The sequence below is a fragment of the Zobellia barbeyronii genome, assembly GCF_018603515.1.
Classification (GTDB): domain Bacteria; phylum Bacteroidota; class Bacteroidia; order Flavobacteriales; family Flavobacteriaceae; genus Zobellia; species Zobellia barbeyronii.
Map to the genome: position 1 here is coordinate 173,015 of NZ_JACATN010000005.1, position 57,671 is coordinate 230,685.

Genomic DNA, 57,671 nt, shown 5'->3' on the forward strand with positions numbered 1-57,671 from the left:
ATTATTTTTAAGCTCAATTAATAAATTGAGTGTTTCTTTAGTAATTATCGGATCTAACATACGACCTAAATGTTGTTATTTTAGATAAAGTTAACCTTTTTACGAAATCGGCTTTTAGATTTATCAGTAATTTAGCCCTTTCACCAAAATGCATATGGACCATACTTCTATCATTGATAAAATTAATAGGCATAAGAAACAGCCTAATTTAAGATACAAACTAAAAGAAAAAGTTGAAGAGTTTACCAATTTACTTTTTTACACCCTTTTTGACATTGATACACCAGTAGAAAAGAATCTAGGCAAACTAGAACTACTTTTTGATGACGTGGTTAATTTGGCGTGTTGGGATACGAACAAACCTTGTAAAAAAGTTTGGGAAAACTACGTTGAAAAACTGCCCGAGATACTGGAACGCCTGAACCTTGATGCAGAAGCAACCGTAAATTGTGATCCTGCGTCATTATCCGTAGAGGAAGTTTATATGGCGTACCCTGGCTTTTATGCCATTGTTATCTATCGTTTAGCTCACGAACTGTATTCCATTGGTTTTCCTTTGGTTCCCAGATTAATGACTGAATATGCGCACCGCCAAACCGGTGTTGATATTAACCCTGGAGCCCAAATTGGAAATTCGTTTCATATTGATCATGGCACTGGTGTGGTAATAGGCGAAACTGCAATCATAAAAGAACATGTTAAGATTTACCAAGGTGTAACCTTAGGCGGACTTTATGTGGCTAAACACTTGCATAGTACTAAACGACACCCAACTATTGAAAGAAATGTAACCATATACGCAAACGCTACCATATTAGGTGGTAAAACGGTAATTGGCGAGAACTCCATTATTGGAGGTAATGCTTGGTTAACAGCATCGGTTCCTGCAAATTCAACTGTTTTTCACACGCCTGATATCAAAATAAAAACACTACCCAATGTCTCATAGTATTTTAGACCTAATCGGTAATACCCCTTTGGTAGAATCGAAAGTATTGAACACAAACCCTAATGTTAAGCTCTATTTTAAAATGGAAGGGCACAATCCTGGCGGAAGTGTAAAAGACCGTGCTGCGTTCAACATGATTAAAAATGGACTTGAGCGTGGTGATTTTGATAAAAATTCTAAGCTTATTGAGGCTACAAGCGGAAATACAGGTATTGCATTAGCCATGATTGCCGGAATCTATGGTCTTGATATGGAATTGGTAATGTCAGAAAAAAGCACCGTCGAACGTGTAAAAACCATGAAGGCTTACGGAGCAAAGGTTACCCTTACCCCTGCGGATATTGGGATTGAAGGAGCTAGAGATTATGCCGAAGCCAAAGTAAAAAACGAAGGCTACGTAATGATTAATCAGTTTTCTAATGATGATAACTGGAAAGCACATTACAAATCTACCGGTCCTGAAATTTGGAATGATACCGATGGAAAAGTAACTCACTTTGTCTCTTCTATGGGAACCACAGGCACCATTATGGGTACATCTACCTACCTAAAGGAGAAAAACTCGGATATTCAGATTGTTGGTGTTCAACCTACCGACAATTCTAATATTCCCGGAATTCGGAAATGGCCAAAAGAATATTTACCTAAAATTTTTGATGCTAAAAAAGTTGACCAGACTATAGAAGTCAGTCAAGAAGAAGCCAAACAAATGGCCATACGGTTAGCTAAGGAAGAAGGCATCTTTTCAGGTATGAGCAGCGGTGGAGCGGCAGCAGCGGCTTTACGCCTAGCGGAAACACTAGAAAGTGGCATTATTGTTTCTATTGTCTGTGACAGAGGAGACCGTTACCTTTCTTCTGATTTGTTTGACTAGAAAATTGTTGATAGGACAAGGTCTTTATATCAATCTAAAATCTTATTCATTCCTTCTTTGAACACTTTAAAGTCTTGAAGGTAATTATGTCCTGCTTTAGGAATACCAAAGAGTTTCTTATTCTTTCCAGGTATAGCCTCGTATAGCTTTTCTGCAGACACAAACGGGATTACACCATCTTCCTTTCCATGGAAGATATAGATGGGGCATTCTACTTTTTGTACAAATTCATTAGATGGAAACCTAAAGTTAGACAACCAGTCTATTGGTAAAAACGGAAAACGATGCTTACCTAGTGCCACAGCACTGTAAAAAGGAGACTCCAACACCATTTTCTCTGGATTATTTTCAGAAGCCAACCATGTAGCCACTCCCGTACCAAAAGACCTGCCATAAACTATAATTTTATCTTCCGCATATTGCTCTTTGGCATAATTATAAAAGAGCTGAGCATCATCATACAAGGCTTGCTCACTCATCTCTCCCGTACTTTTTCCAAAGGTTCTATAATCTACCAAAATAGACTCGTAGCCTTTTCTAGAAAAAAGGTTTGCTACATGTATTAAGTGAGAAATATTACCTGAATTACCATGAAAGTAAAGGATGACACCTTTAGCGCTATCTTGCTTAATATGAACGGCATTCAGTTTTGCGCCATCATCCGTAGTTAAATTTAGCTCCTCAAAATCTTGACAAAAATCATAGGTATGGTTAAGTGGCATTTTAGACGGAAAGAATACCAAACGTTCTTGGAAATTGTAAGCTAGAACAGCAATTAAAGCATATAGAAATACAAGTATCAATCCCCATTTTTTCAATCTACGCATGAAGTACTAAATTTTAATGGTGCTATTTAATAGAAAAATACAATTATGATGATAAAAAAGGTGGATATCACTACAACCAGTTTTTTCTTTTAAAATAAACCATCATACCAATAAAAAGGGCAATCATCAATGCCCATACGTAATAGTATCCGTTTGCAGTATGTAGTTCTGGCATATTGTCAAAGTTCATTCCGTAGACGCCAGCAATAAATGTAAGCGGTATGAAAATAGAGGCCATTATGGTCAATACCTTCATAACTTCATTCATCTTATTACTCATATTACTCATGTACATTTCCATGAGACTCATAGACATTTCTCTGTAAATCTGGAGGCTTTCATTAATTTCCAAAGAGTGATCTAAGGCATCTCTTAGAAATACTTTGGTGTCTTTGGTAATCAAGGGATTTTCTGTATCAATCAAGCGGCTAACCAATTCTTTAACGGGGAATATCCAACGTCTTATTCTTAAGACTTCCTTCTTTATTTGCTGAATTTCCTGAGCAATTTCTGGTGTAGGGTTATCATATACCACTTCCTCCAAATTCTCTATTTTGTGATTCAAATGCTCAAGAACAACAAAATAGTTATCTACAATAGCATCCAATAATGCAAAAAAGAGGTAATCCGCACCCCGAGTTCTTATACGACCAGATTTACTTTTGATTCGTTGCCTTACTCCTTTAAAGACATCGTCATCCATTTCTTGAAAAACGAGCACACTACTATCCATTAGTACTATTGCGACATGTTCGTATACGATTTCTTGCTCGGTATTTAGGTACAACATCTTGAAAACACTAAAAATATAATCCTCGTATTCGTCAATTTTTGGCCGTTGATGGGTATCCACAATATCTTCCAGCACCAAAGGATTGAGTCCAAAGCGTTTTCCTATTTTTTCTATAAAAACTTCATCACTAATACCTACTATATCTATCCACGAAATTTCCGGTACTTCTTTATGTGCAACAATAGCATCTATATCTCCAGGAATATGCTCATTAAGAATTGCTTCGTTATATTCTAGAATATTAACTACACTATCACCCCCTTCTCTTTGGCCCATATAGGTTATGGTACCGGGAGCTTTGCCCATTTTCTTTTGAAATTTGGAAGCTTTCTTTGGAATCAATTTCCCTAATCTTTTTCGTCTCGACATGAATAGATTAATTTTTATAAATATAGTAAGAAGTTGGCAACTAGATTTCTTGATTTTTAAAATGTAGGTCATGTAAAAGCAAACCTGAACCAGGTGCTACGTAGGTAAGTTTCATAGTACTTTCTGGCTTTAAAGAATCCTGAATATCAGCCAAAGACAGCTCACCTTTTCCTAGTTGAATTAACGCTCCCATCATCATCCTAATCTGGTAACGCATAAAACCTTTTCCGCTTACATGCAGTGCATAACTTTTTTTAGGAAAGAAATTGGCTTTTAAGAGCTCATTTTCCTTTAGTTCACATGAGATTATGGTGCGTTCAGTTTTCGTGTTCTCCTGTAATCTAGCCGTATAAATTTTGAAATTATGAGTTCCCTCAAATAGTTCTGCTCCCTTTCGCATTAAATCAACATCTAGCTTATTCAGAATATTAGCAAGAAAAGGTGCGCAAAAAGGATTATTTTTTTCACCGTGAGAGAAGAGATATACATACTCTTTTACTTTTGCATCTTGAATGATATTAAAGGAACTATTCGTTTCCATTATGTTTAAGACTCTAATATCTGGTGGAAGATTCTCATTGAAAAGCTGGAGAAATCCGTCCATATCAGTTAAAGGCTCTCCATCTATAAACAGTTCAAACACCATGGATAAGGCAGATACTTTGGCATCTGTCCGGCCGGCCCCTAAAATTTTAAACTTTTGGCCTTCCAATATGAATTTTAAGGTTTTTGATAACATGGTCTCTACGGTTTTTTGACCAGGTTGTTTTTGCCATCCACTATAACGAAAGCCTAAATACTGAAGGCGCACTAAATAACAATAACGGACTACTTGCATGCAATTCTCTCTTTACAGCCAAGCTACCATTTTTTTTGTACTTTGTAATAATCAATGTCACGTACCTATCTATATTGTTACAGTGATTAATTTGGTTCTATCTTTATTTCAATAATCTTGCTATTCTAAAGTTTGGATTTCATAATATTGTCGGCAAGAGTTATTTAGAATGGAAATTGCTATTTTGTGTGTTGGTTTTAATTATTGATTAAAAATTATAGTTTTTGTCGATATTAACAAAGCATACTGCGCTTTGACGATTATTTTAAATAAAGTAGGAAAAAAGACGTTTTTTAGTACCCTTAATTCAACCACCAACCTCTGGAAAACAAATTTTTATGAAGTTTATTTTAAAAATATTCCCCTGGAAAAGAACAATAAATGTTTCTATTGCTGTTATTGCCGTGCTCATTGTTTTTAATTTTTACGGCCTATACACCAATACATTTTATCTACTGAAACCTAACAACTACATATTTCCGTTGTTAAGCTTGTCACACATTACCTTTTTATATGTGTTATGGTTTAAAATTAAAGAAGATGAGCTAACTGATCCGCAGATGCGCAATATAGAATATATTCTATATGCTGTTTTTGGGGTATATGTTTTTAAAACAATAGAGTCTTTAGTTATTCTTACAAGCTACTCTAATTTTGAAAACCATATTATACCGGCTAGTTTTATACCGATGGGGATATTGATATTTGTATTACACTTGTTTTTACTAGGTCTTACCTTATTAGCTATTAAATACCGTAGAGATATGGTCGGAGCCTATGTATTTGACGATATGAACCAACAAATTGATTCTTGGGAATAACCATCCAATAACTCTTTGATAAATACAAAACCCCGTTTTACAACGGGGTTTATTTTTTGAACAAAATAGCTATTGTTCATAATACAATGACAATCTAATGGTTATTTGATTACAATCTTCTTTGTAACTGTTTTACCATTTGCCTGGCTAATTCTTAGAAGGTATAAACCTCCCGGCACTGATTGAACATTGAGAGAAATTTTCTTATCCTCAACTTGACTAACACCACTATGTACTGGATTTCCTGCGGTGTCAAATATTGAAACATCAACACTACGAGAAGTAAAGTCAGGCAAAGAAACATTCAATACATCTAAAGCTGGTATTGGATACGCTTTTGATACGGTTTCTATTTCAGAAACTTCCTTACGCACCACTTCTATAGGATTGGATAAATCATAACATCCTACAAGGTCATTGGCGTTTAGGCCTATTTCCGCACCTTCCAGTCCGTCTTCGTAACGCAAATGCCAGATCAAGCAAGTACCTGCACCAGCTCCATCAAAATCTACACCTTCAACCGCCGCCAAGGATGGTGGGATACCCAATATATTTCCTTCTTCATCCGTGATTACGAACGTACTGTTCTTTCCTGAACGTTCACCTGTAATGACTATACCACTGACCATATCTGGAGTTCCATCTACATAAAATTCAAAAGGTCCACCTGTCAACGTTCCGGCATCTGTCTTTGTGCGTACCACCATAATCGGGTTGGATAGGTCAAAATCCCCCTTTAAATCATTGGCGTTAAGTCCCATTTCTGCACCTTCTAGTCCATCTTCATATCTCAGATACCAGATTAGACATGTACCCGCTCCTGCTCCATCAAAGTTTACGCCTTCTACAGCTTCCAGTGTTGGTGGAAGTCCGAGTATCTTGCCAGTATCATCCGTAATAACAAAGGAACTGTTGTTACCCATGGCGTCGCCGCTCATACTGATTCCAGATACCATATCCTCTGTACCATCCACACAGAAATAAAAAGGTCCACCGAAAAGTTCCCCGGCTTCGACTATCATTTTTTCCTTACGCACCACTTCTATAGGATTGGATAGATCATAACATCCTACAAGGTCATTGGCGTTTAGGCCCATTTCCGCACCTTCCAGTCCGTCTTCGTAACGCAAATGCCAGATCAAGCAAGTACCTGCACCAGCGCCATCAAAATCTACGCCTTCTACTGCAGCCAAAGATGGTGGTATACCCAATATATTTCCTTCTTCATCCGTGATTACGAACGTACTGTTCTTTCCTGAACGTTCACCTGTAATGGCTATACCACTGACCATATCTGGAGTTCCGTCTACATAAAATTCAAAAGGACCACCGGTCAATGTTCCCGCATCTGTCTTTGTACGTACTACCATAATCGGGTTCGACAAGTCAAAATCACCTTTTAAATCATTGGCGTTGAGTCCCATTTCCGCACCTTCAAGGCCATCTTCATATCTCAGGTACCAGATTAGGCATGTACCCGCTCCCGCTCCATCGAAGTTTACGCCTTCTACAGCTTCCAGTGTTGGAGGAAGTCCGAGTATCTTGCCCGTATCATCCGTAATAACAAAGGAACCGTTACTGCCCGTCGCATCACCACTCATACCGATTCCCGATATCATATCTTCCGTACCATCCACACAGAAATAAAAAGGTCCTCCGGAAAGTTCACCGGCTTCGACCATCATTTTCTCCTTACGAACCACTTCTATAGGATTGGACAGATCATAACATCCAACAAGGTCATTGGCGTTAAGTCCCATCTCTGCTCCTTCTAGTCCGTCTTCATAACGCAGGTGCCATATCAAGCAAGTACCTGCACCAGCGCCATCAAAGTCAACGCCTTCTACTGCCGCCAAAGATGGTGGGATGCCTAAAATATTCCCTGCCTCATCCGTGATTACGAAAGTACTGTTCTTTCCTGAACGTTTACCTGTAATGGCTATTCCGCTGACCATGTCCGGAGTTCCGTCTATATAAAATTCAAAAGGACCACCGGTCAATGTTCCCGCATCTGTCTTTGTACGAACTACCATAATCGGGTTCGATAGGTCAAAATCACCCTTTAAATCATTGGCGTTCATTCCCATTTCTGCACCTTCTAGTCCATCTTCATATCTCAGGTACCAGATTAGGCATGTACCCGCTCCCGCTCCATCGAAGTTTACGCCTTCTACAGCTTCCAGTGTTGGAGGAAGTCCGAGTATCTTGCCCGTATCATCCGTAATAACAAAGGAACTATTGGTTCCCATGGGGTCTCCGCTCATGCCGATTCCAGATACCATATCTTCCGTACCATCTACGCAGAAATAAAAAGGTCCTCCGGAAAGTTCCCCAGCTTCGACCATCATTTTCTCCTTACGAACCACTTCTATAGGATTGGACAGATCATAACATCCAACAAGGTCATTGGTGTTAAGTCCCATCTCCGCACCTTCCAGTCCGTCTTCATAACGCAAATGCCAGATCAAGCAAGTACCTGCACCAGCGCCATCAAAATCTACGCCTTCAACAGCAGCCAAAGATGGTGGGATGCCCAATATATTTCCTTCTTCATCCGTGATTACGAACGTACTGTTCTTTCCTGAACGTTCACCTGTAATGGCGATACCGCTGACCATGTCCGGAGTACCATCTATATAGAACTCAAAAGGACCACCGGTTAACGTTCCTCCATCCGGTTGGTTTCGATATACCTTAACAGAATTAGAAAAATCATAATCCCCTTTTAGGTCAGAAACATTCATACCACCTTCTAGGCCTTCCAAACCGTTCATATAACTTAGATGCCATATAAAACAAGTTCCTACTCCAGCTCCATCAAAATTTACAGCTTCTGGATTAGGTGGAAGCCCTAATATTTTACCTGTTTCATCAGTAACTACCCACTGTGAATTTTCACCGCTATTTCCACTAACGGCAACTCCAGAAACGTGGTCCGGATAATTATCTCCAACGCAAAACTTAAAAGATTCTCCGCTGATTTCTCCTCCATCAGAACCCTCAATTATATCATTTGCCATAATTTTAGGAGACATTAAGAGTGTCACTAAAGTCAGCAAAAGTAAAGACCAAGACAATGCTCTAGGTCTGTTGTTCGCACTCAAACAAAAAAGTAGTTTTCTTTTCATAATAACGTGTTTTTAATTTGTACCCAAACTAATTGTTATATTGAAGCGAGAAGTCACAGAAAGCTAAACTTTTGAACTAATTCCGTGATACTTTTGTGAACATTTCCCACATAAACATCAGGTTATCAATAATTTTAGGGTTTCATAGGTTATTATAGCCCCTTGCCTACCATTTGTCTATTTTAGACTTCCCGTGATAACTATGTGATACTTTTTAACGTCATTCGTACTCTGAATTATGAAAGAAATATTGATTATAGAAGATGATCCAGAAATCATCAAACTCTTAGAGATTCACCTTACCGATCTTATTTATAAGACATCTAAGGCAATGGATGGCGCCGAAGGTTTACTAATGGCTCTTAACCATGATTACGACCTTATACTTTTAGATCTAACACTCCCCAGCATGGATGGAATTGAAATCTGTAAAAAGTTAAGAGCCGAAAAAAACACGCCGGTTATCATGCTAACGGCTAAATCTGAAGAGATTGATCGTGTCCTTGGACTAGAAATAGGTGCTGATGATTACATCACAAAACCCTTTAGTATTCGAGAGTTATTGGCCCGTATTAAAGCTGTAATGCGTCGTACAGATGCACAACAGGTGAAAACTGAAAGTACTGATACGATTGCTTTTGAGGGACTTTTTATTGATATTGACAAAAGAAAAGTGCTTTTAAACGATACCAAAATTGAGCTTTCCCCAAAGGAATTTGAACTTTTAGTTTTAATGGCTTCCAACCCTGGACGCAACTACTCAAGAACAGAACTCCTGAACATGATATGGGGGTATAATTTTGAGGGTTACGAACATACCGTTAACTCACATATTAACCGTTTACGAGCCAAAATTGAATCTGACATGGCCAACCCTACCTTTATTCTCACAACTTGGGGTGTTGGCTATAAGTTTAATGAAGACATCTCACTATGAGCCAGAAAGAAAAAACTTTGACGCCCAAGCTGATCAAAAAACTTTGGTTGGCCTTTATACTTCTTGTCTTATTAATGGGATCTTCATATATATTTATCACTGGCTATTTTGCCAATAAATATAGCCAGGAAACCACGCAACGACTTAATGCCGATGTGGCTCATCATGTGATTGCCGAAAAATTTAAAGATGCTTCTCCTTTTCTTGAAGATGGTAGCGTCAATAAACCCCTTTTTGGTGATTTAATGCATGATATGATGGCCGTAAACCAGAGTATTGAGGTCTATCTACTAAATGAAACGGGAGAAGTTCTGTATTCCGTAGTGCTTGATCATGGTGACAAAAGTTCAACCAAGAGTGTTTCATTAACTCCTATAGAGTTTTTTATCAAAAATAAAGGCGAGCGCTTTGTTCTGGGTGATGACCCACGAAATATAGGTGAGCAAAAAATATTTTCAGCAGCGCCCTACTCTGTGGATGGTCGTGAAGGATACGTTTATATTGTACTTGCCGGTAAAAAATTTCAAGAAGTGAGCGACAATCTCTTAAATCAATATTTCACCAAATTAGGCATTGGAGCAACCTTGTTAACTATGCTCTTTTCTTTGGTTATTGGCCTTTTGGCCATTTGGTTCTTGACTAAAAATTTACGTTTAATTACAAAGACAGTCCGTAAGTTTCATGATGGGGACTTGCAAGCACGTATTTCTAATCCAGAAAATTCTGATATTGAAGTGTTTGCTAACTCCTTTAATGAAATGGCCGATAGTATTGTTGGCAATATGGATAAGATGCAATCTGTTGATTTGTTACGGAGAGAATTGATTGCCAATGTCTCACACGACCTTAGAACACCACTTGCAATTTTAAAGGGATACATTGAAACGTTACAGATTAAAAACGATTCCCTTACGGAAGAACAAAAACAGGAATACCTACAAATTACGCATGACAATGTAGATAAGCTGTCTAACTTAATAAATCAGCTTTTTGAGTATTCTAAGTTGGAAGCAGAGCAAGTTACTCCGGTGAAAGAACCTTTCTCCATAACTGAGCTTTCTCACGATCTAATTGCTAAATTCAGGGTTTTAGCAGAACAGAAACAAATTGATCTTCAACTAGACAATCCTGAAGAAAATTGCTTGGTTTTTGCAGATGTAAGCTTGGTAGAAAGAGCTTTGCAGAACTTAATAGAAAATGCCTTGAAATACACTCAGGCCAACGGCAAAGTGACTTTATCGCTTCAGAAAAAAGGAAAGAATGTAGAGATAAACATTACCGATACCGGAACTGGTATTCCAGTGAATGAACAGCCCTTTATATTTGACCGCTATAAACAGGTTGATAAAAGTGCTAAAAAACAAGGGTACGGACTTGGTCTGGCAATAGTTAAAAAAATCATGGATTTACATGATACGACTATTACCGTTTTGAGTAGACCTAAGGAAGGGAGTTCTTTTATATTTCACCTTCCCGCCTATCAAGTTTAAAATAAAAAGCTGAACACTATTCATAATTTAAATGAAGTGGTGTTCAGCTTTTATATTTAGTAAACAACAAATTACATTGTTCAGCTACTAATTTCAGTTGATTATTCTCTTCTCTCCTATTTCACCCCTAAATCACCACCATCCGTAGCTTTTCCTTTTAAAGGAGAATCAGGACTTAATGAGTATGATGAATCATCCATAAACTCCGGAGCTAAATCCCATTGATTTTCTACAAAGTATTTCTGATCTCCGGTTACAACAAGTTTTTCAGAATTGCTTAGGGCATTATTACGCACTTTAACAATAGGCTCACCAACTACTAAATGCATTTCAATAGCCTTACTATCTTTAAAAATATTGTTTTTGATATCTGTTTCTTGTACTCCGTATAGTGATATGGCAGATTTGTATTTGTTCTTCTTACCAAAACCAACATTATCAAATACATTGTGATCCATCTCTAAGAAAGGCCCAAATGTGCTCTCGTCTTTACCTCCTCTATATAACCGTAATGCCGCTCCTTGTAGTTCGCTTATAGTATTGTTTTTCATTATGAAGTACTCTACATTGTAAGCTCCAATATCATCAGTCTCCTTATCTAACGCTGCAATACTGCCCGTAATTTTTTTGAAGGTTGAATTTTGAATGCTAATGGTATCTGCAAATGTACCTTTAGAAACTCTTAGCACATCAAAAGAATGGTTGACCACCATATCTTTAAACTCGCAGTTATCAATAAACAATTTGTAATTATCCAGCATGGAGTTTTTACTCGTACTGATAACGGAATTACCAGCGTAATCAGGAGATTTAGCACCATCAAAAGTGATATTCTCCAAAGACAAACTACCACCATCTTGGATTTCAAATGCCATCATTCTTTCAAATAAAATGGTTGCCTTTTTCTTACCAACTGTTTTAAATGTTAGCGGGTGGTCTATTTTTACAGCTTTCGTTAACAAGTAGGTTCCACCTTCTTCCAATTCTATGATGTCTCCAGCTCCTGACGTTTTAACGATTTCATATAACGTATTGATACCTGCTTCTACTTTTAAAGTTTTACCGGAATTCAACGTTACACTATTGTCTGCTTTAGAATACCACTCTATTCCTGTATTTTGCTTAGTAGCAATTTTTGGACTTATCGTAACCTTAGTTTTTATTTTCTTTGATGTAGGTATTAAAAAACCTTGCTCGTTTTTTACTAATTTAATATCTGCATTTTTAAAACCAGACTTAATACTTGTTTCTGAGTTTTCACCTAAAATATTATCTTTAAAAATAATCCCACTAATATCATCGTTAATAGTGAAAATGTCTTTCTTGTTATCATTATAAATAATGTTCTCTGAAAATTCAGAAGTTCTTGGTGCTTGACTTCTTTCTTCATCGTTACCTGCACCAAAAAGGATATTTTCACAATTAACAAACGTGTTGTTGTTTACCTTAGAATCAATAACCGGTACATAACGATTTGGTGGTGAATCTGGCACACCATTCATCATAACAAAAGCACCTCTAAAACGGTATCCTGTTAAACCAATATGATAGTTGTTAATAACTGTTTGCGTTTCATTAATTACACGTACACCTCCCGTACTTGGCTTTCCATTACCTATGAAAACATTACCGTCAACTAGCGTCTCATTTCCATGACGCATAGTTAAAGTACCTGTACACTCAAAAAAGGTGTTGTATTTAAAGGTGTTTTGACAAGATTTATTTGAAATAATTTCGTGCTCGCCATTAGTTCTGTCAAAGTAATTAGACTCTACTAACGTATTAGAATTTTCTAGCGCATGATGACTGGTTCCAATCCTTAAAGTTTCACCTCCGTTATTACCGTAAGTTGGTCGAGGACCAAAATAGTTGTGGTCTATTTGGTGATTGTTTGCTCTACTACCTTCTGTGTCCAAACCAACAATCATGGTAACACCTAAGTTCTTTTTTCCTGAAATATGGTTATGGTCAATACGGTTATTTTTACCATAAATCGTTACCCAATAATCCTGCACTTGACGTTCTGGATTATTGAAATTATCAATGACACATTCCGTTAAACGGCTGTTATTAGCCATTTCTTCTCTATTTTTTCTAAAAGAAATAACTGCATTTGTTGGTGTGTAACCATTTTTAAAAACAAGACCTTTTACTATTAAATGGTCACCTGCAATTCTTAGATTAGAAGCTCCTTCTAAAGTTACTTTTCCTTTTTCTTCAACGGTAAGCGTGATTGGCTTTTCTGCCGTACCGTTAGCTTCAAACAAAAGTTCTGCATCCATCCATGCTCCATTAGCAAGAACAATGCTATCACCTGGTTGCGCCTTTTGAAGCATTTCTTCAAACTCTGCTACATTTTTTACTGTTCCCATTTGCTGTGCTGTAGCAAATGAGCAGCTAACCGTGATAAAAATTAACGAGAATAATTTATTTAAGTGTGTCATATGTAAATTGGTTTACCAAACTGGTTTACCAAAAGTACATATATTTGCTAGACTCACAAGTTTTTAACAGAAAATCGGTCGATATTCATCCGAATAGATAATTTGACCTTGACGAAATTATCAATTCTATAAATTAAGTATTACTGGTTTTACGCTATTTAAACCTACCTATTCCAAATTGCAAAGCAGCAGTATCAATAACTTCAAAATCACCTCTTAGGCAGATACTATTCTTCAATTGGCAATGTACCTTCGCCTACAGTGGCTTCCTTAAACCAGACCTCCGTATAGCATCCATTTGCATACTGTTTTGGTATATCGCCATCATACGTTTCGGAACCTGTACTCCAAACCATATTGTCATCTGGAGATTTTCCATTAGTTTGATTGTACGCACCTTGTTTGAAGTATTGAATTTCACCAGCATATGCATTTTCACGTTCAATTCCGTCACGACCAATAGACGCATATAAAGTCCATATTTGTTCCGGTATATCAGATTTCTTAGAGAAATCTGATTTCAATAAGTTTTTTGTAAATTTTACAGTGTCATGTCCTTCACTTGAAAAGGTTAGATACATTATACCTTTAAAGACATTTATTTCATAACTAAACTCTTCTCCTAATTCAATTCCATTTTCAGGTTCTTTAGGATATGTAGTAGCGGTTTCTCCAACAACAGACATGTCATTTCCCCAAATGGCTGTTGAATAATCCCATCTTTTTGAATTGTCTCCTTTTGTATTAATTTCATAATTCCAAAAAACAGAACCTTTTGTATGGCCAGGAAACTTTTTATAAAAGATTTTTATAGGTTCGTTCTCATGTCCTTCATCACTATGGATTTGCCCAACTACCACAGAATATGACGCGGCAACTCTAGCGTCACCTGAGGTAGATACATGCTGAACCTTTAGTGTACCGGTTAATTTACCTCCGGTTTCTGGTATCCAATGTTTTTTTTGTCCTAACTCTGTTCTTGTATTACTTGAAGTTCTTGAGGTAACCCCAGAGTTAGGCGTTTTATAAACTACCCAATCCGCTTGATCATCCTTTTCTACATAGAAAAAATCTTTTTTCTCATAGTTCACTAGTTCTTCCGAACGAGTTCCGTCACCTAAAAGAATTTTCCATTCGTCCATAAAAGGAATTACATCACTTGGATATTTAGTTTCCTTCTCAGTTTGAGCTGTTGCCTCTGAACTCGTATCTGGAGAGACTTTAGCATTGTTCTTACAAGCGAATAATGCTAAAACTGCAACTACCGTAAATACTGATTTTTTCATCTTCAAATTGATTTTACTCGATAATCGAGATTAAATGCTCCGAGGCTTGCCTCGAAATCAAAGTGTATTCCTTTTAATGCCTCTGGGCTTGCCCCGAGGTAGTTTACTAAAGAATACTTAGTTAGTACATCAGTTTAAGTGGAAGGTTTTCTTCTACGATAAGCTCCCCTGAATTTTTGATTTCGTTATTAGCATGTGTGTTATTTTTGGCACCCCATAAGCGAGCAACGAATTTTACCGGATTGTCCAGAAATTTGTTTCCTGAAAGGTCCACATTAATAATACCATAGGTGTTAAGTAAAATTCCGTCTTCTTCGTTGGCACCACAATTTTCAAAAGTGCTATTAGTTACAACTAAATTTCCACCAACAGTAGATTCATCATAACCACCCCTATAGTAATCAACTACATTTTTACCAACATTCTCAAATTGACAATTCTCTATAAAGATATTCTCTGCACTATATTCCCCACGATCATCGGTTTCTTCAGAAATTTCCAAACCATTTGCACAGTTTTTTATAGAAGTAGATTTAAACTTAATATACTCGGAGAATGAATGTTTGTACGCTTTTAGAACATAATCAAAATTAGATATTTCGGAATCCACAACGGTCAAATTATAAAGACTGGACATGTTCTCTTTTAAGCTTGCGAACGCGTACTGATCTTTTGCGCCTATAAGGTAAACACCTTTAAGAGTAAGCTTTCCTTTAGGGTTCATTTCAAAGGCCGGTGTTCCTGGAGCACCATTATATTGAATAATAGCCTTGTTATTGACATCCGCTGAGCGAATGGTCAACATCTTATCAATTTTTAAAGAGGTTTTCAGCTTATACTTGCTGGAAGTCAGAACAATGGTATCACCATTTTTTGCTTTCTGGAGCGTACTAACCAATTTGGAAGTTGAACTAACGGAATAGGTTTTGGGTGCATAGTCATTAGCAGAATTTGGAGAATACCAATCTGGACCGTACTGAGATACATCCATAAGATTTAGATTTTTAACCGGCTTACCTACAACAGCCCCAACTTCGTTTTTTTCCTCTCTTGAATTCCCAAAAAGGTCCTTTTTAATTAAATCAAATTCAAAACCATTATAAAGTTCCGGACTGGACACATCAGCCGATGGAATCCAAACATTTTCTTCCAATTCAGAAATTGAAAAATCTTCTGCTTCAATACCGGAGATTTTATCAAATGAAACTCCTTGATTGTTAATGATATTACTTTCAAAATCAATTCCATCCAAAGAATCATGAGCAATTACAACTTGCTCAACACCTTTGTCATTGTAGATTAGGTTGTTGGCCACAATTGTACGAATAGGTCTTTCAGACCTGATTTCGCTAGCGGGAAGAATATCCTTTTGATCTACGTTAGAACCAACACTAAACTGCCAAGGGGAGCAATTAATGTATGAATTATAGGCTACCACTACATCTGTAACCTGTATATATCTATTTAAAGGCGATTTTTTAATACCGTTCATAATGGCCAACGGACTTCTGAACGTATCTCCTTTTAGGTCAAAAAAGTAATTGTTCGTCACCCAATGTCCTGTTCCAATAAGTCTCACTCCTCCTATTTGCTCAGAATTTTTATCGCCTATAAAATAATTGCCATCTATAATACAATAGTTACCGTGCCTTGTAACCACTGACCCTTCGCTTTTATAGAAAACATTGTTTCTAAATTCGTTAAAGTTGGTTTTACTTGAAATAACTTCAACTTCGCCATTACATCTGTCAAAGAAATTATGTTGAACCAAGGTGTAACTTGGAGCCATTGAAGTATAACTATTACCAAGCTGTATGGTTTCTGCACTTGGACCACCTTTTGGAGGTCTTGGTCCAAAATAATTGTTGGTGATTTTATGATAATTCTTTATGCTATGATTCCCTGCCAAATCAATTCTGACCGTAGGCCCTCTGTTAGCCTTACCGGCGATATAACAACCTTCTAGTTCATTATGACGCCCGTGAAACAAAACCCATAAATCCGTTTGATTTTTTTGAGGCTTATTATAATCTAAGATTACACTATTGGTAAGCTTGGAGTGATTGGCAACCGTATCTTTATTAATTGCAAACTCCACCACGGCATCGGAAGGAGAATAACCACTCGTGAAATTCAAACCACTGACTACCAAATAATCTCCACCAAGTTTTAAGTCAGATACTCCACTGATGAAAACTTTTCCAGCAGTTTCGGCTTTAAGCGTAATTGGCTGCTCTTCTGTTCCATAACCTACAAATTTAATCTGTACATCCTTCCATTCGCCATTGGCCATTATTATCTCATCTCCAGGACTTGCACTATTTATTGCAGCATTCAATTCTGATATGTTTTTTACATAAAACTCTTGATAATCAGGGTTTTTAGTAAATGAAAAGAATAAAAGAGCTGCACTTATTGCTAATAAACTAGTTTTCATCGTTTAGGTGTTTTGAGAGAGTTGTTCTATTAGATTCTTTAAAATAGTTGAGAATTTCGAATACAGATTAAGTAACTACATCCAATTGCCATCTTGCCTAATTGGTTTACCAAACTGGTTTACCAAATATAGCTTATTTATCTTTCTAAACAAAGGATTTAGTCCTTACTCCTGACGATAATTAGTAACCTAAAACTTCATTTACTATTCTTATTTATCAATTCACCTGACTACTATTGCCTAAAATTGATGTTTATCTGAAAGAAGAAACACTTGGTCTAAAGCTTCAAATTTTTTATAAGGCTGATAGTTATATACTCATAACTTAAAATCCCTATCATGAAGTTTAAAAACCTACTATTTATCAGTACTTCCCTTTTGATTTTTGGCGCATGTTCTAGTGATGATTTACAAATTGATGTCCCAGATACGGATACCGAGCAACCGGAAGAAGAAGAACAAGTTCCAGGGAATGGTGCTCCTGAAGCATTCAATCTTGTAGCTTTAGATAATGGTGCAGCAGATATTGATTTAAATCCGCTTTTAACTTGGGCTACTGCTACAGATCCAGATGGCGATGAACTTACCTATAAACTTTTTCTAGACACAACAGTATCTCCAGAAACTATTATAGCAGAAGATTTAACAGCACCTGAGTTTTCTATAACTGAAGGTTTGGAACGAAACAAGGTATATTATTGGAAAGTAGTTGCTAGTGATAGTAATGGAGGTAAAACCGAAAGTACCGAAACCTTTAGCTTTAGCACTAAAGGCTATACGTTTTCCGAAACTGCTTTAACTGCTAATGCGGAATTTAGTAAACGAAGAAATCATAGTATTACTGAGTTTGACGGTAAATTATGGATGATAGGTGGTCAAAACGACAACTCAAATTACAAAGACGTATGGTCTTCTGTAGATGGAAAAACCTGGGAGCTAGTGGCAGAGGATCCTTTTGGTTTTGGAGGAAAAAATAACCACACAGCTATTGTATTCAAAAATAAGTTTTGGATTATTGGTGGAGGTTTTAGTGATATCTGGTCCTCTACTAATGGTATAGATTGGGTACGGAATGATTTATCCGGTCCATTTGGCTCTAGAGAAGGTCATTCTACCCTTGTTTATGATAACAAGTTGTGGGTTATTGGTGGAACTAAGGTAACTGAACAAATGAATGATGTTTGGTATTCTGAAGACGGAATAACTTGGACAGAAGCAGCATCTAGCACACAGTTCTCACCACGTACAGACCATACTACGGTAGTATTTAATGATAAAATGTATTTAATGGGGGGAACTACAATTCAAGATTTCTCACCTTTATTCTATAATGATATTTATACGTCTACTGATGGCATAAACTGGACGGAAGTAGCTACGGAATCTGTATTTGAAATTCGTGCTAATCATACCTCTTTAGTGTATGACAACAAAATGTGGGCCATTGGTGGCTGGCAAGCTGTAACGAATCAAGAAACTATGGAGCAAGACGTTGTTTCATTTGCAGATGTATGGTATTCAGATAATGGAACCGAATGGAATAAACTGAGCGGTAGCGATTCTTATACCGGAAGATTAGGACATGCCTCTACTGTTTTCGAAAATAAAATACTTATCTCTGGTGGATTACATATTGACCAAGATGATAATCTTAGATCTCACTACAATGACGTATGGGTCATTGAATAATTGTAATAACAACCAATAAAAAAAGCCCTTTCTAAACGAAAGGGCTTTTTAATTTTTAAGACTAGGGTTTTCTACAACCCATCTATATAACTCCCATAAAGGTCTTTAAATTGATAGCCTTCTGCGAATCTATTTTTACTTAGTTTCTTATGTGATACAAGTCCCCATAAAACCAATTCCTTCAAGAAGTACATATCTTCCTTAGGAAAATCTGGTTGATGCTCTTTTATCAGCTGACTAAGCTCAGGAATGCCGTCTAACGTTCGCTTGTATTCTTCATCCGTAAACTCATCCAACAACTCAAAACCTTCACCTTGAAAGAACCAACTCAACAAATCATCATATGGAGATGGAGCGTCTTTTCTTTCCAGTTTGTTTATTGCTGGAAAATATTTTGGAAACAGGCTTTTTACAGCATCATCAATCAAAATTTCAGCTACACCATCTGCACCTTCCTGCTCACCTTCATAGACCAATTCTATCTTACCGGTAATGGCAGGGATAATCCCCATAAAATCACTCAATCGTACCATGGTGCTACTAGCATCTGTCACTAAAGCTCTTCTTTCTGCAGTACTCAAAAGGTTTTCAAAAGCGGTTATACTTGTTCGTGCACTTACACCACTTTTAGCATCTACATATTCACTATCACGAGCTTCAAAAATAATTTGCTCGAGTAAATCTTTGGCCAAGTCCGGTACATAAACAGAATCCGTTTGGCGTGCGTCAAGATTAGCTTCTTGTTCCGTAATTTTTCTAGCGGTTTCAATATCATCCGGATAATGCGTTAATATCTGAGACCCAATTCTATCTTTCAACGGCGTTACTATACTTCCTCTATTTGTATAATCCTCAGGGTTTGCGGTAAACACAAACTGAATATCCAACGGTAATCTGAGTTTAAAACCACGAATCTGTATATCTCCTTCCTCCAATATATTAAATAGAGAAACTTGAATACGTGCTTGTAAATCTGGAAGTTCGTTAATGACAAAAATACAGCGGTTAGCACGTGGGATCATCCCAAAATGAATCACTCTATCATCTGCATAAGATAATTTAAGGTTTGCCGCTTTTATAGGATCTACGTCTCCAATTAAATCGGCCACGGTAACGTCTGGTGTTGCTAATTTTTCGGCAAAACGCTCATCTTTATGCAACCAAGAAATTGGAGTGTCATCTCCTTTTTCTTTAATCAGCTCCATAGCATATCTAGACATGGGCTTCATAGGGTCATCATTAATTTCCGAACCTTCTACTACAGGAATAAATTCATCTAATAAATCTACCATTAAGTGAGCTAAACGAGTTTTAGCCTGACCACGCAATCCTAGTAAATTAATATTATGCCGAGATAAAATAGCCCGCTCCAACTCTGGAATAACGGAATCTTCATACCCCCATACCCCAGGGAAAGTTTCTTCACCCTTCTTTATTTTTTGAATGAGGTTGTCTCGCAACTCATCTTTAATAGATTTGCTTTTATAACCTGCAGCTTTTAGCTCCTTTAATGTGGTAATCTCTTTATGTTTCAAAGTCATATGTTTCTATACTATTGTTTATCTAAAATAGGAATGGTTTGTTTCAATTCTACTGGACCCTTAATTCGAACTTGAATATTTATATATTCCCATTTGTTATTTATTTTTTGTGCTAAAACATCCATATTTGCACGAACCTTTTTCTTTTTTTTATCACCTCTTACATGAATGGTTATTGCTACCGAATCACCTTCTTTAGAATAACCAACTGACCCTTCTAACATATCGAATTGACCCATTGGTTTTAACTCTCCTAATAAAGCAATTATTTTCGGATTACTTTTAACAATTTCCAATGCGCCCTCTGCTATTTCAGGTTCTGAATATGCCTTTGCCAAATAAGCCACATTGCGCGGTAATTCTTTTGGTAGGGTTGAAAGAAACAAGCCCATACAGATCAAGAAGAACAACGAAAACCAAGTACGTTTTCTTTTAAACCAAGGTTTTTTATACGTTGTCATCTTATCTATTTTCCTCTTTTTACTTCAATCTCTTTTTCCTATTTGTTTCGTAATCTTCAAAAATCATTTCACCCAAACCTTGCAGCCCTGTAAAGAATGCCTTGCCCTTATTTGCTTCTGTAAAATGCCTAATGAATTGCATCAAATAAGCGTCTTGGGCAATCATAAACGTGGTTATAGGAATATGTAATTTTCTAGCCTGTCTTGCCATGTTGTAACATTTCTCGACTATATAATCATCCAAACCAACACTATTCTTATAATAAGTACCATCCGGAAGCCTTAAACAACTGGGCTTTCCATCGGTAATCATAAAAATCTGCTTATTGGTATTCCGCTTACGACGTAGCATATCCATTGCCAACTGAAGTCCAGCTACAGTATTGGTATGATACGGTCCAACCTTTAAGTACGGAAGGTCCTTTATAGGAATAGGCCAAGCGTCATTACCAAAAACCAAAATATCCAAAGTATCCTTTGGATAGCGAGTCGTAATCAACTCTGCCAATGCCATTGCCACTTTTTTAGCTGGTGTAATCCGATCTTCGCCATACAGAATCATACTGTGGCTAATATCAATCATCAATACAGTGCTCATCTGCGCTTTATGCTGAGTATCCTCAACCACCAAATCGTCTTCATTTAAAGTGAAGCTACCCATACCATGATTGATTTGAGCATTTTTAAGACTCTCGGTCATTGAAATGTGCTCCAAACCATCACCATAACGGTATTCTCGCAAATCTCCCGTATGCTCATCTCCTTGTCCGGATTTTCCTGTTTTATGGTTTCCGGAACCACTCCGTTTAATTTTACCAAAAATCTGATCTAATGCACGTTGGCGAATTAAGCGTTCCATTTTAGCGGTAATAGAAATATTTCCTTTTCCACCATTTTCATCGCCCTCTTCTCCTTCTCCGCCGGCAGCATTATCATCAAATTCTTCCTGAATGTATCCTTTTGCTTTTAACTCCTCAATAAAATCATCAATCGTATATTCATCATCCGTCAGTTCATACTCCTTATCCAATTCACGAAGCCAATCTATGGCCTCGTCAAAATCACCAGAAGTATGGGTTATGAGTTCTTGAAATATATCAAAAAGTTTATCGAAAGGAGTTTGTCCCGGTGCTTCATATGTTGAAAACCGGAATCCTTTTCTTGTGTTCATAGCCATAAATATAAAATTACTTAATAAAACCGTTAACACCTCCATTTTTAGGAAATGTTAACGGTTATGGGCTATAAGCATTTACAAAGCATGGCTGCTTTGTTATTTTTTAAGGAGAAGAGTAAATTAACTTATAATTCCTAAAGGTGCGGTAGTTTTCCAAGCACCACGGGTAAAATCTGGAAACTCTTGTGGAGCACCGTTAGCTGCTACAGAAGTTTCACTTAGAGGCGAAACCGCACTCCAAAGACAACCTTCGTAAACATTCTGATCCAAAGGCTCTCCATTTCTTAAACATTCAACAACACGGAATAACATCATAAAATCCATTCCGCCGTGACCTCCCATTTTTGTAGCTAGGTCTCCTACTCTCTTATATAATGGGTGTTCATATTTTTCATAGATTTTTGCCAAACCATCTCCTTCTGCCCAGTGGTGGTGATCTTCAGTTGCGCCTTCAACGCCACCTTCTATAGCAACACGGGTTGGGAAACCTGCCAAAGTACCTTTTGTACCTTGAATCATATTATGACGGGTATACGGACGTGGACTAGTTTCATCCCATTGTACCATAATAGTACGACCCATTGTGGTTTTTATGATAGAGGTATTGATATCTCCTCCTTTATAATCCAATTTATTCCATTTGTGATCAGCAGGAAAGTTCTTTTCCGCATACAATTGGCGGCCTTTTGCAGGAGACGAAAATGAATTAATAAACTTGAAATTATCATCTGTACGACCAATGTTCATATACTGCGCAACAGGACCCAAACCGTGTGTTGGATAAAGATTTCCATTTCTATGCGCATAATGTGGCGTTCTCCAAGAACCGGTACCACGGTCCACCTCGTTCATTTGAAAACGCAATTCATGAATATACGCCGCTTCCCCATGTAGTAATTCTCCAATAACACCTTCACGACACATATTAAGATACAACAACTCATCTCTACCGTAGTTGACGTTCTCCATCATCATACAATGTTTCTGTGTCTTTTCAGAAGTGTCTACAATATCCCACATTTCCTTTATGGTCAAGGCCAATGGAACTTCTACAAAAGCATGACTTCCGCTATTCATAGCTGCAATGGCCATAGGGGCATGTAATCCCCAAGGAGTAGCAATGATAACCGCATCCGGTTTTTGTTCCTCCAGCATTTTTTTCCAATCGTTTTCACTATCGGTATATAGCTTTACTTTTTTATGTCTCTGTCCTTTTCCTGCCTCCTTACAAACGTCTGCAGACTTTTTGGCCAAATCTTCGTAAAGGTCGGATATAGCAACAACCTCTGTACCTTCTATTGCCGCAATTTGAGCTACATGCCCCGAACCTCTTGCTCCTACACCTATAAACGCAAAACGCACCTTAACTAATTTAGGAGCTTTAAAAGCACCCATGTATTGTGCCGAATAAGGCCTGTCCGTTCCTAAAAAATTAGCTTGGGAAACATTTGGAGCCAAAGCTATGCCTGCTCCTACCAATGAAGTTTTTTTTAGGAAATTTCTTCTGTTTGAGTTCATCTGTGTTTTTTTGTGAGTTGTTGTAGAAATGAATCTACAATATAAAGAAGTTTTCGATAATTTAATCATGCCCAGCTCTGGTATTAACAAAGTCTTACGAAGTAATGGTTATTTTTTTGACAGAAGATTAAGAGAACATATCTTCGTGAAAGATGATAAAAGAACAGTGTTTTGGTTTTTTAAGTACACCTGCTTTGTGGACAGGTGAAGAATTTGGAATAAATCAATTTGTTTTCCCAGAGGTAAACTTAAATAGATTTCTACCAAAACCCATTTCCAAAAAACTACGTTTAGGTCATCAAATGGAACATGTATTTACTCAGTTATTAATTAGAAATAACACCTACGACCTTATTCTCCATAACCAGCCTGTTAAAGATGAAAACCGGACCATTGGTGAAATAGACTTTATTCTGAAACACCGAGAAACAGAAAAACTGATACATGTTGAGCTGACGTACAAATTCTATATTATAGACCCGACTATATCCGAACCTATACACCGACTAATTGGGCCGAACCGTAAAGATATGTTCTTTACAAAAATGGAAAAAATAAGGAACAAGCAGTTTCCCCTTTTACATTCTAAAAATGGGATTAAAACTTTAGAAGAAAGACAAATAAACCACGAAGAAATTGAGCATCAAGCTTGCTTTAAAGCACAGCTCTATATGCCATATACTAATGCTGATGTAGACATTACACCTTTAAATAAGAACTGTGTTTATGGATATTGGTTAAAGTTTGAGGCTTTTGAGAAAGACGATTTTAAAAACCACCAATATTATATTCCAAGTAAATCAGAATGGGTAATTCCACCTCATAAAAAAGTACGTTGGTCCTCACATTTTGAAACTTTAATGGAAGTGAATCTCCATACTTTAAACCAGAATGCTCCCATGCTCTGGATGAAAAAATCAGATACCGAGTTTCAGAAATTTTTCGTGGTTTGGTGGTAGATTATTAGTAAGTTTTTAGTATAGAGTACTGAGCAGAAAGTCTTTGATAGCTATGTCTAGTTTTACAGACCGCATTTGTTATTCCTTCACTAACTACTAAATACTCTGTACTAAATACTAAACGCAGTCTTACTCAAACGTATAACTTGTTTTATTCACTTCTGTTAGCCTAAAGTATCCGTGTGCGTAATTATCTGGATTTGTCAGGTTTATGCAGTTTCCTTTTACAGCAACTGGGGTGGCAGAAAAAATACCAACACCACCTATTTGATCTATTAAAATATCCATATAACCATAATAGGCTTCTGAAATACCATACATTTCTATGGTTACCACATCTCCAGGAGCAAGAGCTTCTATTTTATCTGTGTCTTCATCTTCTTCAATTTCATACCACCAGTCTAGTTCGTTTCCATTTACAAATTCATCGTCACCTACCTCAAATTCTGGCAGTAAATCTCCTTGCTTTTGGAATTTAAAAAGATAAAAGTTATCCTCGTCTTCGGGATCTGTAAATTCTACATGTAGCTCCAGTTCCTCATCATCAAAACCATCCTCAAGTCCTTGGTATAAATCTGTGATTTCCGTAACCGTCATCATAGTTTCATTTGCAGAATAGGTTTCTCCGTTATGTATAACTGTAAGTGTGTATGATTCATTTAATACAGGTACAAATTCAGAAGTAGTGTATTCACCATTATTCTGATCTATAAAGATAAATTCCGCACCGCTTACATCATTAGTTACAGAAACAGATGCGCCCGTAACAGCTGTGTTACTAGTGGTGTCAAAAAACTCGGTAGATGTACTCAACTTTACAATCTGTTCGTTTCCGGTAGTACCTTTCTCCCAATCTAATGAAGCTTGAATTACTAGTCGGGATTGTCCTTCTTGTACCTCCACATCAATCACATCACTACAAGAAGTGATTGAAACGAACAAGAGAAGTACGATGGATTTTATATAGTTGTACATTTTTTTTAAAATTTAAAGTTATAGGTTAACGAAGGGACGATTCCAAAAATGGCAGTTCTAGTAGCTTCATTAGCTCCCGTTTCTAAATTCTGTCCAAAGGAAATAGATGCTGCATTCTTACGGTTATAGGCGTTATAAATACCTAATACCCACTCTCCTTTAAAACGCCTCTCTGGTTTACGATTCGGTTTATAATTAACCGATAAATCTAAACGGTGATAGGAAGGCAAACGGTCTGAATTCCTATCAGCATAACTGGCTACAGAAATTCCTTCGTATTCATATTGGCCATTTGGGTAAGTAACCGGTCTACCGGTTTGAAAAACAAGATTGGCACCAAAGCTTAATTTATCATTCAACTTATAAGCCCCTGAAATAGAAATATCATGTGTTCTATCATAGGGTGTATTGTACCAGTCACCATCATTAATACCTAAACCACCTGCATTTCCGCCAGGAGTTCGTTGTTCAGATTTTGACAAGGTATATGCAATCCATCCCGTAAAATCACCTTCATTTTTACGTAATAAAAGTTCAAGACCATAAGCTCTAGATTCTCCATTTAAAATCTCCGTTTCTATAGTGTTTTGTCCTATTAAATCAGACCCATCAATATAATCGATTCTATTATCGGTGTTTTTGAAGTAGACTTCCGCCTCCATAGAATATGCCTTATCCTTGAAGTTTCTAAAATATCCCAATGCATATTGATTTGATAATTGTGGCTTAACATATTGTCCACTAGGTGCCCAAACATCTAATGGTGTAGCCGAAGAAGTATTCGATAGCAAATGAATGTATTGGGCAACTCTTGAAAATCCTACTTTTAAAGATGAATCATCATTTAAAACATAAGCCAGCGAAGCTCTAGGTTCAAAATTTCCAAACTTCTCTATAACATCTCCTTTATCATAATTTGTCTCCCCTACTTCAGTTCCTCTCTCATAAATACCTAAAACCGAATTGTATACCACAGGTTGATTATTGGCATACTCTACCATGGCTTGTCCTCCAAATCTAGTAAACCCACTATAACGCAAACCGTATTGGGCTGTTAAATTATCCGTTAGCTTATGTTCAGCATTTATATATACACCACTTTCTAGCGCTTTCTTACTGTCTAAAATAAATGAGTTAACAGATGAAGTCTCAGAAGTAGGACGAATTTCCCCTGGATCAAAATCATAATAAATTCCACTGGCACCAAAGTCTAACTTGAACTTATCACTGAAGTAGTATTTAAAATCATATTTCAGATTATAATTTGTGATTGAAGAAACCCAATCAAACTCTGCCGTGGTAATACCTAAATCATAATCATACTTACTATAAACTACGGATAGGTTTGAAAAGAGTCTGTTATTGAATATATGGTTCCAACGTAAATTCCCCGTTGAATTTCCGTAACTACTCGTGAAATTCTCACCTAACTCAAAAGCATCCCTACCGAAATAACCCGAAAGATATAACCTGTTATTCGCATTAATCTTATAATTGGTTTTTAAGTTTAAATCGTAGAAGCTAACGCTATTGTCCTCGCCAGCAGCTTTTAATAATAAGTCTGCATATGATCGTCTCCCTGCTATTAAGAACGACCCCTTTTCTTTGAACAAAGGACCTTCAAGTGCAAGACGACTAGAAATTATACCAATCCCTCCTGTTGCTGCAAACTGCTTACTATTTCCATCTTTTTGACGCACATCTAATACAGAAGAAACTCTACCACCATAGCGTGCCGGAATACCACCTTTGTATAATTTCACATCTTTAATAGCATCGGCATTAAATACGGAGAAGAAACCAAACATGTGAGATGTGTTATAAATAATAGCCTCATCTAACAATACCAAGTTTTGATCACCCGCACCACCTCTTACATGAAAACCTCCTGTACCTTCGCCATTATTTGTAACACCCGGAAGCATTTGTAACGACTTTAGAATATCTACCTCACCCAAAACCACGGGCATTTGTTTTACGGTTGCTATATTCATTTTAGCAACACTCATTTCCGGCTTTCGTAAGATGGCCCTTTCCGGCTCATCTGCGCTAACCACAACTTCTTCTAACTCGGTTGAAAATTCTGAAATCTCAAAATCGAACTTTTGATCTTTATCCAAGGTAATTTCCTGATACTTTTCGGAATATCCCATATAGGAAATAAGCAAGCGATAGTTCCCTTCAGGAGCTGTAATGGAGTAGAATCCGTATTCATTAGTGACCACTCCAATAGAAGTTCCTTCCAAAAAAACGGAAGCCCCAAAAAGGGTTTCACCATTTGCTGCATCACTTACTTTACCACTAACAGTATAGTTTTCTTGCGCAATGCTTACCGCACTAACCAGCAAAAATAGCAAGCTTAACATGGCCGTAAACCATTGTTGTGAAGTACTATTAATTACATTTTTTGTCATTTTATTTATTTTGATTTTTGATTGATGAACACCTCTATGGACAACAAAAAATAAAGAAGGTTGCACGCCTTTTTAATTTTTATTAAAATACTAAAACAACGAAGCTAATAAATCATAAAAAGATAAGTACTATAATATATGTATACCTTAGTATTAAAATAATTCTCCCCATATGCAACCCTCGCAACTTTTGCTTGTCTTTGTTAATGAAATGTAATTTAGAGTAGAATCAACCCTCTTAAATTAATTGGAAACCGAAATCCGTTTTACGCATAAGTCCCTTGTTGAAAGTAGCAAGTCTGGCGATAGGAACTCACAGCACCAACTGTATGAGCTCTACGTAGATGCTATGTACAATATTGGGATGCGTTTTTTAGGAATTAAGGAAGATGCAGAAGATATTGTGCAAGACAGCTTTGTAGATGCTTTTAAAAACCTGCACAATTTTAAATATGAATCAACCTTTGGTTCTTGGCTTAAACGGATTGTAATCAACAAAAGCATTAATCATTTAAAAGTGAAACGACTACCACTTGCTGCGATGGAAGACCATGAATATCATCTTACAGAAGAGCAAAGTTACGAGCCGGTAGACGCGATGGATATAGAGAAGATAAAACGAGGTATTGAGAAACTTCCTTTGGGTTATAAAAACATAATTAACCTGTATTTGCTGGAAGGCTATGACCACATGGAAATTGGAGAAGTGATGGGTATATCCGTATCAACTTCCAAATCTCAATACCACAGAGCAAAAAAGAAACTGGTTGAAATTATAAAGACGTTATAATGGACAATTTTGAAAAACATATCAGAAAAAACAAAGCACAGTTTGATGGCCAAAAAGCCGATCGCGTTAAGCTTTGGGCAAATATTGAGGCTAAGTTAGACCCGCCAAAACAAAAAGTGATACCGCTGTGGAAATCACCCATGTTGCGCATAGCTGCAACCGTACTAATTGTTTTAGGTATTTCAAGACTACTAGGTGTTTCTTTCTTAAGTAACTCGGATAGCGAAAACTCTTTTGTATCCAGAGAATTACAGGATATAGATATGCATTACCAAGGTCTGGTTTCTTACCAAGTACAACTGGTACAAAAAAATGAAAGCCTGTCCGATGCGGATAAAGCTGAGTTTCTATCCTTCATGGATGAACTAGATGTGGAGTATGAACAATTGCGACTAGAAATGCAGAATAATCTAGATAATGATTTGGTGCTTGAAGCCATTGTTTCCAATTATAGAAAGCGCATAGAACTTATAGAAAACCTTTTGCGACAACTGAACAAATCAAAATTAAAAGATGACGATTATGGATATACTTTATAAAAAACTGCTCCTATTTGCTGCGGCAATGGTCTTTGGCCTTCCGGTCATGGCGCAGGAAAAGGTGTCTAAAAAAGTTACCAAGACCTACGAGTTCACTAATGCTGGCGAACTTCATTTAGACAACAAATATGGTAACATAAATATATATGGCTGGTCTAAAGACGAGGTGTCCATTACGGTGAACATTACCGTTACACATAAGAAAAAAGACAATGCCAAAGAACTTTTAGAGCGTATACGCCCTGTTCTTCGTGAAAGCGAAAACTTTATATCTGTTAGTTACGAGATTGGAGAAAATAGTTCCGGCTTCTTTTCTAATCTTTTTGAAAAAGCGAATCCTTTTGATTTTGACCGAAGTAATGTTCAAATAGATTATAAAGTGTACATGCCCGAAAAAGCGGAACTAGAAATTCTCAACAAATTTGGTCATGTTTTTATTGAAGGTTGGCAAGGGGTGCTAGAAGCCGATGTGCAACATGGCGATATGTGGATAAATGAAAATCTGAACAAAGCCGACATTACTCTAAAATATGGAAAGTTAAGAGCCAAAAACATCAATTACGGTAATTTAGATTTAAAAAATGGTGGTTTGGATATGGACGATTCAAGTACCATGCGTCTGAACAGCAGTGGTAGTGATATAGATATGCATATGGTTGGTTCCTTAGAGTTTTATTCCAACAAAGATGAAGTTGATTTAGAAGAAGTAAGCACACTCTACGGCGTATTAAAATTCAGTAATATTCAATTGCGAAGATTAGCAAAAGATATAGATTTGATTTTAAAAGTATCAGATTTTACAGTAGACCATATTCAAACTCCAAACGCAAATATTGCTATTGAACAGGAGTCTTCCGAGGTTAGCCTTAATATCTCAGGTTTTCCACACGAATTTAATGCTGTGCTAGAAGAAGGTCTTGTACGGCTACCTAAAACGTTTCATGATGTAGATTCGAAAATGCTGGATAAAGGGAAAAAACTTCGTGAAATAAAAGCGACTTACGGTAAAAAGTCCCAAGGTCATATTTCTATTACCGGTAAAAAGGGTGTGGTTTTACTGAAAGAGTTGTAATCACAAATATTTAGTCTATTAGAGTCTAAAGCATAAAAAATCGATTGGTTTCAAATAGAAACCAATCGATTTTTTTATACATCTTTTTTTACTTAGAATACGCCCCAGAGGAATACGTAAGCTCATAACTGTGCGTATAAATTTCAAACACAATACCAAACGGATCCTCTACATAACACATTTTATAAGGCTTGTCATTTGGGTAATAAGATTTAATTGGCATGCGCTGCTTCCCTCCATACGCAACAACCTTATCAACCAAACCTTCAATATCCGGATCTTGTACACAAAAATGAAATAACCCTGTATTAAACGGATTAAATTCTGGAGCCTCTTTAACACCATGTGGGAAAGTGAATAATTCTATCCCTATGCCATCTGAAGTTGACATATGTGCGATTTCAAATTCTTCCCAATCATTGCCAAATACGTCTATACACATTTGACCAATAGCCGTATCTGCATCCTTCTTTACTTTAGACGGAGGCATAATTACATACCAGCCCATTACTTCTGAATAGAATTTAACTGCCTTCTCTATGTCAGGAATAGTAATGCCTATATGTGAGAATGATTTTGGATAATCTTTATTTGTGCTCATAGTCTCTGTTTTAGAGTTCAAAATAAAACTATATTTGTCTTATTAGCAATAACTTACCAAAAAGTAGTATAGTTACCAAAACGAGTTAAATGCAGTTAATCAGTTAATTACAATACATAATGAATCAAAATTATTACTGCCCTTTAGACCAAACCATGAACCTAATTGGTACAAAGTGGAAACCCTTAGTGCTTTTTCATCTTTTAGATGGCCCATTGCGTTCTGGAATACTACAGAAAAAAGTGCCCGGAATTTCAAATAAAATGTTCACCCAAACCGTACGTGAATTAGAAAAGGACGGTTTGGTTCTAAGAGAAGTGTTTCCTGTAGTGCCACCAAAAGTAGAATATGCACTAAGTGAAAAAGGAAAATCTCTTGAAAGTATATTAAGAAGCCTTGATAAATGGGGCGCCAAATACTGTTCAAAAGAATAAATACCCTTAAATAAAAAGGGGAATTACAGTGGTAAAATATTTTTTTCAAAAAAATATCGGTTTAGATGCAACTTTTTAAAGCTTTGGTTGTCTATTAGATAAATCAATCAAAAAACGGACAGTAATGAAACCACTCAAAATTAGTCTCCTTTTATTAATCGCTGGAGCTACCTTTTCAAGTTTCGGGCAAGATACAACAGATGATTACTTAGAATTTAATGATCGTAACAATGTTGTTCACGGTGTATACTTAGGTCTTGACCTTGGCGTTGGTGAAATAGACGGAGAACCTTCTTATACTGGCGGAATAAAGGTGGCCTATGTTGCTAATCAGCAATTTGAAGTAGGTTTTGCTGGTACTTTTCTCTATTCCCAACAAGATTTATTCAATAATACTTTATCTCGCAATGAGGATCTTATTGGTGCTTATGGCGGTCTGCATTTGGAACCTATTTTCTTCAGCAAAAAAAGAGTAAATCTTTCATTTCCCCTTTTATTAGGCGCAGGTGCTGTTGGTTATATCGAAAATAATTTTCATGACGAAGAATATGAAGAAGAGCTCACCGAGGATGATGTTGATGTTGTTTTCGTAGCCGAACCTGGTATAAGTGCCCTATTTAATGTCTCTCGTTATTTGCAACTAGAAGCAGGCATCAAATATCGTTTTTCAAGTAGAATAGAACTTCCCCCAACACGAACTACCCGTATTAATGGCTTTTCAGCCGGAATAGGAGTTAAAGTAGGTGTTTTCAATATGGGTAGAAATAGATACAAAAAGAACGTACAATGAAAGCAAACAACAAGAAAATCTGTCCCCATTGTCACGATGTTATAGAAACACAATATGTATTCAGCGAAAACAACCAGGTGTTTCTTAAGAAAGATTTTACCTGTAGTTCTTCTTCTAAAGAAGAATGGTCACCCATTAACTTTCAATGGATTCCTGTAGTTCAGTTACAGGAGCGTTTAGTGCAAGTCTAAAACAGCATAATTCATCAATCCGCTTTCCCTTAGGGCAAGCATAAAATCAATCAAAATGAAAACAAAAACGATTTTTATCGTCATGGCCGTGGCATGCGGAATTTTAACCTCCTGTGATTATGATCATGTAAAAGCATCAGACGAAATCACCGCCAAAGATTTAACTATTTCCGATTATGACAAATTAAAAGTTTCCAATGCTTTTGATGTTTATGTTACCTTTTCTGAAGGCGAAGAACAGATTCGTATAGAAGCAAATGACAATCTTCACGAACGTATTGTTGTAGCCAGAGAAGGAAATGAAATTATTATTAAACTAAAGAAGTTTACCACCGTTAGTGGAAACCCAACATTGAAGGCTTTTATTACCACTAGAGATATTTCCGAATTTGACCTCTCTGGTGCAGCAAGCATTACACTTGAAACTCCTTGGGATATAACAAAAGGAAAAATTGAACTTTCAGGAGCATCAGACTTTACAGGTGAAGTTATTGCTGATTTTCTAGAAGTAGACATGAACGGTGCTTCTAAAACAAATATTTATGGTGAAGTAAAATCGGTACATGCAGACCTTTCAGGAAGCAGTGACCTTAGAGATTACGACCTTCAGATTGAACGCCTGAATATTGACCTATCAGGTGCCAGCGAAGCTTTCCTTACCGCAACTGAATCTATTGATGTTGATGCCTCTGGAGCTAGCACCCTTAATTATAAAGGCAGCGCTGTAATTAATCACCAGAGATTAAAAGGTGCTTCACAACTAAAAAATAGAAACTAGTAAAACGACTACTTATGTCGTTTTACTAGTTCTGCTTCAATATCTTTCAAGGTGAAACCTTTTGCCTGAAGTAAGATTAAGTAATGGAAAAGTAAATCTGCACTCTCGTATAAAAAGAGGTCATCATTATCATCCATGGCCTCTATTACCGTTTCCACAGCTTCTTCACCCACTTTTTGAGCAATTTTGTTGATGCCTTTTTCAAATAAAGAGGCTACATAAGACTTACTAGAATCCGAAGCCTCACGACGCTGTGTTATAACTTCTTCCAATTGAGACAGGAAACCAAAATTTGAAGTGTTCTCTTCGTTCCAGCAGGTATCCGTTCCTTTATGACATGTAGGCCCAACTGGCTTTACAGAAATTAAAAGCGAATCATCATCACAATCATTTTTGATATCTACCAGTTCAAGAAAGTTTCCACTCTCCTCACCTTTGGTCCATAAACGCTTTTTAGTACGACTGAAGAAAGTCACTTTTTTGGTCTCTTGAGTTTTCTCAAAAGCCTCTTGGTTCATATACCCCAGCATTAAAACGTTTTTAGTAACCGCATCTTGAATAATTGCAGGTACTAGTCCGTCTCCGTTCTTGTCAAAATCTATTTTCATTTTATTCTATTTATCTGTCCGATAACTATCTAAGAAGGTTTCCCGTTCCTATGTTTTTGATTGCACTCATGCAACTCACATATTGTTTATTATAATTTCAAACTCAATTAAGAGCAAACTCCACAGCGGCATATGCATGCTCCTTGGTAGTATCAATAACCGCAATATTACAATCTTCTTGTTGAATCAGTAAAGGTATTTCTGTACAGCCCAAAATTACACCCTGCGCACCTTCTTTTTCAGCTTTAAGAATAATATCTATATATTGTTTTTTTGAAGTCTCTGTAGTAATTCCCTTAGAGAGCTCTGTATAAATAACATTATGTACTACTTCTCTATCTTCTTTAGAAGGTATCAACACCTCTATTCCAAACTGGTTTTTTAGAATGTCTTTGTAGAAATCCAATTCCATAGTGTACTTGGTTCCCAACAATAAAACTTTTTTGCATCCTTTTGCTTGTACTGCCTTACCAGCTACTTCTGCTATATGTAACAAAGGAACAGTTATTTTCTCCTTGATTGCTGGAACACTTAAATGCATGGTGTTAGCGCAAACCAAAATAATATCCGCTCCGGCGTTTTGCAATCGTAATGCTATATCAGCCATTTGAATATGCAGAGAATCCCAATCATCTTCAGCTTGTTTTGAAGAAATATCCGAAAAATTAACCGATTCTATGATACACTTACATGAACTTTGACCCCCTAATGTTTCGGCAATTTTTGTATTCAATAGTTGGTAATACAACTGAGTCGATTGCCACGTAATCCCGCCTATTAATCCTATTTTTTTCATTGCCTCTGGTTTTTACATAACTAATTTTCCTGCATGCAAGCAGCCAAGATTTTGGAATATAATCTAGAACTATAACCTCACTGGAATTCCGTTCCCCTTTAGTTTTTCTTTTAGATCTTTAATACCGATTTCCTTAAAGTGAAAAACACTTGCCGCAAGGGCTGCATCTGCTTTACCCTCTACGAATGTATCCGTAAAATGTTGCATATTCCCAGCACCACCAGATGCTATAATAGGTATATTCAATTCCGTACTTAGTTTGCTCAAAGCTTCATTAGCAAAGCCATCCTTGGTACCATCATGGTCCATTGAAGTGAATAATATTTCACCAGCTCCTCTTTCTTCTACCTCTTTAGCCCATTCAAACAGTTTACGTTCAGTCGGCACTTTTCCGCCTACCAAATGCACAATCCACTCACCATCTATCTGTTTGGCATCAATTGCTACTACAATACATTGCGAACCAAATTTGGCAACTAAATCATTTATTAACTGCGGATTTTTTACTGCCGATGAATTAATGGACACTTTATCTGCTCCATTTTGCAAAAGGATATCTACATCTTCAACCGAAGAAATCCCACCACCAACGGTAAATGGAATATTCACTTTTTCTGCCACGTGATAGACCAGTTCTGCTAAAGTTTTACGCTTTTGTTCGGTAGCTGAAATATCTAGAAAAACAAGCTCATCTGCTCCTTCCCTACTATAAATCTCTGCTAATTCCACTGGATCACCAGCATCACGTAAATCGACAAAGTTTATTCCCTTTACCGTTCTGCCGTCTTTAATATCCAAACAAGGAATTATTCGTTTTGCTAACATATTTTTAAATTAGAACTTAGAAACTGAGTTTTAAAACTCCTATATTTTCCTCCGTTCATTAGTGCATTCGCTTTAATTTTTAACCACCAATTTTTAGAATAAAATCTTCCAATTGTTTTAAGCTGATTCTATTTTCATAAATGGCTTTGCCAATGATAGTTCCTTCACAACCCATTTCTGCAAGCCTAGGAAGTTCATCAAAAGTAGAAATACCGCCACTAGCAATTAGTTTTAGGCCTTGGGTTACATTCCCGCCAATTTCACTCATACTCACCTTACACTCCTCTAAAATCTTCTTGTACAAGTCAAAAGATGGACCTTCTAACATTCCATCTTTAGAAATATCGGTACAGATTACATAAGCAATACCTTGTTCTTGATAAGACGATATAAAAGGAATTAGTTCTTCCTTTGATTCTTCTTGCCAGCCTGAAACCGCTACTTTTTCATCTTTTGCATCGGCACCTAGAATAATTTTTTCAGCACCGTAAGTTTGAATCCAGTTAGAAAAAGTATCCTTATCTTTTACCGCAATACTCCCACCAGTAATCTGATTAGCACCGCTTTCAAAAGCAATACGCAAATCGTCATCTGTTTTGAGTCCACCGCCAAAATCAATACTCAAAGTAGTATTAGCAGCAATTTGCTCTAAGATTTTATGATTAACAATATGCTTGCTTTTAGCACCATCCAAATCCACCAAATGCAAATATTGAATACCATGAGCTTCAAACTCTTTGGCAACCTCTAACGGATTCTCATTATAAATTTTCTTGGTATCATAATCCCCTTTTGAAAGGCGAACACATTTACCGTCTATAATATCTATTGCTGGAATTATTCTCATTGTAATGGGTACTGAGTGGTTAATTGCTTTTTATTATTTTCTAACTTTCTAGAAAGTTTTTCAAAATGGCCTCGCCTACTTCACTACTTTTTTCAGGGTGAAATTGGGTGCCATAAAAATTATTCTTCGCCAGTGCAGCGCTGTATTTTATTCCGTATTCAGATTCCGCTATGGTTTCTTTGCAAAGTGGCGCATAAAAACTGTGCACCAAATAAATATGCTCTTTTTCCTCAATATTTTTAAAAAGCTCCGACTTTAAGTTGGCAATCTGATTCCACCCAATCTGGGGAACTTTCACTTCATTCGTGAATTTGATTACATCCACATCAAAAATACCTAAACCTTTGGTGTCGCCTTCTTCTGAAGAGTGGCACATTAACTGCATTCCTAAGCATATACCCAAAACAGGCTGCTTTAAATTCGGAATTAGTTTATCCAAACCACTTGCCCGTAATTTAGACATGGCACTACTCGCCTCGCCTACACCAGGAAAGATAACCTTGTCTGCAGATTTTATTTCTTCTATATCGTGACTCAAAACAGCTTCATACCCCAAACGCTTTATAGCGAATTTGATACTCTGAATATTCCCTGCACCGTAATTTATGATTACTATTTTCATTCTTTTCAATACCAAATATGAAGTTTAAAATACGAGCTTCTGAATTCGCACTTCTTTACTTCATAATTCTACAAAACTCCTTTTGTGCTAGGCAGCACCATCTTTTCAACATCTCGCTTGACCGCCATTTTAATCGCCTTTGCAAGGGCTTTAAATATAGCTTCAATTTTGTGATGCTCATTTGTGCCTTCTGCCTTTACATTCAAATTGGCTTTAGCGCCATCTGTGAACGATTTAAAGAAATGATAAAACATTTCAGTTGGCATATCGCCTACCATTTCACGTTTGAACTCAGCATCCCAAACCAACCAGTTTCTACCACCAAAATCTATAGCTACCTGAGCAAGACAATCATCCATAGGAAGGCAAAAACCATAGCGCTCAATACCCATTTTGGAACCTAGAGCTGTATTAAACACTTCTCCCAAGGCAATTGCGGTATCTTCTATAGTATGGTGCTCATCTACTTCTAAATCACCATTTACCTTAATTTCCAGATCCATTTGACCATGACGAGCTAATTGATCTAACATATGGTCAAAAAATGCCAACCCAGTCTTGATATCACTCTTACCAGTACCATCAAGGTTTAGGTTAATAAAGATATCAGTTTCGTTGGTCTTTCTATGCGTTTCTGAAGCTCTTTCCTCCAATTTCAAAAATTCGTAAATCTTTTCCCAATCATTACTTTCTAAAGCAATAACCGAGTCCAAAGCATCTCTTTTTACTGTGATTTCGCCAGTACCTAAGTTAGTTTCATCATTAATGAAAATACCTTTTGAACCTAGGTTTTTTGCTAATTCAATGTCCGTTAAGCGGTCACCGATTACAAACGAATTCTTTAAATCGTAGTCTTCAGAAAAATACTCCGTTAACAAACCTGTACCTGGTTTTCTTGTATTTGCATTTTCATGCGGAAATGTACGGTCTAGAAAAACCTTATCAAAAACGACTCCTTCGTTCTCAAAGGACTTCAATATAAAATTATGTACCGGCCAAAACGTATCCTCAGGAAAAACATCTGTTCCAAGTCCATCTTGATTGGTAATCATTACCAATTCATAATCTAATTCCTTGGCTATTTTACTTAAAAAGGTAAATGCCTTAGGATAAAAAATCATCTTTTCAAAACCATCTATCTGCTCATCTACAGTCTCCTTAATAATGGTACCGTCTCTATCTATAAATAAAACTTTCTTCGCCATGGTATTAGTTTCTTGAACTTTTGGTTTAGGTTAGCTTATTAAGCACTTCTATTAATTTTTTATTTTCTGATGGTGTTCCTACCGTAAAACGCAAAGTATTCTCGCAAAGCGGTTGGGTTGTCCTGTTACGAACTACCACGCCTTCAACCAGTAACTGGTTATAGCGTTTATTTGCATCATCTACTTTAGCCAACACAAAATTGGCATCAGAAGCATATATTTTTTCTACAAACAACACTTCACGCAAGACTTTAAGTAATCGCTCTCTTTCGTTTAATATATTGGATATTTCACTTTTTACAGAGTCTAAATCAAGAACTCTTTTTAACGCTTTTTGCTGTGTAAGTTCATTTACGTTGTATGGTGGTTTTATTTTATTAATTGCTGCTATTATCTCTTTAGAGGCAATGCAAATCCCTAAACGAATACCAGCCATTCCATATGCTTTAGAAAGCGTTTGCGTAATCACCAAATTAGGAAATTCAGATAGTCTAGAAACCCAACTTTCACTATCTGCAAAATCAATATAGGCTTCATCAACAACAACCAATCCGTTGAACTTACTCAACAAATCAACCATGATTTCTTCACTAAAAACATTTCCCGTCGGATTGTTCGGAGAACATAAAAATAACAGCTTTGAGTGCTCATCAACCGTATTAAAAATTGCTTCTACATCCGGCTGAAAATCATCGGTTAGTAAAACCTCTCTATTCTCTACCGTATTAATGCCCGAAAGCACTTTATACATACCATATGTTGGAGGTAAAGAAATTATATTGTCAATCTTAGGTTCACAGAAAGTTCTGAATAATAAATCCAGCACTTCATCGCTCCCATTTCCTAAAAGTATATTTTCTGCGACAATACCTTTCTGCTCTGCCAAAACCGACTTTAATCCGCGTTGCTGTGGATCAGGATATCTGTTTACCCCATTTTCAAACGGATTCTCATTAGCGTCTAAAAACACCATCTCTGAGCCATCTGAAACATATTCATCACGGGCAGAACTATAAGGACTCAATCCTTTTACATTCTCCCTTATCAGGTTTTGTATGTTGAAGGTCTTGTTCATTATTTTAAACTATTGAGACGTAAAGTAACCGCATTTTTGTGCGCATATAGTCCCTCGGCCTCGGCCATGATTTCTATTGCTGCTCCAATTTCTTTAATTCCAGTTTCATTGATTTTCTGAAAAGTCATACTCTTCATAAAACTATCTAGGTTTACACCACTGTATTGCTTAGCGTACCCATTTGTTGGCAATGTATGATTGGTTCCAGAAGCGTAATCACCCGCACTTTCTGGAGTATAATTTCCAATAAAAACAGAACCGGCATTCTTAATGTTGTTCACAAAGAAATCTTCGTTTTCTACACAAACAATATAATGCTCAGGTCCATATGCATTAATCAAATCATTAGCTGTTTGATCATCCGCTACGTAAATCAATTTACTGTTAGCAATGGCCTTTTCGGCAATATCTTTTCTTGGAAGTTCAGGTAGTTGCTTTTCAACTTCCTTTTCCACCGCATCGATCATATCTTTAGAAGTAGAAACTAGAATAACCTGACTATCTATACCATGTTCAGCCTGACTCAACAAATCTGAAGCCACAAAAGCAGCATTAGCAGAATCATCAGCAAGAACTAATAATTCACTAGGACCAGCAGGCATATCTATTGAAATACCATATTTGGTAGCAATCTGTTTTGCCACGGTAACGAATTGGTTACCTGGTCCAAAGATTTTATATACTTCTGGAATACTTTCCGTCCCAAATGTCATAGAAGCAATAGCTTGAATGCCACCTACTTTAAAAATTTTCTTGACGCCACATAAATTGGCAGTGTAAAGAATAGCAGGGTTAATCTTCCCTTCTTTATTAGGAGGCGAACACAACACCAACTCTTCGCAACCAGCAATCGTAGCCGGTACGGCAAGCATTAAAATTGTGGAAAACAAAGGTGCTGTACCGCCAGGAATGTAAAGTCCTACCTTTTGAATAGGTCTTTTTTCTTGCCAGCATTGTACCCCATTAGCCGTTTCAACTGAAACTTTACTTGTCTTTTGAGCCTTGTGAAAAACTTCTATGTTATTTTTTGCCAACTGAATAGCATCTTTAAGCTGTTGAGAAACTAAAGCCGATGCTTCTTCTATTTCATTTTCAGAAACTACAAGGTTCTCAATAATAACACCGTCAAACTTTTCGGTATACTTTTTTAAGGTTGCATCTCCATTGCTCTGCACCTCTTTAAAAATAGCTTCTACAGTCTGTTCAATATCCGCTACGGTCTGAGTTGGGCGCTTTAAAACGGTGCCCCACTCCGCCTTATCAGGGTTATATATTTTGTTCATTTTCTTTACTCTAAATTCTTAATCATATGGTATCCTAAAGGCTCAAAACCGTGGCGTTTCCAAAACTTTACCCCTTTTTCATTATGCAGGTAGCAGTTACATTCTAAACTCGTACAGTCTATACTTTTACCATATTCCGAAAGCCAATCCATCATTAAATTCCCCACACCGTTACTGCGGTATTCTTCGTTTACAAATACATTGTCCAACTCCAAATGTTTGCCCTTATACAATTTTTGTAAAAGCCAAATTCCACAACAAGCAATCAATTTTTGATTATCATAGACGCCTAAACATTGGTATCCGCCCATGGCCAACATAGACTGTAATCGACTTTTCAAAACCTCCTTAGAAAGCTTACCTTGATTCAACTCAAAAATCAGAGGCAAAATAGATTCCATTTCATCATAAGGAATCAATTCTAGTTTTAAGTCGCCCTTCATAACAACTAATTAAAGTACCATCTTTTCAATAGGACAAACTAAAATACCCTCAGCTCCTGCTTTTTTCAACTCATCTATCACTTCCCAAAAAGAATCCTTGTTAATTACCGTATGAACAGAACTCCAACCCTCTTCTGCCAATGGAAGTACAGTTGGGCTTCGCATACCCGGTAAAAGACTTAAAACTTTTTCTAGTTTGTCATTTGGAGCATTCAACAACACATATTTAGAACCCCTGGCTTTCAATACAGATTGGATACGAAATCGTAATTTTTCTAGTAACTCTTTTCTTTCTTCTGAAATTTTTGGAGAAACAGCCAAGACCGCTTCACTGGTAAGCATTACTTCTACTTCTTTAAGATTGTTTTTAAACAATGTGCTTCCGCTGGAAACAATATCACAAATACCATCGGCCAAACCAATGTTTGGGGCAATCTCAACAGAACCACTAATAATGTGCAAATCTGCCGAAACGCCTTTATCCTTTAGGTAATTTATAACCGTATTTGGATACGAGGTTGCTATTCGCTTACCTTCAAAATCCTTTACAGAATTATATTTGAAAGATTTTGGCACTGCTAGGGAAACTTTACATTTAGAGAAGCCAAGTTTTTCTGCAATTGAAATATCCTCTCCTTTTTCAATTAAAACATTCTCTCCGATAATAGCAATATCTACAACACCATCTCTAAGGTATTGCGGAATATCTCCATTTCTAAGGTAGAATACCTCCATTGGAAAATTCCTTGATGAAGCTTTAAGTTGGTCCTTTCCATTATCAATAGAAATTCCACAATCTTTTAAAATTTGAAGGGATTCCTCGTTTAGTCTTCCCGATTTCTGAATAGCAATTCTAATTTTAGTCATTTCTTTAATTTAATGCTTGGCAACCAAAACAGAGTTAAATACAAAACCCGTTTGATTGCTCAAACGGGTTTTTAAATATGTTGTACTACTACAATACATTCCTACCTCGCCTGAGCGTGTGTATGAATATGATGATGTGTAGTTCTGTTTTTCATTATACTGTAAATGTAAAAGGTATTTTCCATTTCACAAAACAAAAGTTTAAAATGAAACAAAAATAATTAACTCCGTGTATTAGTTATTCCCTAAAATTAAAGGAAGACCGTCACTGCCACCTACTATCACCACCTTTGTATTTGGCGATTCAGATAATTTTAACGTAGCGTCTATACCTTTATCTTTTAAAATCTGGTCGTTTAAGGAAGCACTCAAGATTTTGTTAGCATCTGCTTTACCTTGCGCCTCAATAGTTACTTTTTCAGCCTCTTTTTTAGCGGTAACCAATCTAAACTCATATTCTAAAGACTCTTGCTCTTGCTTTAACTTACGTTCAATAGCATCTTTAATAGTTGGTGGCAAAGTAACATCTCTAACCAATATTTCATTTAATTGAATATACTGTCCAGACACAATTTTCTGAGTCTCATCAAAAATTTCTTGTTGGATAGCATCTCTTTTACTTGAGTACAATTGTTCTGGCGTATAACGCCCAACCACTGAACGAGCTGCTGATCGTATTGTTGGCAATAAGACTCTTTGTATATAATCTTGCCCTTTTTCTTGATGTAATTTTCCTAAATCGTTACGTATTGGTTCAAACCAAGCTGATGCTTCCAATTTGATATCCAAACCATTACTAGACAATACATTCATCTGCTCAAGAACCTCTTGTTGCCTTACTTCATAAATAGTAACTCTGTTCCATGGTGCTACCAGATGAAATCCCTCACCCATTGGAGCCTCATCAGTTACTACACCCCCACCAAATGTTTTGTACAGAACTCCTGCCTGACCTGAGTCTATGGTAACAGTGGATTTAGAAAATAAAATAATCAGTACTATAAATCCGAATATTACTGGTAATGCAATCTTAGGTAATTTGTCCATTTATATTTGTTTAAGTTAATCCGTTATATTTTCTTAAAAACCATTCTAAGGCGAGTGCAAAAACCATGAGACCCAACAATAGTTTGAAATCTATCAAAGATACGACATTTTGCTTGTTTTTCTGGGTTGGCAGGTAATGATCATCACCTAATAAATTGCGTATCAAATCATCTTTCTGATTGGGATAATACAGACTTCCTCCCGTGTTCTGAGCTAAACGTTGCAACTTTTTATTATCAGTTGCCAAGAACTGTTTTTCCACATCAAAATCTAAAATTGTAAAACTCCCTGATTTAGATAAATTTTCTTTTTTTACCACCACAGTGAAATCATATTTACCGGGAGATAAATTACTAAGGTCAGCTTCATAGTAATTACCTTTCAACAACATTGGAACTTCCGTATTTGATTTTGTTCCTGAATTTTTAAGTTTAAGAATTATATCCGCGTTAGCATCAAAAGCAAAGGCTTTGTCAAAGTAAGTCGCTGAAATTCTTGTTTCGTTACTCCCCGCATATATATTCTCATAATCTAAGGTAAGCCGCTGCCGCGATTTATTAGTAGCTAAGTACAAAACAAGTTTACCAATGAGGTCATCAAAATTTTTGAAGCTCTGCGTGTTTCTATAGGCTTGCATTCGCCATTTCCAGATGTTTTCCCCAAACAATACCGCATCTCTTTTTTCATTTCCTTCAAAAACAGCTAACAAGGGTTCTTTTAGATTGACACCCTTTATCCGCTGAGTCAATAAAATATCATTTTTACCATTTAAGATAATATCGCCTAAACTACTTTGAAGCGGAGGGAAATAATCCACAGAAAAATCACCACTATTAAAAAGACTAAAGCCGGTATTTAAAACACCAAAGACCTCTTCTTCTTGATTGTAACTATTTTTAGTATACTCCTTTTGCGAACTATTCAAGAAACGCCAGTCGGTTTTAGGCCCTGTGACCGTAAAGGTATTGGCTTGTTTTTTTTCTATGTAGTCGTAAAGTTTTTTGAATGATGCGTTAGGCTGATAAAGAATAAAAAGATCTACGTCTTCCCATTCTTTTGAGTTGCCATTAGGTCTCATTATAGAGACCGAACGCTGACCATTGCTCTCTATAGATTTTTTTAAAGCTCCAATATCCGGATGTAGAAGGCTAGAAACTAGCGCTGTATTCGTTTTCTCATCTATAACCTCTACAACTACCGTTTTCTTATTATTGGCCTTATTTCGCTCGCTTTTGAGCTCACCAATAGTAACTTGAAGGTTTTTTGTTCCAACTGATTTCGCATCTAACAAGGTGTTAACAACCTCACTGTTATTGGTACTAGAAAAAGAAACGGTTTGCCGGTAGACCGTTTTTCCGTTTAAGGAAACCTCTACGGGCACATTTATATCTTCTTTACCTGTATAAGAAACATAAATTTCGACAGGATATTTATTCTTTAAAAAAGCGTATCGATTGGTATTTATCTGAGAAATAGTAACATCTTCATATCGTGTAGTATCTCCAACGGCTATAGGATAAACAGGAAATTGTTGTTTTTCATTTTGAAAATCATAATCTCTACCTAAAGTCTGGTTACCGTCCGAAATGAGAACAATAGCAGAATTGGTAGCGGAGTACACTTCTCTTAAAGCTGATAACGCTTTTGAAATATTCGTGTTCTTTTCCGCGAATGCTAGGGTATCATTCTCTTTTAAGGAAGCCCCAAAACTATACTTCTGAATAGAAAAACGCTCATTGAGTTCACCGCTTTTCCCAATATCATCTATCGTCTTCTCTATAACTTGCTTAGATGAAGCAACAGATGAAGAATTATCAGTTAAGATAATTAGATTAGCCTTCTCAGTAGTGTATTCGTTTTTTGTAAATTTTGGATTTATGAGCAATAGAAATCCACAGAAAAAGGCAATAAAACGCAAAAAAGCCAAAGCTATATTCAGCTTGCCCTTACGTTTGTTTTTGTAGAAATATTGAAACAACACCAACGCCAGCGAAACAATTGCGGCCAAGATTATAAAGAGAATCGTTTGGGTGTTCATTAAGGAAGTTTCTTTTTTAAACTATAAAGTCCGGAAGTACCATAATGCACTTCCGGACCATATACTTTAGGTAAGCATGCCACCATCTACGTTCAGTACCTGACCCGTAACATAGGCCGAAAGGTCTGAAGCAAAAAATAGACAGGCATTTGCGATATCTTCTGGAGAACCACCTCTTTTAAGCGGAATACCATCTCTCCAACCTTGAACTACTTTTTCATCTAATTTACCGGTCATTTCAGTTTCGATAAAACCTGGTGCTACGGCATTACATCTTATATTTCTTGAGCCCAATTCCAAAGCAACAGATTTAGTAAAACCAATCATACCTGCTTTTGAAGCTGCATAGTTTGTTTGTCCGGCATTACCTTTAACACCTACTACACTACTCATGTTTACAATACTACCCTTTCGTTGTTTCAACATCGTACGTTGAACAGCTTTGGTCATATTAAAAACAGACTTTAAGTTTATCTCTATAACACTATCAAAATCTGCTTCTGACATACGCATAAGCAAATTATCTTTGGTTATACCTGCATTGTTAATCAGAATGTCGATTCCACCAAAATCTTCTAGAACACTAGCAACCAATTTTTCAGAAGCTTCAAAACTTGCCGCATTACTTTTGTATGCTTTTGCTTTAACCCCTAAACCTGACAACTCTTTTTCGAGCGCCAAAGCTGGTGCTTCACTAGAACTATAAGTAAACGCTACATTAGCTCCGTTCTCGGCAAAAACTCGGGCAATACCCGTACCTATACCTCTACTTGCGCCTGTGATGATCGCATTTTTTCCTTCTAACAATTTCATGCTCTAAATAGATTTGCTTTGTTCTACTTCAAATATAACTTTTGTTTGACAAAATGGCTATAAAAAAATCCCGTTTCCGAAAAATCGAAAACGGGATTCATATATCCGTAAGGGAATTAACCCATAACCTCTTTAACTTTCAAGCCAATTTCTGCTGGAGAGTCTACCACGTGAATTCCGTGCTCTCTCATAATTTTCTTTTTAGCTTGAGCGGTATCATCACTTCCACCAACAATGGCACCAGCGTGACCCATGGTTCTTCCTGCAGGTGCAGTTTCACCAGCAATAAAACCTACAATAGGTTTTTTGCTACCACTTTCTTTGTACCATTTAGCAGCGTCAGCTTCTAATTGACCACCAATCTCACCGATCATAACTACACATTCAGTCTCTGGATCATTGATCAAAAGTTCAACAGCTTCTTTTGTGGTAGTTCCAATAATTGGATCTCCACCAATACCAATAGCAGTTGTAATACCTAAACCTTGACGAACTACTTGATCAGCAGCTTCATAAGTTAAAGTACCAGACTTAGATACGATACCAACATTTCCTTTTTTAAACACAAAACCAGGCATAATACCTACTTTAGCCTCTCCTGGAGTAATTACACCAGGACAGTTAGGACCTACCAAACGGCAATCCATATGTTTTATATAATTGGATGCCTTTACCATATCGGCAACAGGAATACCTTCTGTAATTGTAATAATTACTTTGATACCCGCGCTAGCGGCTTCCATAATTGCATCAGCAGCAAAAGCAGGTGGTACAAAAATAATTGTAGTATCAGCTCCTACTTTTTCTACAGCTTCTTCAACTGTGTTAAAAACAGGTCTTCCCAAATGCTCTTGTCCACCTTTACCAGGTGTTACACCACCAACCACGTTGGTTCCGTATTCGATCATTTGTTCTGCGTGAAAAGTACCTTCACTACCTGTAAAGCCCTGAACTATTATCTTGGAATCTTTATTGACTAAAACGCTCATATACTCTCTAGTTTATTTTAATGTGACAAAAATATAGGTTTACAAATGAAATCTGAACTCAGACAGCATTTTATTCTTCTAATTTTTTAAGAATGAAGGGGATTTTCTTCACATAAGCCAATTGTTTTAGCTTTTCACGTGATTCTTCAATGGGTGTTCCGAAATAACTTTTACCGCCTGCAACGGATTTAGTTACTCCTGTTTGCCCCATTATTACCGCTTTCTTTCCTATTGTAATTCCGCTATTGGTACCAACTTGACCCCAAAGCGTAACTTCATCTTCTATAATTACACAACCTGCAATTCCAGTTTGTGAAGCAATCAGACACTTTTCTCCAATAACCGTATCATGGCCAACATGTACTTGATTATCCAACTTTGTTCCCTTTCTAATAGTTGTATCCCCAGTAACTCCTTTATCTATAGTACAAAGAGCTCCTATTTCAACATTATCTTCAATAACTACTCTTCCACAGGAAATGAGCTTATCAAAACCTTCAGGTCTATTTTTATAGTAAAAAGCGTCTCCACCTAAAACTGAACCTGAATGAATAATAACATTATCTCCAATGACGCAATTATCATAAAGACAGACATTTGCATGTATCAAACAGTTCTTACCAATTTTCACGTTGTTCCCAATAAATGCATTGGGCTGAATAATAGTATCCTCCCCTATTTCTGCTGAAATGGCCACTGTACTTGTTGCCCTTTCAAAAGGTCTAAAGTGAACTGAAAGTTTATTGAAATCACGAAAAGGGTCATCAGAAATTAAAAGCGCCTTCCCTTCCGGGCAATCTACTTTTTTGTTGATAAGAACAATAGTAGCTTTTGAAGCTAATGCCTTATCATAATACTTGGGATGATCTACAAAAACAATATCACCGTTTTGAACCACATGAATCTCGTTCATGCCTAAAACCTGAAAATCATCAGCACCAACATACTCGCAATTGATTAATGTGGCAATAGTTTTAAGAGATTGAGGCTTCGAAAATTTCAATGGAACAGTGTATTCGGTTATTAATTTTTGAGAAAATGTTTTATTAGGCTGATTAAAGAAAGTAACTATTCCTTAACACGCTCCATATAAGTTCCTTTCTCAGTCTCTACCTTAATTTTATCGCCTTCATTGATGAACAAAGGAACGTTTACCTCTGCTCCTGTTTCAACTTTAGCTGGCTTAGTTGCATTAGTTGCCGTGTTTCCTTTAACACCTGGCTCCGTATACGTAACCTCTAAAACAACACTAGCTGGCATTTCCACAGATAATGGCATGCTATCCTCAGTGTTGAAAAGAACCTTAACGATTTCTCCTTCTTTCAATAATCCAGGAGAATCAAGTAAACTTTCTTGAAGGGTTATCTGGTTGTAATCATCAGTATTCATAAAGTGAAACGTATCTCCTTCTGGATATAAAAACTGGTACGAACGCGTTTCAACACGAACATCCTCAATCTTATGACCTGCAGAAAATGTATTGTCCAATACTTTTCCTGTTGAAACACTTCTCAATTTGGTACGAACAAAAGCTGGTCCTTTACCTGGTTTTACATGCATAAACTCAATAATTTTAAAAATATCATTGTTGTAGCGAATGCAAAGTCCTTTTCTAATATCTGATGTTGATGCCATTTCTAGTATACTATTTTAGTAAATGATTTTTGAACGAGAGCCTATTCTATTTGAATTTAGCTTCCCTACTAAAAATCTACGATTAATTATTGCTGAAATATCCTTTCATAATTCCACGTTGGGAATCTCTGATAAACTGAAGAATCTCATCCCGTTCAGGAGTAGCTTCCATTTCAGCTTCGATAATTTGAGTTGCTTGTGAATTGTTGTACGATTTTTGATAAAGAATACGATAGATGTTTTGTATTTCTCGAATCTTTTCCGACGCAAAACCACGTCTACGCAAACCTACAGAATTAATACCCACGTATGAAAGTGGCTCACGAGCTGCTTTCACAAACGGAGGAACATCTTTTCTTACCAATGAACCACCAGTAACAAAAGCATGTTGACCAATAGACACAAATTGATGCACAGCCACTAAGCCGGCTAGAATTACGTTGTCTCCAATAGTTACATGTCCTGCAAGTGTAGAATTGTTTGAAAAAATACAATTATCACCAACAATGCAATCATGCGCCACATGGCAATAAGCCATAATTAGACAATTCTCTCCAATTACAGTTTTATTCCTATCAGAAGTTCCTTTGTGAATGGTAGCACACTCCCTAATGGTTGTGTTATTACCAATTGTTACAATGGTATCTTCATTGTTATATTTTAAATCTTGAGGTGGAGCGGAAATTACGGCACCAGGAAAAATATTACAATTTTTACCAATGCGAGCGCCTTCCATTATGGTTACGTTAGAACCGATCCATGTGCCATCACCTATCGTTACGTTGTTGTGAATTGTAGTAAATGGTTCTACCACAACATTCTTAGCAATTTTTGCGCCCGGGTGAATGTAGGCAAGGGGTTGATTCATCCTATTTCTTTTTAGCTATTTGCGCCATTAATTCTGCCTCACATACAAGCTTGTTATTTGCATAAGCGTACGCTTGCATATGACAAATACCTCTTCTTATTGGCGTTATAAGGCTACAGTGAAATGTTAATGTATCTCCTGGAAGTACTTTTTGTTTAAACTTAACATTATCCATTTTCATGAAAAAAGTTAAATAGTTCTCTGGGTCAGGAACGGTACTTAACACTAAAATACCTCCTGTTTGAGCCATGGCTTCAACTTGCAAAACACCTGGCATAACTGGAGCTCCGGGGAAATGACCAATGAAGAAATTTTCATTCATAGTCACATTCTTCATCCCAACCACATGCGTGTCGGACAATTCTAAAATACGGTCAATCAACAAAAATGGAGGTCTATGAGGAAGTACTTCCATAATTTGATGGATATCCATCAAAGGCGGTTGATTTAAATCGTATTGTGGAATTTTATTCCGTTTCTCTAACTTTATAATATTAGACAGTTTTTTCGCAAACTGCGTATTTACAAAGTGACCAGGTTTATTGGCAATTATCTTACCTCTTATACGAATACCTGCCAAAGCTACATCACCTATGACATCTAATAATTTATGTCTAGCTGCTTCATTAGGCTGATGCAAAGTAAGGTTATCCAAAATACCATTGGCTTTTACAGAAAGTTTCTTCTTATCGAACGCACTTTCGAGCTTTCGCATAGTTTCTTCAGAAATCTCTTTATCTACATAAACAATGGCGTTATTTAAATCACCACCTTTTATAAGACCACTATCAAGAAGCATTTCTAGCTCATGAAGAAAGCTAAATGTACGTGCTTCGGAAATCTCCTCTTTAAAATCTGACAAGCGCTCCAAAGTAGCGTTTTGAGTTCCTAAAACCTTGGTTCCAAAATCTACCATTGTAGTTACCTGATACGTGTCTGACGGAATAACAGTTATTTCACTACCTGTTGCTTCATCCTTATAAGAAATAACATCTTTTACAATGTATTCTTCACGCTCAGCATCTTGTTCTACAACTCCGACTTTCTCTAAAGCTTCTACAAAATATTTTGATGAGCCGTCCATGATTGGAGGTTCAGGAGCATCTAGTTCTATAAGTACGTTATCTATCTCAAGACCTACAAAAGCAGCCAAAACATGCTCTGAAGTCTGTATTTTAACCCCTCTTTTCTCTAAATTAGTACCTCTCTGAGTATTGATTACGTATTTGGCATCTGCCTCAATAATCGGTTCTCCTTCTAAGTCTACTCTCTTGAACGCGTACCCGTGATTTTCAGGTGCGGGAACAAATTTCATGGTTACTTCGGCACCGGTATGAAGACCAACACCTTTTAAAATAACCTCTTTCTTAATGGTTCTCTGTTTCATTCTTGTAATGATCGCTGTATTTTTTTTCCAATTCGTCTATTCTGTTCAAAATCTTTGGTAAGTTCTTGAAGTAAACGTACGATTTATTATAGTCTCCGTAGTTCAAAGCCGGAGACCCCTGTAATATTTCGTTACTTTTAATGTTACGCCCAATACCGGATTGCGCCTGTATTTTCACATTATCACCAATGGTAATATGTCCCACGATACCTACTTGCCCCCCAATCATACAACGTCTACCAATCTTAGTAGATCCTGCAATTCCTGTTTGGGCCGCTATTACGGTATGTTCACCAATTTCAACATTATGAGCAATTTGAATCTGGTTGTCTAGCTTTACGCCTTTGTGTATTATTGTAGAGCCCAATGTAGCTCTATCTATAGTAGTGCCAGCACCTACATCAACATTGTCTTTTAAAATAACGTTACCTGTTTGTGGTATCTTTTTATACTCGCCATTTTTATCTGGGCTAAAACCAAATCCGTCAGAGCCAATAACTACTCCACTATTAATAACACAGTTATTTCCAATAACCGTTTCTGAATAAATTTTAGCTCCCGCAAAAATTGTTACATTATTGGCAATAGATACGTTATCGCCTATATAAACATTGGGGTGAATTTTTACATTATCTCCTATCGTAACATTATTACCTAAGTAAGAAAAGGCTCCAAGATAAAAACTATCTCCGTATGTAGCAGTTTCCGATTTGAATACCGGCTCCTCAATACCTGTCTTGTTATTCTTTACTTCATTGTAGAATTCCAATATTTTACTAAAGGCCTCATAAGCATTATCTACCTTAATAAGAATAGTCTTGAGCTCATGCTCAGGAACAAAATCTTTATTAACTATTGTAATAGATGCTTTTGTAGAATATATGTGAGAAGTATACTTAGGGTTCGCCAAAAAAGTCAGAGCACCTTCCTCGCCCTCTTCTATTTTGGCCAATTTGTGAACGGTAACCTCGGAATTTCCTAGTAATTCACCTTCTAAAATACCTGCAATTTGACCTGCTGTAAATACCATGAGCACAAAAGTAAGAAAAATAGTTAAACAGAATCTTTGGGATAACAGATATAATATTTTGTAACCGTTTTTGACAACGCTTTAAGATTTAACTGATCAGAAGCCTTTGCCACATCAATCAGCTTTTTATTCTTCCTTAATATATTGATGTTCTGATGATGGCGGTCATATGCTTTGTTCTCTATCTTTCCTTCAAAAACAAAATAAGTTGTTTCATGGTCGGACAGATTATATTTCACCTTAACCCTATCCATATGCTTTTTCAAAACAACTTTGTCAATTGGACTATTCTTCAGCTTTACTTTTAAAAACTGCCTATTTATAAGCATTTCGCACATTGTTGACAATACAAAATCTGTATGGTCCTGCCATGATTTTATAGCCGCTAAAACATCCACATCATCCAATTTAGAAAAAACACTTAGAGTTTCTTTGTTGAAATTATTCTTTTCAACGCGGTGCTCCATAAAATACCGAAGCGCATTGCTACAAACAACAATTTGTCCTTCCTGCATAATCTCTTTGGCACGCTTAAGTATCCGAATTAACAGCTGCTCGGCAACAATTCCGGTTTTATGCAAATACACCTGCCAGTACATAAATCTTCTGGCCATTAAAAACTTTTCTACGGAATAGATTCCCTTTTCCTCTACCACTAAATTACCCTCAACAACATTAAGCATGGTAATTAATCGTTCGGAATTGATGTTCCCTTCAGCTACACCGGTATAAAAACTATCCCTTTTCAAATAATCCAACCGGTCCATATCTAACTGACTAGATACTAACTGATTTAAAAATCGCTTTTCATATTCTCCTTTAAAAATTGATATAGCCAGCGTTAATCTTCCGTTAAAGATTTCGTTTAGAGCCTCCATAAACTGCAACGAAATATGCTCATGGTCGGTACTCTCTACTATACTATGCTCCATAGCATGTGAAAAAGGTCCATGCCCAATATCATGCAAAAGTATAGCAATATATAACCCTTCTTTCTCTTCTTCACTAACTTCAACCCCTTTGTACTCCAGTAACTGCAAGGCATTCTGCATAAGATGCATAGACCCTAAAGCATGATGAAACCGCGTATGGTGAGCCCCAGGATATACCAAATAGGATAAGCCCATTTGAGATATTCTTCGCAGACGCTGAAAATACGGATGGTTAATCAGGTCGAATATTAGTCCGTTCGGAATAGTAATAAATCCGTAAATTGGATCATTAAAAATTTTAAGCTTTCTTGAGTTTATCAAAATGAGGGTTGCTTTGCAATGTTCACAGCGGTAAAGTTAGGTAAAAGACAAAGTAATAGACTCTGTAAATGAATAAAATCTCCATCTTATGGGTAGACGATGAAATTGACCTACTCAAACCACATATTATATTTTTACAAGGAAAAGGCTATGATGTTATAACCTGTCAAAGTGGGCAAGAAGCACTAGAAGAATTGCAAAAATCTAGAGTTGATATTATTTTTCTAGATGAAAACATGCCAGGTATATCTGGGCTGGAAACCTTAGCCGAGATAAAAATATTAGACTCTTCCATTCCCGTTGTAATGATTACCAAGAGTGAGGAAGAATTTATAATGGAAGAAGCCATTGGCTCCAAAATTGCCGATTACCTCATTAAGCCCGTAAACCCAAACCAGATTCTTTTATCCTTAAAAAAGAACCTTGACCATTCGCGTCTCGTTTCAGAAAAAACAACATCCAACTATCAGCAAGAATTCAGAAAGATAGCCATGGATTTATCTATGGTGAATTCAGTTGAAGAATGGGTTGACCTATACAAAAGACTCATTTATTGGGAGCTACGCTTAGAAGATATTGAAGATAATAGTATGTTCGAAATTCTAGAATCTCAAAAAGCCGAAGCGAACACTCATTTTGGAAAGTTCGTAGAGCGAAATTACGAAAGCTGGTTTGATAGTGATGGCCCTGTACTCTCTCATACATTGTTTAAGGACCTGGTAAAGCCAGAGTTAAAGGATAGTCCTACCCTGCTTTTGGTTATTGACAATCTACGTTATGACCAATGGTATGCTTTTGAAGATACTGTAAGCTCCTTTTACAAAAAGAATAAGGAAGAGTCTTATTTTAGTATTTTACCTACTGCTACGCAGTATGCGCGTAATGCAATTTTTTCTGGCCTTACTCCTATGGCCATGGAGAAAAAATATCCACAATGGTGGAAAAATGACACAGATGAAGGTGGTAAAAATCTTCATGAAGCGGATTTCCTAGGCGAACAGATAAAAAGATTAGGCTTAAACCTGAAATGGGAATATCACAAAATAAGCTCCCTGAAACAAGGTAAAAACCTGTCTCAAAACTTTAAATCACAAAAGGATAACGACCTAACCGTACTCGTTTACAACTTTGTGGATATGATTTCGCATTCCAAAACAGAAATGGAAGTCATTAAAGAATTGGCTAGTAATGATAAAGCTTATAGGTCTCTTACGCAAAGTTGGTTTAAAAACTCTCCCTTGTTAGAAATTATTCAGCAAGCTCAACAAATGGGGATGAAGTTAATTATAACCACAGATCACGGAACCATAAATGTAAAACAACCCTCTAAGGTAATTGGCGATAAAGAGACCAGCCTTAATCTTCGCTATAAAACAGGGCGAAGTCTTACCTATGAAAACAAAGACGTTTTGGCAGCCAAAGATCCTGCCCAGATTCATTTGCCCCGTATAAACATGAGTAGTTCCTTTATATTTGCGAAAAACGACCTGTTCTTTGCTTATCCCAACAACTACAATCACTACGTTAACTATTACCGAAACACCTACCAACATGGCGGAGTTTCTTTAGAGGAAATGATTATACCATTCATAGTTTTATCACCAAAATAGTATTGCCAATTTATGGATATCAGATACACTGAAAATGAAATTAGTGAAATTGCCAAAAAGGTAATTGAAAATGCCAAAAGTAAGGTACTCCTATTTCACGCACCAATGGGAGCAGGAAAAACAACTTTAATAAAAGCTATTGCAAAAAACCTTGGCGTTGCCGATGCAGGTAACAGCCCCACCTTTGGCATTGTAAACGAATATGAGAATAAAGAAGGTGAATTATTAGCTTACCATTTTGATTTCTACCGCATAAATGATGAAATGGAGGCACTGGACATGGGTTTTGAAGACTATCTGAACAGAAACGCATGGGTTTTTATAGAATGGCCAGAAAAAATTGAATCTTTTCTACCCGAGGATAGCACCAATATTTTTATTGAAATAGTAGATATGCAAACCCGACATATTAAAATTTCTTAAAATACTTTTCGCAATGGAGCAAAAAACATTGTTTGAGGGACAGATTATTGTCCAATACTTGTTAAATTAGTTAAAGTGTAAGGTTTCTCGGCTAAGTTGTTCTGTTTTAACGTTTAAAGACGTACATTTGATGCTTTTTTTTCCTACTTTCGCTGAAATAACTAATTAATTTTTAATTTAAAACCCCTCAAAATGAAAAATTTAGTATTTGGTCTTATGGCATGTTTTACTTTGTTAGCTGTTTCTTGTGATTCTTCAACTACTGAAGAAGATTCAGTTTACGAACAAGGAGTGGACAAAAGAAAAATTCCTTCGCAAGCGGATAGTTTTGTTGACAAAAGAAAAATTCCTTCACAAGCAAATAAATAAATTACTGTATTTACAAAAAACATAAATTTTAAGAATATAGAAAGGGTAATCAATAAATTACCCTTTTTTTCGTTACAAGAATTAGTAAAGATCATTCTTGAAAAAAAATGCAGCAAAAATCCCCAGACAGCAGTAACAAAGCGCGAAAAAAAATCTTTATGGACTCCATAGGGGTTCTTTTAATCCTATTATCGCCCTTTATATTCAAACTACATCAATATCTACCAAGCGACCCAAATGCAACAATAAGCTTTTTGGGCATAGAAATCGATAATCATGGATTTGTAGATATAAATACTTTCGCTTGGTTCTTACTGAGTAAAATAGTCCCTTTTTATTTATTCATACTTTGGTTTTTGACATGCAAACACTGGTGGTACCATATCATCTTAATTCCTGCTACCATGTACGCTTTTCAAATATACGAGGTGTTATTTTCAGAAGATAACATTGTTGACTCAAAAAACATTCTGTGGCTGTTACCTGTTTGCATGGTCGTTATTCCCTTGGTATATTTTATTAGACTAAAGTTATATGACAAATACGTTCACGGAATTGATTTAGAAGCCATGGAAGCAGAATTAACTGCTTTAAAGAAAAAAGAGGCCGCTAAATCCAATGACAAGAAAATAGACAAATTCATTAGCAAAGAAACTTCGACAGATTCTTCAGGATATCAGTCAATGTCCGATAAAATAGACACTAAGCTATCTACAGATAATATTGAATCTAGCTTTAAGCAGTTTCAACTTAGATTTAGCAACTGGCTTCGACCTAAATTCTAATTTACCTTACTTATTTTACGATATCACAAAGTATGATATCATCCAAAATTCAACAAAATGTCGTATTTTTACTATTAATCGCGTATCGTACGATTAGAAGTAAAAACTATGAACCAACCATCTTCTCCTTTTAGCAAACAACAGTTGCTTCCACAAGAGGAAACCTTGGAAATTCTTCGTCAAAAGGGTGAGCTATTTATTGGCATCCCAAAAGAGAACCAATATCAAGAGCAACGCGTCTGCCTTACGCCAGATGCCGTAAATGCCATAACCGCTAACGGTCACCGTGTACTAATTGAATCCGGAGCCGGAGAAGGCGCTCATTATACCGATTTAGAATACACAAACGCTGGAGGGGAAATAACCCGAGATACGAAAAAAGTTTTTTCTTGTCCATTACTTTTAAAAGTAGAACCGCCCACGCTTTCAGAGCTTGAAATGATGAATCCGCAAACGGCCATTATTTCAGCTTTACAAATAAAAACACAGAGTAAGGCCTATTTTGAAAAAATGGCCAAGAAACGAATTACCGCAATCGCTTTTGAATATATTCGCGATGAAGACGGTAAATACCCTGCTGTTCGCTCATTGAGTGAAATTGCAGGAATATCTTCCGTTCTTATTGCTTCCGAAATTATGGCTGCTACAAATGACGGTAACGGATTAATGTTCGGAAATATAAGTGGTGTCCCACCTGTTGAAGTTGTTATTATTGGCGCAGGAACGGTTGGAGAATTTGCTGCTCGCTCAGCAATTGGGCTTGGTGCAAACGTCAAGATTTTTGACAATTCTATCTCTAAATTACGCAGTATTCAATCTAATCTTAGGCAAACGGTATATACATCGACTATTCAGCCTAAAAACCTTTTAAAATCTTTAAAGCGTTGTGATGTAGCCATTGGCGCAACTCGCGGTAAAGACCGATCACCCGTAGTAGTCACCAGCAGTATGGTAGAGCACATGAAAAAAGGTGCCGTTATTATTGATGTGAGTATAGATATGGGTGGATGCTTTGAAACAAGCACAGTAACCACTCACAACAAGCCCACTATTGAGAAATTTGGTGTAATCCACTACGGTGTTCCTAACATTCCTTCTCGCTATCCAAAAACTGCTACACTTTCAATCAGTAATATTTTTACACCTTATCTCCTTGAATTAGGTGAGAATGGCGGTTTGGAGAATTCATTACGTTTTGATAAAGGTTTACGAAACGGACTCTACATGTATCATGGTATTTTAACCAACAAATCTGTAGGCGAATGGTTTGATTTACAGTACAGTGACATAAATTTTCTTATTTTTTAAAAGATAATTTCAATATCAATTTACCTTCCCTACCATAAATAGGTGGTTTATTACTATTTTTGCCTCCGTTTTGAACAGGTTGATTTAGGGATATCCAATACCTTTAAAAACCGAAAATACAGAACACTAATTTCAGTAATAAGAGATAATGGATTTTTTAAAACGTTTGGGTTTTTATCTTATTGGGCTTTCTATCGGAATCGTTTTCTTGACGTTTATCTTAAAGAAAAAATCAGATGAAACGGGTGTTTCATTTTGTTATTTCCCTAATTGTAGAACCCTGAAAGATATCCGCTCAAAACAAATGTCTTATTCTGAAGATGTGAGTAGACTATTTTCTGAAAAGAAGATTGATACGTTAGATATCATCAACATTTTAAAAAATGGTGAGGTAGATTTCTCTAATAGTAAAACCAAGACCTC

The 57,671-nt window shown here is 36.6% G+C and carries 55 protein-coding genes (2 of these 55 running past the window's edge); 20 read left to right on the forward strand and 35 right to left on the reverse strand.

Annotated elements, in window-relative coordinates:
• On the reverse strand, nt 1-60 hold the 5' portion of the coding sequence (locus HW347_RS16925; protein ID WP_214612933.1) for a DUF2461 domain-containing protein. Its footprint begins 621 nt before the window's first position; the window shows 60 of its 681 coding nt (coding positions 1-60); its start codon is at nt 58-60; its stop codon lies off the left edge, out of view.
• A gap of 94 nt (nt 61-154) precedes the next feature.
• On the opposite strand from HW347_RS16925, the gene epsC reads away from it, so the two are divergent.
• Both epsC and cysM read left to right on the forward strand, forming a co-directional pair.
• A complete protein-coding gene (gene epsC, locus HW347_RS16930; RefSeq protein WP_214612934.1) occupies nt 155-949 on the forward strand; it encodes a serine O-acetyltransferase EpsC in 795 nt (264 codons plus the stop codon).
• Complete coding sequence (cysM, locus tag HW347_RS16935) at nt 939-1,823, forward strand: cysteine synthase CysM (RefSeq protein WP_214612935.1); 885 nt, start codon at nt 939-941, stop codon at nt 1,821-1,823. The genes epsC and cysM overlap by 11 nt, the downstream gene beginning before the upstream one ends.
• 29 nt (nt 1,824-1,852) lie before the next feature.
• On the opposite strand, the gene HW347_RS16940 is transcribed toward cysM, so the two are convergent.
• From HW347_RS16940 to truA, 3 genes are all read right to left on the reverse strand, one after another.
• Nucleotides 1,853-2,650 carry an alpha/beta hydrolase gene (locus tag HW347_RS16940; RefSeq protein ID WP_214612936.1) on the reverse strand — a complete coding sequence of 266 codons (798 nt, stop codon included), beginning with the start codon at nt 2,648-2,650 and terminating at the stop codon, nt 1,853-1,855.
• Nucleotides 2,651-2,720: 70 nt separating this feature from the next.
• Nucleotides 2,721-3,812, reverse strand: coding sequence for a magnesium/cobalt transporter CorA (gene corA, locus HW347_RS16945; protein WP_214612937.1), 1,092 nt, complete (start codon nt 3,810-3,812; stop codon nt 2,721-2,723).
• A gap of 40 nt (nt 3,813-3,852) precedes the next feature.
• A complete protein-coding gene (truA, locus tag HW347_RS16950) occupies nt 3,853-4,650 on the reverse strand; it encodes a tRNA pseudouridine(38-40) synthase TruA (RefSeq protein ID WP_214612938.1) in 798 nt (265 codons plus the stop codon).
• A gap of 338 nt (nt 4,651-4,988) precedes the next feature.
• On the opposite strand from truA, the gene HW347_RS16955 reads away from it, so the two are divergent.
• On the forward strand, nt 4,989-5,471 hold the full coding sequence (locus HW347_RS16955; RefSeq protein ID WP_214612939.1) for a hypothetical protein: 483 nt from the start codon (nt 4,989-4,991) through the stop codon (nt 5,469-5,471).
• Between the two features lie 101 nt (nt 5,472-5,572).
• Here HW347_RS16955 and HW347_RS16960 read toward each other — a convergent pair whose 3' ends face one another.
• Entirely contained in the window at nt 5,573-8,599 is a 3,027-nt protein-coding gene (locus HW347_RS16960) for a T9SS type A sorting domain-containing protein (protein ID WP_214612940.1), read from the reverse strand.
• 238 nt (nt 8,600-8,837) lie between these two features.
• Between HW347_RS16960 and HW347_RS16965 the strand changes: the two genes are divergently transcribed.
• Together HW347_RS16965 and HW347_RS16970 are read left to right on the forward strand one after the other, a co-directional pair.
• Nucleotides 8,838-9,536, forward strand: coding sequence for a response regulator transcription factor (locus HW347_RS16965; RefSeq protein ID WP_155596552.1), 699 nt, complete (start codon nt 8,838-8,840; stop codon nt 9,534-9,536).
• Nucleotides 9,533-11,026, forward strand: a complete 1,494-nt coding sequence (locus HW347_RS16970; RefSeq protein ID WP_214612941.1) for a sensor histidine kinase — start codon at nt 9,533-9,535, stop codon at nt 11,024-11,026. The genes HW347_RS16965 and HW347_RS16970 overlap by 4 nt, the downstream gene beginning before the upstream one ends.
• Nucleotides 11,027-11,142: 116 nt before the next feature.
• On the opposite strand, the gene HW347_RS16975 is transcribed toward HW347_RS16970, so the two are convergent.
• The 3 genes from HW347_RS16975 to HW347_RS16985 all read right to left on the reverse strand — a co-directional run bounded on the left by HW347_RS16975 (nt 11,143) and on the right by HW347_RS16985 (nt 17,193).
• A complete protein-coding gene (locus HW347_RS16975) occupies nt 11,143-13,470 on the reverse strand; it encodes a chondroitinase-B domain-containing protein (protein ID WP_214612942.1) in 2,328 nt (775 codons plus the stop codon).
• A 227-nt stretch (nt 13,471-13,697) separates the two neighbouring features.
• On the reverse strand, nt 13,698-14,756 hold the full coding sequence (locus tag HW347_RS16980) for a polysaccharide lyase family 7 protein (RefSeq protein WP_214612943.1): 1,059 nt from the start codon (nt 14,754-14,756) through the stop codon (nt 13,698-13,700).
• Between the two features lie 121 nt (nt 14,757-14,877).
• Nucleotides 14,878-17,193: a chondroitinase-B domain-containing protein gene (locus HW347_RS16985; protein WP_214612944.1), complete on the reverse strand. Its 2,316-nt coding sequence runs from the start codon at nt 17,191-17,193 to the stop codon at nt 14,878-14,880.
• Nucleotides 17,194-17,532: 339 nt separating this feature from the next.
• Here HW347_RS16985 and HW347_RS16990 point away from each other — a divergent pair, with 339 nt between their 5' ends.
• Nucleotides 17,533-18,882: a Kelch repeat-containing protein gene (locus tag HW347_RS16990; RefSeq protein ID WP_214612945.1), complete on the forward strand. Its 1,350-nt coding sequence runs from the start codon at nt 17,533-17,535 to the stop codon at nt 18,880-18,882.
• A 71-nt stretch (nt 18,883-18,953) separates the two neighbouring features.
• Here HW347_RS16990 and HW347_RS16995 read toward each other — a convergent pair whose 3' ends face one another.
• The 4 genes from HW347_RS16995 to HW347_RS17010 form a co-directional block, all read right to left on the reverse strand.
• Nucleotides 18,954-20,423, reverse strand: coding sequence for a MoxR family ATPase (locus HW347_RS16995; RefSeq protein ID WP_214612946.1), 1,470 nt, complete (start codon nt 20,421-20,423; stop codon nt 18,954-18,956).
• 11 nt (nt 20,424-20,434) lie between these two features.
• Nucleotides 20,435-20,884: a cytochrome c oxidase assembly factor Coa1 family protein gene (locus HW347_RS17000; RefSeq protein ID WP_214612947.1), complete on the reverse strand. Its 450-nt coding sequence runs from the start codon at nt 20,882-20,884 to the stop codon at nt 20,435-20,437.
• Between the two features lie 19 nt (nt 20,885-20,903).
• Entirely contained in the window at nt 20,904-22,061 is a 1,158-nt protein-coding gene (locus tag HW347_RS17005; protein WP_214613055.1) for a vWA domain-containing protein, read from the reverse strand.
• 120 nt (nt 22,062-22,181) lie between these two features.
• Nucleotides 22,182-23,579 (reverse strand): Gfo/Idh/MocA family protein, encoded by a 1,398-nt coding sequence (locus tag HW347_RS17010; protein WP_214612948.1) that lies wholly within the window; start codon nt 23,577-23,579, stop codon nt 22,182-22,184.
• A 152-nt stretch (nt 23,580-23,731) separates the two neighbouring features.
• Here HW347_RS17010 and HW347_RS17015 point away from each other — a divergent pair, with 152 nt between their 5' ends.
• Nucleotides 23,732-24,538, forward strand: coding sequence for a DUF1853 family protein (locus HW347_RS17015; RefSeq protein WP_214612949.1), 807 nt, complete (start codon nt 23,732-23,734; stop codon nt 24,536-24,538).
• A 129-nt stretch (nt 24,539-24,667) separates the two neighbouring features.
• Here the strand turns inward: HW347_RS17015 and HW347_RS17020 are convergent, their stop codons facing one another.
• Nucleotides 24,668-25,513, reverse strand: a complete 846-nt coding sequence (locus tag HW347_RS17020) for a DUF4249 family protein (protein ID WP_214612950.1) — start codon at nt 25,511-25,513, stop codon at nt 24,668-24,670.
• A 5-nt stretch (nt 25,514-25,518) separates the two neighbouring features.
• On the reverse strand, nt 25,519-27,927 hold the full coding sequence (locus HW347_RS17025; RefSeq protein ID WP_394370286.1) for a TonB-dependent receptor: 2,409 nt from the start codon (nt 27,925-27,927) through the stop codon (nt 25,519-25,521).
• A gap of 247 nt (nt 27,928-28,174) precedes the next feature.
• Here HW347_RS17025 and HW347_RS17030 point away from each other — a divergent pair, with 247 nt between their 5' ends.
• The 3 genes from HW347_RS17030 to HW347_RS17040 are packed head-to-tail and all read left to right on the forward strand — an operon-like array spanning nt 28,175 to nt 30,328.
• Nucleotides 28,175-28,717 (forward strand): RNA polymerase sigma factor, encoded by a 543-nt coding sequence (locus HW347_RS17030; protein WP_225901963.1) that lies wholly within the window; start codon nt 28,175-28,177, stop codon nt 28,715-28,717.
• A complete protein-coding gene (locus HW347_RS17035) occupies nt 28,717-29,256 on the forward strand; it encodes a hypothetical protein (protein ID WP_214612951.1) in 540 nt (179 codons plus the stop codon). The genes HW347_RS17030 and HW347_RS17035 overlap by 1 nt, the downstream gene beginning before the upstream one ends.
• Nucleotides 29,240-30,328: a hypothetical protein gene (locus HW347_RS17040; protein WP_214612952.1), complete on the forward strand. Its 1,089-nt coding sequence runs from the start codon at nt 29,240-29,242 to the stop codon at nt 30,326-30,328. The genes HW347_RS17035 and HW347_RS17040 overlap by 17 nt, the downstream gene beginning before the upstream one ends.
• An 88-nt stretch (nt 30,329-30,416) precedes the next feature.
• Here HW347_RS17040 and HW347_RS17045 read toward each other — a convergent pair whose 3' ends face one another.
• Complete coding sequence (locus HW347_RS17045) at nt 30,417-30,929, reverse strand: lactoylglutathione lyase family protein (protein ID WP_214612953.1); 513 nt, start codon at nt 30,927-30,929, stop codon at nt 30,417-30,419.
• 119 nt (nt 30,930-31,048) lie between these two features.
• Between HW347_RS17045 and HW347_RS17050 the strand changes: the two genes are divergently transcribed.
• The 4 genes from HW347_RS17050 to HW347_RS17065 all read left to right on the forward strand — a co-directional run bounded on the left by HW347_RS17050 (nt 31,049) and on the right by HW347_RS17065 (nt 33,122).
• Nucleotides 31,049-31,363, forward strand: a complete 315-nt coding sequence (locus HW347_RS17050; RefSeq protein ID WP_214612954.1) for a winged helix-turn-helix transcriptional regulator — start codon at nt 31,049-31,051, stop codon at nt 31,361-31,363.
• 124 nt (nt 31,364-31,487) lie between these two features.
• On the forward strand, nt 31,488-32,153 hold the full coding sequence (locus HW347_RS17055; RefSeq protein ID WP_214612955.1) for a hypothetical protein: 666 nt from the start codon (nt 31,488-31,490) through the stop codon (nt 32,151-32,153).
• Nucleotides 32,150-32,344, forward strand: a complete 195-nt coding sequence (locus HW347_RS17060) for a hypothetical protein (RefSeq protein ID WP_214612956.1) — start codon at nt 32,150-32,152, stop codon at nt 32,342-32,344. Before HW347_RS17055 ends, HW347_RS17060 begins: the two co-directional genes overlap by 4 nt.
• Before the next feature lie 55 nt (nt 32,345-32,399).
• Nucleotides 32,400-33,122 carry a head GIN domain-containing protein gene (locus tag HW347_RS17065; RefSeq protein ID WP_214612957.1) on the forward strand — a complete coding sequence of 241 codons (723 nt, stop codon included), beginning with the start codon at nt 32,400-32,402 and terminating at the stop codon, nt 33,120-33,122.
• 8 nt (nt 33,123-33,130) lie between these two features.
• Here HW347_RS17065 and hisIE read toward each other — a convergent pair whose 3' ends face one another.
• From hisIE to HW347_RS17165, 20 genes are all read right to left on the reverse strand, one after another.
• Nucleotides 33,131-33,730, reverse strand: coding sequence for a bifunctional phosphoribosyl-AMP cyclohydrolase/phosphoribosyl-ATP diphosphatase HisIE (gene hisIE / locus HW347_RS17070; protein WP_214612958.1), 600 nt, complete (start codon nt 33,728-33,730; stop codon nt 33,131-33,133).
• 103 nt (nt 33,731-33,833) lie between these two features.
• Nucleotides 33,834-34,526, reverse strand: a complete 693-nt coding sequence (locus HW347_RS17075) for an aspartate/glutamate racemase family protein (RefSeq protein ID WP_214612959.1) — start codon at nt 34,524-34,526, stop codon at nt 33,834-33,836.
• Between the two features lie 69 nt (nt 34,527-34,595).
• The gene (gene hisF, locus HW347_RS17080; protein ID WP_214612960.1) at nt 34,596-35,351 is read right to left on the reverse strand and encodes an imidazole glycerol phosphate synthase subunit HisF; all 756 of its coding nucleotides are present in this window, start codon (nt 35,349-35,351) and stop codon (nt 34,596-34,598) included.
• A gap of 79 nt (nt 35,352-35,430) precedes the next feature.
• Nucleotides 35,431-36,198 (reverse strand): 1-(5-phosphoribosyl)-5-[(5-phosphoribosylamino)methylideneamino]imidazole-4-carboxamide isomerase, encoded by a 768-nt coding sequence (gene hisA, locus HW347_RS17085; RefSeq protein ID WP_155596575.1) that lies wholly within the window; start codon nt 36,196-36,198, stop codon nt 35,431-35,433.
• Between the two features lie 40 nt (nt 36,199-36,238).
• Nucleotides 36,239-36,820 carry an imidazole glycerol phosphate synthase subunit HisH gene (gene hisH, locus HW347_RS17090; protein ID WP_214612961.1) on the reverse strand — a complete coding sequence of 194 codons (582 nt, stop codon included), beginning with the start codon at nt 36,818-36,820 and terminating at the stop codon, nt 36,239-36,241.
• A gap of 68 nt (nt 36,821-36,888) precedes the next feature.
• Nucleotides 36,889-38,025 carry a bifunctional histidinol-phosphatase/imidazoleglycerol-phosphate dehydratase HisB gene (gene hisB / locus HW347_RS17095; protein ID WP_214612962.1) on the reverse strand — a complete coding sequence of 379 codons (1,137 nt, stop codon included), beginning with the start codon at nt 38,023-38,025 and terminating at the stop codon, nt 36,889-36,891.
• A 25-nt stretch (nt 38,026-38,050) separates the two neighbouring features.
• The gene (gene hisC / locus HW347_RS17100) at nt 38,051-39,100 is read right to left on the reverse strand and encodes a histidinol-phosphate transaminase (protein ID WP_214612963.1); all 1,050 of its coding nucleotides are present in this window, start codon (nt 39,098-39,100) and stop codon (nt 38,051-38,053) included.
• Nucleotides 39,100-40,383 (reverse strand): histidinol dehydrogenase, encoded by a 1,284-nt coding sequence (gene hisD / locus HW347_RS17105; RefSeq protein WP_214612964.1) that lies wholly within the window; start codon nt 40,381-40,383, stop codon nt 39,100-39,102. Before hisD ends, hisC begins: the two co-directional genes overlap by 1 nt.
• A 5-nt stretch (nt 40,384-40,388) precedes the next feature.
• Nucleotides 40,389-40,826, reverse strand: coding sequence for a GNAT family N-acetyltransferase (locus HW347_RS17110; protein WP_214612965.1), 438 nt, complete (start codon nt 40,824-40,826; stop codon nt 40,389-40,391).
• Nucleotides 40,827-40,835: 9 nt separating this feature from the next.
• Nucleotides 40,836-41,693, reverse strand: coding sequence for an ATP phosphoribosyltransferase (gene hisG / locus HW347_RS17115; protein WP_214612966.1), 858 nt, complete (start codon nt 41,691-41,693; stop codon nt 40,836-40,838).
• A gap of 234 nt (nt 41,694-41,927) precedes the next feature.
• On the reverse strand, nt 41,928-42,740 hold the full coding sequence (locus HW347_RS17120) for a prohibitin family protein (protein ID WP_214612967.1): 813 nt from the start codon (nt 42,738-42,740) through the stop codon (nt 41,928-41,930).
• A 10-nt stretch (nt 42,741-42,750) separates the two neighbouring features.
• Nucleotides 42,751-44,778 carry a vWA domain-containing protein gene (locus HW347_RS17125; RefSeq protein WP_214612968.1) on the reverse strand — a complete coding sequence of 676 codons (2,028 nt, stop codon included), beginning with the start codon at nt 44,776-44,778 and terminating at the stop codon, nt 42,751-42,753.
• A gap of 66 nt (nt 44,779-44,844) precedes the next feature.
• Nucleotides 44,845-45,591, reverse strand: a complete 747-nt coding sequence (gene fabG / locus HW347_RS17130; RefSeq protein ID WP_155596584.1) for a 3-oxoacyl-[acyl-carrier-protein] reductase — start codon at nt 45,589-45,591, stop codon at nt 44,845-44,847.
• A gap of 116 nt (nt 45,592-45,707) precedes the next feature.
• Entirely contained in the window at nt 45,708-46,580 is an 873-nt protein-coding gene (sucD, locus tag HW347_RS17135; protein WP_214612969.1) for a succinate--CoA ligase subunit alpha, read from the reverse strand.
• 70 nt (nt 46,581-46,650) lie between these two features.
• Entirely contained in the window at nt 46,651-47,583 is a 933-nt protein-coding gene (locus HW347_RS17140) for a UDP-3-O-(3-hydroxymyristoyl)glucosamine N-acyltransferase (protein WP_214612970.1), read from the reverse strand.
• A gap of 65 nt (nt 47,584-47,648) precedes the next feature.
• Nucleotides 47,649-48,215, reverse strand: a complete 567-nt coding sequence (efp, locus tag HW347_RS17145) for an elongation factor P (RefSeq protein WP_214612971.1) — start codon at nt 48,213-48,215, stop codon at nt 47,649-47,651.
• A gap of 82 nt (nt 48,216-48,297) precedes the next feature.
• Nucleotides 48,298-49,083 carry an acyl-ACP--UDP-N-acetylglucosamine O-acyltransferase gene (gene lpxA, locus HW347_RS17150; RefSeq protein WP_155596587.1) on the reverse strand — a complete coding sequence of 262 codons (786 nt, stop codon included), beginning with the start codon at nt 49,081-49,083 and terminating at the stop codon, nt 48,298-48,300.
• 1 nt (nt 49,084) lies between these two features.
• Nucleotides 49,085-50,470, reverse strand: a complete 1,386-nt coding sequence (locus HW347_RS17155) for a bifunctional UDP-3-O-[3-hydroxymyristoyl] N-acetylglucosamine deacetylase/3-hydroxyacyl-ACP dehydratase (RefSeq protein ID WP_214612972.1) — start codon at nt 50,468-50,470, stop codon at nt 49,085-49,087.
• Nucleotides 50,451-51,500: a UDP-3-O-(3-hydroxymyristoyl)glucosamine N-acyltransferase gene (gene lpxD / locus HW347_RS17160; RefSeq protein ID WP_214612973.1), complete on the reverse strand. Its 1,050-nt coding sequence runs from the start codon at nt 51,498-51,500 to the stop codon at nt 50,451-50,453. Before lpxD ends, HW347_RS17155 begins: the two co-directional genes overlap by 20 nt.
• Nucleotides 51,501-51,523: 23 nt before the next feature.
• Nucleotides 51,524-52,753 (reverse strand): HD domain-containing protein, encoded by a 1,230-nt coding sequence (locus HW347_RS17165; protein WP_214612974.1) that lies wholly within the window; start codon nt 52,751-52,753, stop codon nt 51,524-51,526.
• 68 nt (nt 52,754-52,821) lie between these two features.
• Between HW347_RS17165 and porX the strand changes: the two genes are divergently transcribed.
• The 6 genes from porX to HW347_RS17195 form a co-directional block, all read left to right on the forward strand.
• Nucleotides 52,822-54,363 (forward strand): T9SS response regulator signal transducer PorX, encoded by a 1,542-nt coding sequence (porX, locus tag HW347_RS17170; protein ID WP_214612975.1) that lies wholly within the window; start codon nt 52,822-52,824, stop codon nt 54,361-54,363.
• Nucleotides 54,364-54,375: 12 nt separating this feature from the next.
• Entirely contained in the window at nt 54,376-54,786 is a 411-nt protein-coding gene (gene tsaE / locus HW347_RS17175; protein WP_214612976.1) for a tRNA (adenosine(37)-N6)-threonylcarbamoyltransferase complex ATPase subunit type 1 TsaE, read from the forward strand.
• A 192-nt stretch (nt 54,787-54,978) separates the two neighbouring features.
• Nucleotides 54,979-55,155: a hypothetical protein gene (locus HW347_RS17180; RefSeq protein WP_214612977.1), complete on the forward strand. Its 177-nt coding sequence runs from the start codon at nt 54,979-54,981 to the stop codon at nt 55,153-55,155.
• A gap of 107 nt (nt 55,156-55,262) precedes the next feature.
• Nucleotides 55,263-55,940 carry a hypothetical protein gene (locus HW347_RS17185; protein WP_214612978.1) on the forward strand — a complete coding sequence of 226 codons (678 nt, stop codon included), beginning with the start codon at nt 55,263-55,265 and terminating at the stop codon, nt 55,938-55,940.
• 108 nt (nt 55,941-56,048) lie between these two features.
• Nucleotides 56,049-57,248, forward strand: coding sequence for an alanine dehydrogenase (locus tag HW347_RS17190; protein WP_214612979.1), 1,200 nt, complete (start codon nt 56,049-56,051; stop codon nt 57,246-57,248).
• Nucleotides 57,249-57,396: 148 nt separating this feature from the next.
• Nucleotides 57,397-57,671, forward strand: the 5' portion of a protein-coding gene (locus HW347_RS17195; protein WP_155596595.1) for a DUF4258 domain-containing protein. 106 nt of this gene lie beyond the right edge of the window; the window shows 275 of its 381 coding nt (coding positions 1-275); the start codon lies at nt 57,397-57,399; its stop codon lies beyond the right edge, outside the window.

What these genes read in the sequence shown, in the direction of transcription:
- epsC (WP_214612934.1), top strand. Translation starts at nt 155, where the DNA reads ATGGACCATACTTCTATCATTGATAAAATTAATAGGCATAAGAAACAG.
- cysM (WP_214612935.1), top strand. Translation starts at nt 939, where the DNA reads ATGTCTCATAGTATTTTAGACCTAATCGGTAATACCCCTTTGGTAGAA.
- HW347_RS16940 (WP_214612936.1), bottom strand. Translation starts at nt 2,650, where the DNA reads ATGCGTAGATTGAAAAAATGGGGATTGATACTTGTATTTCTATATGCT.
- corA (WP_214612937.1), bottom strand. Translation starts at nt 3,812, where the DNA reads ATGTCGAGACGAAAAAGATTAGGGAAATTGATTCCAAAGAAAGCTTCC.
- truA (WP_214612938.1), bottom strand. Translation starts at nt 4,650, where the DNA reads ATGCAAGTAGTCCGTTATTGTTATTTAGTGCGCCTTCAGTATTTAGGC.
- HW347_RS16955 (WP_214612939.1), top strand. Translation starts at nt 4,989, where the DNA reads ATGAAGTTTATTTTAAAAATATTCCCCTGGAAAAGAACAATAAATGTT.
- HW347_RS16960 (WP_214612940.1), bottom strand. Translation starts at nt 8,599, where the DNA reads ATGAAAAGAAAACTACTTTTTTGTTTGAGTGCGAACAACAGACCTAGA.
- HW347_RS16965 (WP_155596552.1), top strand. Translation starts at nt 8,838, where the DNA reads ATGAAAGAAATATTGATTATAGAAGATGATCCAGAAATCATCAAACTC.
- HW347_RS16970 (WP_214612941.1), top strand. Translation starts at nt 9,533, where the DNA reads ATGAGCCAGAAAGAAAAAACTTTGACGCCCAAGCTGATCAAAAAACTT.
- HW347_RS16975 (WP_214612942.1), bottom strand. Translation starts at nt 13,470, where the DNA reads ATGACACACTTAAATAAATTATTCTCGTTAATTTTTATCACGGTTAGC.
- HW347_RS16980 (WP_214612943.1), bottom strand. Translation starts at nt 14,756, where the DNA reads ATGAAAAAATCAGTATTTACGGTAGTTGCAGTTTTAGCATTATTCGCT.
- HW347_RS16985 (WP_214612944.1), bottom strand. Translation starts at nt 17,193, where the DNA reads ATGAAAACTAGTTTATTAGCAATAAGTGCAGCTCTTTTATTCTTTTCA.
- HW347_RS16990 (WP_214612945.1), top strand. Translation starts at nt 17,533, where the DNA reads ATGAAGTTTAAAAACCTACTATTTATCAGTACTTCCCTTTTGATTTTT.
- HW347_RS16995 (WP_214612946.1), bottom strand. Translation starts at nt 20,423, where the DNA reads ATGACTTTGAAACATAAAGAGATTACCACATTAAAGGAGCTAAAAGCT.
- HW347_RS17000 (WP_214612947.1), bottom strand. Translation starts at nt 20,884, where the DNA reads ATGACAACGTATAAAAAACCTTGGTTTAAAAGAAAACGTACTTGGTTT.
- HW347_RS17005 (WP_214613055.1), bottom strand. Translation starts at nt 22,061, where the DNA reads ATGGCTATGAACACAAGAAAAGGATTCCGGTTTTCAACATATGAAGCA.
- HW347_RS17010 (WP_214612948.1), bottom strand. Translation starts at nt 23,579, where the DNA reads ATGAACTCAAACAGAAGAAATTTCCTAAAAAAAACTTCATTGGTAGGA.
- HW347_RS17015 (WP_214612949.1), top strand. Translation starts at nt 23,732, where the DNA reads ATGATAAAAGAACAGTGTTTTGGTTTTTTAAGTACACCTGCTTTGTGG.
- HW347_RS17020 (WP_214612950.1), bottom strand. Translation starts at nt 25,513, where the DNA reads ATGTACAACTATATAAAATCCATCGTACTTCTCTTGTTCGTTTCAATC.
- HW347_RS17025 (WP_394370286.1), bottom strand. Translation starts at nt 27,927, where the DNA reads ATGACAAAAAATGTAATTAATAGTACTTCACAACAATGGTTTACGGCC.
- HW347_RS17035 (WP_214612951.1), top strand. Translation starts at nt 28,717, where the DNA reads ATGGACAATTTTGAAAAACATATCAGAAAAAACAAAGCACAGTTTGAT.
- HW347_RS17040 (WP_214612952.1), top strand. Translation starts at nt 29,240, where the DNA reads ATGGATATACTTTATAAAAAACTGCTCCTATTTGCTGCGGCAATGGTC.
- HW347_RS17045 (WP_214612953.1), bottom strand. Translation starts at nt 30,929, where the DNA reads ATGAGCACAAATAAAGATTATCCAAAATCATTCTCACATATAGGCATT.
- HW347_RS17050 (WP_214612954.1), top strand. Translation starts at nt 31,049, where the DNA reads ATGAATCAAAATTATTACTGCCCTTTAGACCAAACCATGAACCTAATT.
- HW347_RS17055 (WP_214612955.1), top strand. Translation starts at nt 31,488, where the DNA reads ATGAAACCACTCAAAATTAGTCTCCTTTTATTAATCGCTGGAGCTACC.
- HW347_RS17060 (WP_214612956.1), top strand. Translation starts at nt 32,150, where the DNA reads ATGAAAGCAAACAACAAGAAAATCTGTCCCCATTGTCACGATGTTATA.
- HW347_RS17065 (WP_214612957.1), top strand. Translation starts at nt 32,400, where the DNA reads ATGAAAACAAAAACGATTTTTATCGTCATGGCCGTGGCATGCGGAATT.
- hisIE (WP_214612958.1), bottom strand. Translation starts at nt 33,730, where the DNA reads ATGAAAATAGATTTTGACAAGAACGGAGACGGACTAGTACCTGCAATT.
- HW347_RS17075 (WP_214612959.1), bottom strand. Translation starts at nt 34,526, where the DNA reads ATGAAAAAAATAGGATTAATAGGCGGGATTACGTGGCAATCGACTCAG.
- hisF (WP_214612960.1), bottom strand. Translation starts at nt 35,351, where the DNA reads ATGTTAGCAAAACGAATAATTCCTTGTTTGGATATTAAAGACGGCAGA.
- hisA (WP_155596575.1), bottom strand. Translation starts at nt 36,198, where the DNA reads ATGAGAATAATTCCAGCAATAGATATTATAGACGGTAAATGTGTTCGC.
- hisH (WP_214612961.1), bottom strand. Translation starts at nt 36,820, where the DNA reads ATGAAAATAGTAATCATAAATTACGGTGCAGGGAATATTCAGAGTATC.
- hisB (WP_214612962.1), bottom strand. Translation starts at nt 38,025, where the DNA reads ATGGCGAAGAAAGTTTTATTTATAGATAGAGACGGTACCATTATTAAG.
- hisC (WP_214612963.1), bottom strand. Translation starts at nt 39,100, where the DNA reads ATGAACAAGACCTTCAACATACAAAACCTGATAAGGGAGAATGTAAAA.
- hisD (WP_214612964.1), bottom strand. Translation starts at nt 40,383, where the DNA reads ATGAACAAAATATATAACCCTGATAAGGCGGAGTGGGGCACCGTTTTA.
- HW347_RS17110 (WP_214612965.1), bottom strand. Translation starts at nt 40,826, where the DNA reads ATGAAGGGCGACTTAAAACTAGAATTGATTCCTTATGATGAAATGGAA.
- hisG (WP_214612966.1), bottom strand. Translation starts at nt 41,693, where the DNA reads ATGACTAAAATTAGAATTGCTATTCAGAAATCGGGAAGACTAAACGAG.
- HW347_RS17120 (WP_214612967.1), bottom strand. Translation starts at nt 42,740, where the DNA reads ATGGACAAATTACCTAAGATTGCATTACCAGTAATATTCGGATTTATA.
- HW347_RS17125 (WP_214612968.1), bottom strand. Translation starts at nt 44,778, where the DNA reads ATGAACACCCAAACGATTCTCTTTATAATCTTGGCCGCAATTGTTTCG.
- fabG (WP_155596584.1), bottom strand. Translation starts at nt 45,591, where the DNA reads ATGAAATTGTTAGAAGGAAAAAATGCGATCATCACAGGCGCAAGTAGA.
- sucD (WP_214612969.1), bottom strand. Translation starts at nt 46,580, where the DNA reads ATGAGCGTTTTAGTCAATAAAGATTCCAAGATAATAGTTCAGGGCTTT.
- efp (WP_214612971.1), bottom strand. Translation starts at nt 48,215, where the DNA reads ATGGCATCAACATCAGATATTAGAAAAGGACTTTGCATTCGCTACAAC.
- lpxA (WP_155596587.1), bottom strand. Translation starts at nt 49,083, where the DNA reads ATGAATCAACCCCTTGCCTACATTCACCCGGGCGCAAAAATTGCTAAG.
- HW347_RS17155 (WP_214612972.1), bottom strand. Translation starts at nt 50,470, where the DNA reads ATGAAACAGAGAACCATTAAGAAAGAGGTTATTTTAAAAGGTGTTGGT.
- lpxD (WP_214612973.1), bottom strand. Translation starts at nt 51,500, where the DNA reads ATGGTATTTACAGCAGGTCAAATTGCAGGTATTTTAGAAGGTGAATTA.
- porX (WP_214612975.1), top strand. Translation starts at nt 52,822, where the DNA reads ATGAATAAAATCTCCATCTTATGGGTAGACGATGAAATTGACCTACTC.
- tsaE (WP_214612976.1), top strand. Translation starts at nt 54,376, where the DNA reads ATGGATATCAGATACACTGAAAATGAAATTAGTGAAATTGCCAAAAAG.
- HW347_RS17180 (WP_214612977.1), top strand. Translation starts at nt 54,979, where the DNA reads ATGAAAAATTTAGTATTTGGTCTTATGGCATGTTTTACTTTGTTAGCT.
- HW347_RS17185 (WP_214612978.1), top strand. Translation starts at nt 55,263, where the DNA reads ATGCAGCAAAAATCCCCAGACAGCAGTAACAAAGCGCGAAAAAAAATC.
- HW347_RS17190 (WP_214612979.1), top strand. Translation starts at nt 56,049, where the DNA reads ATGAACCAACCATCTTCTCCTTTTAGCAAACAACAGTTGCTTCCACAA.